This window comes from Mobiluncus curtisii ATCC 43063 (genome assembly GCF_000196535.1).
Classification (GTDB): domain Bacteria; phylum Actinomycetota; class Actinomycetes; order Actinomycetales; family Actinomycetaceae; genus Mobiluncus; species Mobiluncus curtisii.
Genome location: NC_014246.1, coordinates 518,075 through 575,745, shown reverse-complemented (window position 1 = coordinate 575,745; position 57,671 = coordinate 518,075). Strand labels below are relative to the sequence as shown.

At 54.3% G+C, this 57,671-nt stretch carries 43 protein-coding genes, 3 tRNA genes and 3 rRNA genes (2 of these 49 running past the window's edge); 37 read left to right on the top strand and 12 right to left on the bottom strand.

Annotation, left to right across the window (positions count from 1 at the left end):
* Positions 1-653: the 3' portion of a DUF3027 domain-containing protein gene (locus HMPREF0573_RS02450; protein ID WP_013188792.1), read on the top strand. It extends 166 nt beyond the left edge of the window; the window shows 653 of its 819 coding nt (coding positions 167-819); the start codon falls outside the window, past its left edge; its stop codon occupies positions 651-653.
* Between the two features lie 53 nt (positions 654-706).
* Entirely contained in the window at positions 707-2,203 is a 1,497-nt protein-coding gene (locus HMPREF0573_RS02445) for an NCS2 family permease (RefSeq protein WP_013188791.1), read from the top strand.
* Between the two features lie 63 nt (positions 2,204-2,266).
* On the opposite strand, the gene serC is transcribed toward HMPREF0573_RS02445, so the two are convergent.
* On the bottom strand, positions 2,267-3,391 hold the full coding sequence (gene serC / locus HMPREF0573_RS02440; protein WP_041797895.1) for a phosphoserine transaminase: 1,125 nt from the start codon (positions 3,389-3,391) through the stop codon (positions 2,267-2,269).
* 220 nt (positions 3,392-3,611) lie between these two features.
* Between serC and HMPREF0573_RS02435 the strand changes: the two genes are divergently transcribed.
* From HMPREF0573_RS02435 to HMPREF0573_RS02425, 3 genes are all read left to right on the top strand, one after another.
* Positions 3,612-4,325 (top strand): metal-dependent transcriptional regulator, encoded by a 714-nt coding sequence (locus tag HMPREF0573_RS02435; RefSeq protein WP_013188789.1) that lies wholly within the window; start codon positions 3,612-3,614, stop codon positions 4,323-4,325.
* A gap of 156 nt (positions 4,326-4,481) precedes the next feature.
* Positions 4,482-5,237: a C40 family peptidase gene (locus HMPREF0573_RS02430; RefSeq protein ID WP_236585942.1), complete on the top strand. Its 756-nt coding sequence runs from the start codon at positions 4,482-4,484 to the stop codon at positions 5,235-5,237.
* Between the two features lie 118 nt (positions 5,238-5,355).
* Positions 5,356-5,428 (top strand) — tRNA-Arg (locus HMPREF0573_RS02425).
* Between the two features lie 6 nt (positions 5,429-5,434).
* Here HMPREF0573_RS02425 and HMPREF0573_RS02420 read toward each other — a convergent pair.
* A complete protein-coding gene (locus HMPREF0573_RS02420) occupies positions 5,435-10,069 on the bottom strand; it encodes an acyl-CoA dehydratase activase-related protein (RefSeq protein ID WP_013188788.1) in 4,635 nt (1,544 codons plus the stop codon).
* A 204-nt stretch (positions 10,070-10,273) separates the two neighbouring features.
* Between HMPREF0573_RS02420 and HMPREF0573_RS09880 the strand changes: the two genes are divergently transcribed.
* The 4 genes from HMPREF0573_RS09880 to HMPREF0573_RS02405 all read left to right on the top strand — a co-directional run bounded on the left by HMPREF0573_RS09880 (position 10,274) and on the right by HMPREF0573_RS02405 (position 15,459).
* A complete protein-coding gene (locus HMPREF0573_RS09880) occupies positions 10,274-10,615 on the top strand; it encodes a TetR/AcrR family transcriptional regulator (RefSeq protein WP_236589768.1) in 342 nt (113 codons plus the stop codon).
* Entirely contained in the window at positions 10,500-10,874 is a 375-nt protein-coding gene (locus HMPREF0573_RS09875) for a TetR/AcrR family transcriptional regulator (RefSeq protein WP_236589776.1), read from the top strand. The genes HMPREF0573_RS09880 and HMPREF0573_RS09875 overlap by 116 nt, the downstream gene beginning before the upstream one ends.
* Positions 10,875-10,939: 65 nt before the next feature.
* On the top strand, positions 10,940-15,193 hold the full coding sequence (locus HMPREF0573_RS02410; protein WP_244855363.1) for a DNA helicase: 4,254 nt from the start codon (positions 10,940-10,942) through the stop codon (positions 15,191-15,193).
* 5 nt (positions 15,194-15,198) lie between these two features.
* A complete protein-coding gene (locus HMPREF0573_RS02405; RefSeq protein WP_013188785.1) occupies positions 15,199-15,459 on the top strand; it encodes a hypothetical protein in 261 nt (86 codons plus the stop codon).
* A gap of 12 nt (positions 15,460-15,471) precedes the next feature.
* On the opposite strand, the gene HMPREF0573_RS02400 is transcribed toward HMPREF0573_RS02405, so the two are convergent.
* The gene (locus HMPREF0573_RS02400) at positions 15,472-16,068 is read right to left on the bottom strand and encodes an SAF domain-containing protein (protein ID WP_004008024.1); all 597 of its coding nucleotides are present in this window, start codon (positions 16,066-16,068) and stop codon (positions 15,472-15,474) included.
* Positions 16,069-16,206: 138 nt separating this feature from the next.
* A complete protein-coding gene (locus HMPREF0573_RS02395) occupies positions 16,207-16,854 on the bottom strand; it encodes a 5-formyltetrahydrofolate cyclo-ligase (protein ID WP_013188784.1) in 648 nt (215 codons plus the stop codon).
* Between the two features lie 76 nt (positions 16,855-16,930).
* Between HMPREF0573_RS02395 and HMPREF0573_RS02390 the strand changes: the two genes are divergently transcribed.
* The 6 genes from HMPREF0573_RS02390 (at position 16,931) to HMPREF0573_RS02365 (ending at position 21,855) form a co-directional block, all read left to right on the top strand.
* Positions 16,931-17,863: a UTP--glucose-1-phosphate uridylyltransferase gene (locus HMPREF0573_RS02390; RefSeq protein ID WP_013188783.1), complete on the top strand. Its 933-nt coding sequence runs from the start codon at positions 16,931-16,933 to the stop codon at positions 17,861-17,863.
* A 3-nt stretch (positions 17,864-17,866) separates the two neighbouring features.
* The gene (locus tag HMPREF0573_RS02385; RefSeq protein ID WP_004008027.1) at positions 17,867-19,063 is read left to right on the top strand and encodes a molybdopterin molybdotransferase MoeA; all 1,197 of its coding nucleotides are present in this window, start codon (positions 17,867-17,869) and stop codon (positions 19,061-19,063) included.
* A 10-nt stretch (positions 19,064-19,073) separates the two neighbouring features.
* Entirely contained in the window at positions 19,074-19,769 is a 696-nt protein-coding gene (locus tag HMPREF0573_RS02380) for a GNAT family N-acetyltransferase (protein ID WP_013188782.1), read from the top strand.
* Between the two features lie 72 nt (positions 19,770-19,841).
* Complete coding sequence (locus HMPREF0573_RS02375; RefSeq protein WP_236589778.1) at positions 19,842-21,020, top strand: hypothetical protein; 1,179 nt, start codon at positions 19,842-19,844, stop codon at positions 21,018-21,020.
* Between the two features lie 102 nt (positions 21,021-21,122).
* A tRNA-Ala gene (locus HMPREF0573_RS02370) sits at positions 21,123-21,195 on the top strand.
* A gap of 216 nt (positions 21,196-21,411) precedes the next feature.
* Positions 21,412-21,855 carry a GtrA family protein gene (locus HMPREF0573_RS02365; RefSeq protein WP_004008030.1) on the top strand — a complete coding sequence of 148 codons (444 nt, stop codon included), beginning with the start codon at positions 21,412-21,414 and terminating at the stop codon, positions 21,853-21,855.
* Here HMPREF0573_RS02365 and HMPREF0573_RS02360 read toward each other — a convergent pair.
* The 3 genes from HMPREF0573_RS02360 to HMPREF0573_RS02350 all read right to left on the bottom strand — a co-directional run bounded on the left by HMPREF0573_RS02360 (position 21,844) and on the right by HMPREF0573_RS02350 (position 24,591).
* The gene (locus HMPREF0573_RS02360) at positions 21,844-22,890 is read right to left on the bottom strand and encodes an NAD(P)-dependent alcohol dehydrogenase (RefSeq protein ID WP_013188780.1); all 1,047 of its coding nucleotides are present in this window, start codon (positions 22,888-22,890) and stop codon (positions 21,844-21,846) included. The genes HMPREF0573_RS02365 and HMPREF0573_RS02360 overlap by 12 nt on opposite strands.
* 181 nt (positions 22,891-23,071) lie before the next feature.
* The gene (locus HMPREF0573_RS02355; RefSeq protein ID WP_004008032.1) at positions 23,072-23,722 is read right to left on the bottom strand and encodes a MarC family protein; all 651 of its coding nucleotides are present in this window, start codon (positions 23,720-23,722) and stop codon (positions 23,072-23,074) included.
* The gene (locus HMPREF0573_RS02350; RefSeq protein ID WP_004011543.1) at positions 23,719-24,591 is read right to left on the bottom strand and encodes an undecaprenyl-diphosphate phosphatase; all 873 of its coding nucleotides are present in this window, start codon (positions 24,589-24,591) and stop codon (positions 23,719-23,721) included. Before HMPREF0573_RS02350 ends, HMPREF0573_RS02355 begins: the two co-directional genes overlap by 4 nt.
* A 168-nt stretch (positions 24,592-24,759) precedes the next feature.
* Here HMPREF0573_RS02350 and HMPREF0573_RS02345 point away from each other — a divergent pair, with 168 nt between their 5' ends.
* From HMPREF0573_RS02345 to HMPREF0573_RS02310, 7 genes are all read left to right on the top strand, one after another.
* Positions 24,760-25,743: an ABC transporter ATP-binding protein gene (locus HMPREF0573_RS02345; RefSeq protein WP_041797893.1), complete on the top strand. Its 984-nt coding sequence runs from the start codon at positions 24,760-24,762 to the stop codon at positions 25,741-25,743.
* Positions 25,740-26,963 (top strand): ABC transporter permease, encoded by a 1,224-nt coding sequence (locus HMPREF0573_RS02340; RefSeq protein WP_013188778.1) that lies wholly within the window; start codon positions 25,740-25,742, stop codon positions 26,961-26,963. The genes HMPREF0573_RS02345 and HMPREF0573_RS02340 overlap by 4 nt, the downstream gene beginning before the upstream one ends.
* Positions 26,964-27,344: 381 nt before the next feature.
* Positions 27,345-28,884 (top strand): 16S ribosomal RNA (locus HMPREF0573_RS02330).
* Positions 28,885-29,158: 274 nt separating this feature from the next.
* Positions 29,159-32,255 (top strand): 23S ribosomal RNA (locus tag HMPREF0573_RS02325).
* Between the two features lie 186 nt (positions 32,256-32,441).
* A 5S ribosomal RNA gene (gene rrf, locus HMPREF0573_RS02320) occupies positions 32,442-32,558 on the top strand.
* The 16S, 23S and 5S rRNA genes sit together here, the layout of an rRNA operon.
* Positions 32,559-32,949: 391 nt before the next feature.
* Entirely contained in the window at positions 32,950-33,909 is a 960-nt protein-coding gene (locus tag HMPREF0573_RS02315) for a CAMP factor family pore-forming toxin (protein WP_004008475.1), read from the top strand.
* Between the two features lie 154 nt (positions 33,910-34,063).
* Positions 34,064-34,909, top strand: a complete 846-nt coding sequence (locus HMPREF0573_RS02310; protein WP_004008474.1) for a Sir2 family NAD-dependent protein deacetylase — start codon at positions 34,064-34,066, stop codon at positions 34,907-34,909.
* Between the two features lie 25 nt (positions 34,910-34,934).
* On the opposite strand, the gene HMPREF0573_RS02305 is transcribed toward HMPREF0573_RS02310, so the two are convergent.
* Positions 34,935-35,672, bottom strand: a complete 738-nt coding sequence (locus HMPREF0573_RS02305) for a glycerophosphoryl diester phosphodiesterase (RefSeq protein ID WP_004008473.1) — start codon at positions 35,670-35,672, stop codon at positions 34,935-34,937.
* A gap of 22 nt (positions 35,673-35,694) precedes the next feature.
* Between HMPREF0573_RS02305 and amrS the strand changes: the two genes are divergently transcribed.
* Positions 35,695-36,747 carry an AmmeMemoRadiSam system radical SAM enzyme gene (gene amrS / locus HMPREF0573_RS02300; protein WP_004008472.1) on the top strand — a complete coding sequence of 351 codons (1,053 nt, stop codon included), beginning with the start codon at positions 35,695-35,697 and terminating at the stop codon, positions 36,745-36,747.
* On the opposite strand, the gene rsmI is transcribed toward amrS, so the two are convergent.
* A complete protein-coding gene (gene rsmI / locus HMPREF0573_RS02295) occupies positions 36,744-37,610 on the bottom strand; it encodes a 16S rRNA (cytidine(1402)-2'-O)-methyltransferase (RefSeq protein WP_013188775.1) in 867 nt (288 codons plus the stop codon). The genes amrS and rsmI overlap by 4 nt on opposite strands.
* A gap of 133 nt (positions 37,611-37,743) precedes the next feature.
* Between rsmI and HMPREF0573_RS02290 the strand changes: the two genes are divergently transcribed.
* The 6 genes from HMPREF0573_RS02290 (at position 37,744) to HMPREF0573_RS02265 (ending at position 45,422) form a co-directional block, all read left to right on the top strand.
* Entirely contained in the window at positions 37,744-39,408 is a 1,665-nt protein-coding gene (locus tag HMPREF0573_RS02290; protein ID WP_013188774.1) for a dolichyl-phosphate-mannose--protein mannosyltransferase, read from the top strand.
* 30 nt (positions 39,409-39,438) lie between these two features.
* On the top strand, positions 39,439-41,256 hold the full coding sequence (gene metG, locus HMPREF0573_RS02285) for a methionine--tRNA ligase (protein ID WP_041797889.1): 1,818 nt from the start codon (positions 39,439-39,441) through the stop codon (positions 41,254-41,256).
* Between the two features lie 21 nt (positions 41,257-41,277).
* Positions 41,278-42,249 carry a TatD family hydrolase gene (locus tag HMPREF0573_RS02280; RefSeq protein ID WP_041797887.1) on the top strand — a complete coding sequence of 324 codons (972 nt, stop codon included), beginning with the start codon at positions 41,278-41,280 and terminating at the stop codon, positions 42,247-42,249.
* A gap of 129 nt (positions 42,250-42,378) precedes the next feature.
* Positions 42,379-43,551, top strand: coding sequence for a resuscitation-promoting factor (locus HMPREF0573_RS02275; RefSeq protein ID WP_004008467.1), 1,173 nt, complete (start codon positions 42,379-42,381; stop codon positions 43,549-43,551).
* A gap of 9 nt (positions 43,552-43,560) precedes the next feature.
* Positions 43,561-44,490 carry a 16S rRNA (adenine(1518)-N(6)/adenine(1519)-N(6))-dimethyltransferase RsmA gene (gene rsmA / locus HMPREF0573_RS02270; protein ID WP_013188771.1) on the top strand — a complete coding sequence of 310 codons (930 nt, stop codon included), beginning with the start codon at positions 43,561-43,563 and terminating at the stop codon, positions 44,488-44,490.
* The gene (locus tag HMPREF0573_RS02265) at positions 44,487-45,422 is read left to right on the top strand and encodes a 4-(cytidine 5'-diphospho)-2-C-methyl-D-erythritol kinase (RefSeq protein ID WP_013188770.1); all 936 of its coding nucleotides are present in this window, start codon (positions 44,487-44,489) and stop codon (positions 45,420-45,422) included. Before rsmA ends, HMPREF0573_RS02265 begins: the two co-directional genes overlap by 4 nt.
* A 156-nt stretch (positions 45,423-45,578) precedes the next feature.
* Here HMPREF0573_RS02265 and HMPREF0573_RS02260 read toward each other — a convergent pair whose 3' ends face one another.
* Positions 45,579-46,100, bottom strand: a complete 522-nt coding sequence (locus HMPREF0573_RS02260) for a MarR family winged helix-turn-helix transcriptional regulator (protein WP_013188769.1) — start codon at positions 46,098-46,100, stop codon at positions 45,579-45,581.
* Between the two features lie 276 nt (positions 46,101-46,376).
* Here HMPREF0573_RS02260 and HMPREF0573_RS02255 point away from each other — a divergent pair.
* The 3 genes from HMPREF0573_RS02255 to HMPREF0573_RS02245 all read left to right on the top strand — a co-directional run bounded on the left by HMPREF0573_RS02255 (position 46,377) and on the right by HMPREF0573_RS02245 (position 49,009).
* Positions 46,377-46,447 (top strand) — tRNA-Gln (locus HMPREF0573_RS02255).
* A 42-nt stretch (positions 46,448-46,489) separates the two neighbouring features.
* Positions 46,490-47,953, top strand: coding sequence for a bifunctional UDP-N-acetylglucosamine diphosphorylase/glucosamine-1-phosphate N-acetyltransferase GlmU (gene glmU, locus HMPREF0573_RS02250; RefSeq protein ID WP_013188768.1), 1,464 nt, complete (start codon positions 46,490-46,492; stop codon positions 47,951-47,953).
* A gap of 84 nt (positions 47,954-48,037) precedes the next feature.
* Positions 48,038-49,009 (top strand): ribose-phosphate diphosphokinase, encoded by a 972-nt coding sequence (locus HMPREF0573_RS02245; RefSeq protein ID WP_004008462.1) that lies wholly within the window; start codon positions 48,038-48,040, stop codon positions 49,007-49,009.
* A 29-nt stretch (positions 49,010-49,038) separates the two neighbouring features.
* On the opposite strand, the gene HMPREF0573_RS02240 is transcribed toward HMPREF0573_RS02245, so the two are convergent.
* A complete protein-coding gene (locus tag HMPREF0573_RS02240) occupies positions 49,039-49,788 on the bottom strand; it encodes an NADPH-dependent oxidoreductase (RefSeq protein ID WP_004008461.1) in 750 nt (249 codons plus the stop codon).
* Between the two features lie 399 nt (positions 49,789-50,187).
* Here HMPREF0573_RS02240 and HMPREF0573_RS02235 point away from each other — a divergent pair, with 399 nt between their 5' ends.
* The 5 genes from HMPREF0573_RS02235 to eno all read left to right on the top strand — a co-directional run bounded on the left by HMPREF0573_RS02235 (position 50,188) and on the right by eno (position 57,172).
* On the top strand, positions 50,188-50,814 hold the full coding sequence (locus HMPREF0573_RS02235; protein WP_013188766.1) for a 50S ribosomal protein L25/general stress protein Ctc: 627 nt from the start codon (positions 50,188-50,190) through the stop codon (positions 50,812-50,814).
* Positions 50,815-50,846: 32 nt separating this feature from the next.
* A complete protein-coding gene (gene pth, locus HMPREF0573_RS02230; RefSeq protein WP_004008458.1) occupies positions 50,847-51,515 on the top strand; it encodes an aminoacyl-tRNA hydrolase in 669 nt (222 codons plus the stop codon).
* Between the two features lie 52 nt (positions 51,516-51,567).
* Complete coding sequence (mfd, locus tag HMPREF0573_RS02225; protein ID WP_013188765.1) at positions 51,568-55,065, top strand: transcription-repair coupling factor; 3,498 nt, start codon at positions 51,568-51,570, stop codon at positions 55,063-55,065.
* A 67-nt stretch (positions 55,066-55,132) separates the two neighbouring features.
* Complete coding sequence (locus HMPREF0573_RS02220) at positions 55,133-55,723, top strand: hypothetical protein (RefSeq protein WP_013188764.1); 591 nt, start codon at positions 55,133-55,135, stop codon at positions 55,721-55,723.
* Between the two features lie 171 nt (positions 55,724-55,894).
* Positions 55,895-57,172: a phosphopyruvate hydratase gene (gene eno / locus HMPREF0573_RS02215; protein WP_036324445.1), complete on the top strand. Its 1,278-nt coding sequence runs from the start codon at positions 55,895-55,897 to the stop codon at positions 57,170-57,172.
* Positions 57,173-57,280: 108 nt separating this feature from the next.
* Here eno and HMPREF0573_RS02210 read toward each other — a convergent pair whose 3' ends face one another.
* On the bottom strand, positions 57,281-57,671 hold the end of the coding sequence (locus tag HMPREF0573_RS02210; protein ID WP_013188763.1) for an endonuclease/exonuclease/phosphatase family protein. It continues 656 nt past the right edge of the window; only the last 391 of its 1,047 coding nucleotides appear in the window; its start codon lies off the right edge, out of view; it ends in the stop codon at positions 57,281-57,283.

Below are 57,671 nucleotides of genomic sequence, written 5' to 3'. Positions count from 1 at the left end.
CGCATTTTTTCCAGTGTCTGAAACCGGGATATAAGGGTTGGGTCTGGGCTGTCAGCCTGACCCGAGTTCCACACGGACGGATTGGGACAGTGTGCGAAACGGACCTGTTGCCGGCTGAAGGTGCCTTGCTGGCACCCCCGTGGATACCCTGGTCAGAGCGGTTGGAGCCCGGTGACTTGGGGCGAAAAGACCGCACTCCCTACAATCCCGACGATCCGAACCTTGACCAAGGATACGAAGCCACCGGGCAAGACGCTGACCAGCTGGCTCTGTGGGAATTGGGACTGGGACGCAAGCGGGTCCTGAACCGTGAGGGGCGCAATGCGGCGGTAAAACGCTGGCTGCGTGATGTACATTCGCGTACCGAGCTGGATCGTCACGGTAACCCGCCGGAAGACCCGTGCTCTACCTGCGGTTACCTTTGGAAAATCAGCGGTTCGCTCCGGCTGGAATTTGGTTTGTGCACCAATGCGTGGAGCCCTGACGACGGACACGTAGTGGCGATGGACCACACTTGTGGGGCACACTCCGAAACTGATGCGGATTTGACCCCCAGTACGTTACCGGTAGGACGGACCTTCCTGGATGACAAATCTTTGCAGGAACTCAATCCGGATGAGATTACCCTTTCGGGACAAACCGCGGATGCCTAAGCCTGTGACGTTGCGTTTTGGTTTATCCTCATGGAAACAGCTAGCGTTAAGCAGTGAGCAACAATACAACAAAAACTGCAAACAAATCCGCAAAGAAAACCGCTAAGAGTTCCGCCCGCACCAGCGACGGAATCGCAGGTTTTTTTGAACTCTCCGAGCGTAAATCTTCCGTAAGGCAAGAAATCCGCGGCGGTCTGGTGACCTTCTTCGCGATGGCTTACATCCTGGTCGTCAACCCCTCCATCCTGATTGCCGCAGCTGGCGCAGGTGGAGCTGAAAATGTCACCCCTGCCTCTATCGCGGCTGGAACTGCCCTGGTCGGAGGCTTGATGACCATCCTGATGGGGTTGGTAGCAAACTTCCCCCTGGCTCTGGCGGCTGGCATGGGACTGAATGCGATGGTGTCATTTACCCTGGTGCTTGGTCCCTTCGGGCTGTCCTTTGGCGAAGCGATGGGGCTTATCTTTTGGGAGGGCGTTGTCATCACGCTGCTGGTGGTCACCGGTTTCCGTGAAGCTGTCTTTAATGCCGTTCCCAGCCAGCTGAAAGTCGCCATCTCGGTCGGTATTGGTCTGTTTATCGCGCTGGTTGGTCTCATCAACGCGGGAGTCGTGCGTCCCGGCGGGACACCTGTTCAGCTTGGCATCGGTGGATCCTTTGCCGGCTGGCCGATGGTGGTATTCCTAGTCGGTTTCGTGGTGATTTTGGTTCTCTACATTCGCAAGGTTCAGGCTGCCATCCTCATTGGGATTGTGGTGTCCTCCGTTTTGGCGGTCATTCTCCAAGCAATTTTGAAAATCCCGCTGATGACTGACCAGACCGGCAAGGTCGTCAACGAAACTGGCTGGACCAAGAACGTCCCTGCTTTGCAGGGCTCGCCCGTGCAGCTTCCTGATTTTGCCACTTTCGGTCAGATTGACTTTTTCGGGGCGTTCACGAAGCTTCCGGTTATCTCAGTGCTACTGCTGATTTTCTCCCTGATGCTGGCAGACTTCTTTGACACGATGGGCACTATGGTCGGTGTCGGCGCAGCCGGCGGTTTGCTTGATGAGAAAGGCAACCCGCCGCGTACCTTCCAAATCCTGCTGATTGATTCTCTGGCAGCTATGGCTGGCGGTTTGGGCGGCGTGTCTTCGAACACGTCCTATGTGGAGTCAACCTCCGGCGTCGGTGCTGGAGCCCGTACCGGTTTGTCCTCCGTCGTAGTGGGGCTGTGTTTCTTGCTGTCCATGTTCTTTGCCCCGCTGGTAGAGCTGGTGCCGGCAGAAGCCTCGTCGACCGCCTTGGTCTTTGTGGGATTCTTAATGATGACTCAGGTGGCGGACATTGATTGGAAGAATGCTGAAAATGCAATTCCGGCATTCTTGACTATTGCCATGATGCCTTTCTCGTACTCGATTACTGCCGGTATCGGGTTTGGCTGCGTTGCTTTCATCATCATGAAGTTGGCGCGCGGTAAGTTGAAAGAGATTCACCCCTTGATGTGGGTCGTGGGTCTCTTGTTCGTTGTCTACTTTGCTCTGGGACCCATTCAGGCGTTGATTTCCTAACGGAGTTTCCCAGCAAAAGACCCGGTCAAGACGTTGACCGGGTCTTTTGAGATTTCGGATTGTTTAGAGGCGCTCGATGACGTAGTCGAGACAAGCTAGCAGTGCTGCCGTGTCGGCAGGGTCAGTAGAGGGGAAAGTACCGATGCGAAGTTGGTTGCGTCCCACGGCACGGTAGGGGCTGAGGTCAACAATACCGTTGGCGCGCAAAACCTGGAGCAGGACCGCGGTATCCACAGAAGCATCGAATTCGATGGTGGAAACAACCGGGGAGCGTTTTACCGGGTCGGCAACGAAGGGAGCGGCGAAAGGCTTCGCTTGCGCCCAGGCATAAATCGCTTCTGAGCTGGCGCAAACCCGCTGGTGTGCGTCCCGGAGTCCGCCGAGACTAGCTAACCATTGCAGTTGAGAATGTAGCAGCTCTAAAGTGGCAATGGCGGGCGTATTCAAAGTCTGATTCTTGACAGAATTTGCCACCGCAGTTTTCAAATTCAAAATCGCGGGAATCCAGCGGTCCGCAGACGGCGCGTCGGCGATTTCACTGGCGCGTTCTACCGCTTGTGGTGAAAGGAAAGCGAACCACAGCCCGCCATCTGACCCCAGAGCCTTTTGCAGAGAAAAGTAGTAGGCGTCAGTCTGAGTTAAATCGACGGGCACAGCGCCGGAAATGGAAGTCGCGTCAATCAACACCAACTGATCCGCGTGACCCACGCGTTTCACGGGAGCTATCGCCCCGGTTGAAGTTTCTTGCTGCGGCCAGGCGTAAACGTCTGCCTGTTCGGAAAGCTGCGGGAGGGTGGAGTCCCCTAACTCGGCTTTGGTGATTAGTGATTCCTGCAAGAAAGGTGCGCCAGAAGTCTCTTTGGCGAACTTTTCCCCAAAAGAACCAAAGACGGCATGAGAGGCGCGGTGCCTCACTAAAGATGCGGTGGCAACGGCCCAGAAAGTGGTGGCTCCGCCATTGCCGAGGGTTACCGTGTAATCGGTGGGAACCTCAAAAAGTTCACGCATCCGCGAGATACAGTCGGCTACCAGATTCTTTACCGGGGGCTGCCGATGAGAAGTCCCCATGAGAGTCGAACGCCCCAAGCAATCTAACTGCTCACGACGAATCAGGGTGGGACCACAGCCAAAACGACCGTCCTTAGGTAAAAGTTCGGTAGGAATCTTTAGGTTCGCATATTCACTCACATTTCGATTATGCCATCACCCCCAACTGGTCGAACAATCTGCATCAGCCCGCCCCAGGACCCTTGTGCAGAAAATATGCGGAAACCCGGAAACTGACTGAGAAAGGAACCCGGCTGGAGAGATGCCCGAAAGTTGAGATTTTTGATAAGTTAGAGAGTGTTCTCGGCGGTGTAGAACCTGACTGTTGCTGAGAAGTCACGATGCAGAAAGAATCACGCGAATGAGCGAAATGGTCGATACCACGGAAATGTATCTGAAAGTCATCTACGAGATGATGGAAGACGGAGTGGCTCCGCTGCGAGCGCGAATCGTGGAGAGATTAGGGCATTCCGGACCGACGGTCAGTCAGACCATCTCCCGTATGGAGCGCGATGAGCTGTTGAGTCTGGAAGACGACCGAAAAATTTCGTTGACTGAACAGGGGATGCGCGCAGCCACTGAGGTCATTCGCAAACATCGGCTAGCGGAACGTCTCTTGACTGACATTATCGGTTTGCCTTGGTATGAGGTTCACGATGAAGCCTGCCGGTGGGAACACGTCATGAGTGAAAAGGTCGAGTCTCTACTGTTGACACTGCTGAAAATGCCGGAATGCGATCCCTACGGTAATCCGATACCCCGCCGAGTGAAGAACTACAAGAACTTTGACCCTACTGTTGAAGGATCTACTCTGGATTCTTTCTGGCGTCGCCACCCTGACGGAGGAACGGTACAGATTGGGAGAATCGGAGAGCCGGTCCAGGCTTGCGAGGGCGTTCTTAAGAAATTAAGTGAAGCCAAATTGTTACCTGGTTCTAAGGCTACACTCAGGTTTGATGACAACGCTGAAGTTGCCGCACTTTTCCCTGAAAATGCAGGCAAAAGTGGAGAAAAAGACGTGCCGGTCGTGGCGATTCCGCGTGACCTCTTCAAGCATTTTTTCATAAAGCTATAGGCAAAAAGTGCCCAATTCTTGTCAAAAGAGCCGGGAATTGTTATCCAAATGTGACATTTGAATTTCTTTGGTGTAGTGTTAGGAACACGTTCTGGGGACGGGTTGTGCCGTTCGGAATCTGAACTTGAAATCAGGCCTTCAAGGAAAGGGACAAGGTTGGCTAACACCACTTCTCGGGCTCGGCATCGTGCTGCCACTAAGCCCGTTACACCTTTGGATTCTCTGAAAACCATTGACGCAAAGAAGGGCTTCGTAGCCGCAGCCTCCGCCGGTTTGGCGTTGGGCACCGTTTGGGCAGGTTCAGCTATTGCTGCTCCCGAGGGCACAGATGCCCCTTCTCAGGCCAAAGTACCGGTCTCTGCCCAGGTGGGCGACGCTGTTGCGCAGGCACACCTCGCGGTTGCTGCCAACCCGGTAGTCACCGCCCCGGAGAACGTGGCGTGGACCGAGGGTCAAGTTGAGGTGCCGGCGCAGCAGCAACAGGAGCAAGCGCAGAGCACTAACAATCAGGGGACCGCTGCTCGCAGCACCCACCGCGCCGCAGTTTCTGCCGCTCCGATTTCCATTCCCGCTAATATTGCCGGCGGTTCTATCGCGGACATTGCCCTGCGTTACCAGGGCGTGCCCTACGTTTATGGCGGAACTACTCCTAACGGCTTTGATTGCTCCGGTTTCGTTGGTTACGTATACAACCAAGCAGGGATTGCCCTGCCGCGTACTTCGTGGGCACAAGGTGCTTCCGGTAAGCATGTTTCCGCCGGGGAAGCCCAAGCAGGCGATATCGTTTACTACGGCGGTCACGTTGGTGTCTACCTCGGTGAAGGCAAGATGGTGCACTCCCCACGACCTGGTGAGTCCGTGAGGGTTCAACAGGTTTACGGCAACCCTGAATACGTGCGCATCGGACAGTAACTTTCAGACTTGGGCGAGTGGAGTCGGGAATTCGGCTCCACTCGCTTTTTATTGCTGCCAGTCTGCTGTGGAGAGAGTTTTAAAAACGCACTGAAAAAACAGTAGACTTGATGACGTTGCCCTCGTAGCTCAGTGGATAGAGCAACCGCCTCCTAAGCGGTAGGTCGGCCGTTCGAATCGGCTCGGGGGCACTTCGTTTAATCTTGGTCGGGCAGAGTCGGCATTCCCAGCAGCAATGGCTGGTTTGGGTTAGAACAACAGCTAGTGGGGGAGTCGGCCACCGAGATTTCGGGTAGATCCGCGCCTAGCTTACTAAAGTCCAAATCACGCCCAGCGTTGATTTTTGCAGTCGAAATCATGAGTTTAATCCGATTCAGCTGGTTCACTGCCGAAGCTCCAGGGTCGTAATCAATTCCGACGATATTTGCCTGGGGATAACGGTTGCGCAACGGTCGAAACATGCCCTTGCCGACGATGTGGTTAGGCAGGCAGGCGAAGGGCTGCACACAAATGATATTCGGGCAGCCACTTTCAATCATGTCCGCCATCTCAGAAACTAAATACCAACCTTCTCCTGCCTGGTTGCCCATGGACGCGATGTCTTGGGAACGCTCATACATATCCATAATGTTGTGGGAAGGCAGGAATTTGCCGTTGGTGGCTGACATCGCCTTGTTCACCGTTGCGGTGTATCGGCGCAAAAGCCACAGTGCCAGTGGTTTCGTGAACCGGGCGAGGGGGTTTATCCCCAGGTGCTCCCAGTCCCATTTACCGTCTGCAAGCGTGTATTCAAAGAATTGCAGCAGACCGGGCAAGACCGCTTCGCAGCCTTCGTCTTCGATGGTTTGTACCGCATGGTTATTGGCGTAGGGATGGAATTTGACCAGTATTTCTCCGACGATTCCGACCCGCGGCTTGCGGGCAATGTTCCGCAGGGGAAGGGCATCAAATTCACGTACGCATATCTTCGTGAGCTTGGCATAGCTGACACGTCCGAAACCGTCGACTCGTTTTCCGCTCGAAGCAAACCAGTCGCGCCACAACGCGTTCCAGCGCTCATAAAGAGCCAGCGCCGAGCCTGGATCCGCCTCGTAGGGTCGGACTCGCAGCAGCATCTTTTGAATAGCGTCACCGATGACCAAGGCTTGAATAATTCGATGATAAATCGGAATCGTGAACTTAAATCCGGGGTTTTCTTCCAGTCCTTGCAGGGACATGGCAATGACCGGGACCTGCGGGTATCCGGCATCTCGCAATCCCTTACGCAGCAGCGAAGCATAGTTTGTCGCCCTACACATCCCGCCGGTCTGGCTCATGGCTACGGCAGTTTTATCCGGGTTGGCTCGTCCGGAAACAAATTCGTCGATGAGCTGCCCCAGCACCACCAGTGAGGGGTAGCAGGCATCGTTATTGATGTACTTGAGCCCAGTTTCCATGGTTTGCGCGTCGACAGTCTCCAGCAGCCGAATGTTGTACCCTTTGCGTTTCAGGATTGGCTCTGCCAGACGAAATTGGATGGTCGCCATCTGCGGCACCAGAATGGTATAGCCGGCATCTCGCATCTCTTTTGTGAAGGGGTGTGCCTCGTAGACATGACCCGCAGGGTTCTTGCCGGCACTATGGAGTACGGATAGGGGACTGGGCACTCCCCCTGGGCGGGTAGAGCTGGCAGGGAAGGTAGCCACGGTCGCTGAGGCGAGAGCTTCACCAGCGACCTGATGATGGTTCTCAGCAGTCTCGGGGGAGGGGTTGGGTAGAAAACTCACGTTGACACTGCCGGTACTGTCTACGTTCGCGCTGCCGGTCAGACCGGCGACACTGATGTTGCCGTCCGAGCGTTTAGAGCGTCCTGTGCGCTCGATAGCGGCCGCGGCCAGGGAACGTAGACGAATGGTTGCTGCTCCTAGGTTTGAGACCTCGTCAATCTTGAGTTGGGTATAGATGTCGTTTTGACTTTCCAGAATTTCTTGGACCTGTTCTGCGGTGACGGCATCGAGACCACAACCAAACGAGGTCAGCTGCACCAGCTCTAAATCTGGTTCCGAGGCAACTCGGGCGGCAGCCTCGTACAAGCGAGAGTGATAAGTCCACTGGTCGCGCACCCGCAGCGGGCGTTCCAGACGTCCGTCAGCGATAGAGTCCTCCGTCAGCACCGCCATGCCCAAGCTGACAATTGCCTCGGGAATTCCGTGATTGATTTCCGGATCCAAGTGGTAGGGACGACCCGCTAGGACCACACCGCGTTTGCCATGCGCGCGCATCCATTCCAGGGCCAGACGACCCTGCTGACGAATCTCGTCTTTGACTCTCGCGTCCTCGGCGTAGCCGGCGTGAACCGCGGCGGTGACCTCCTCAATAGTGACATTCCAGTCAGCAAATACTTCAGTCAGACGTTTTGCCACAAATTCTGGATTCGCCAGGTTTAAGAACGGTGAGATGAAACGAACTCCGGGGGCATCAAGACCTTCCACGTTGTGACGTAGCGCTTCGGGATAGGTGGCGACGACCGGACAATTGAAATGATTGTCTGCCTGGAGATTACGGGGTATGTTGTAGCTCACGCAGGGGTAGAAAATTGTTTGTATCTCTTTTTCTAGTAGCTGCTCAATATGCCCGTGGGCCAGTTTTGCCGGATAGCAGGTATTTTCCGAGGGAATTGATTCCATTCCCTGTTCAAACAGATCGTGGGAGGACCGTCCCGAAATCATGACGCGAAAACCCAGCTGGCTCAAAATTGTGAACCACAGCGGATAATCCTCATACATTCCCAAAACGCGAGGAATGCCGATATCCCCGCGAGTGGCTTTGTCTTCGGTCAGCCGACGATAGGCGAACAGCCGGCGATATTTCCAGTCATAGAGGTTTGGAACCTCGGACTTTTGAGGTCGTTTTTCCAAGCTAGCGCCGCGTTCACAACGGTTGCCGGTGACATGGCGGGATCCGTTAGCGAAGGTAGAAATCGTCACCTGGCAGTGGTTTTGGCAAAAGTTGCAGGTTTTATGGGTGGTTTCAACATCGAAGGCATCCAAATCCGCCAAGCTTGCCAGAGTGGATTGTGCGGTGGGGTCATCGTGCATTTTGGCGCTCAAGGCCGCCCCGTAGGCTCCCATCAGACCGGCGATATTGGGTCTAATCACCTCACGTTTCGTCAGTAACTCGAACGCCCGCAATACGGCATCGTTCAGGAAAGTACCTCCCTGCACCACAACCTTGTCACCCAAATCTGAAGGGTCTTTTAGCTTGATGACTTTATACAGAGCGTTACGTACTACCGAATACGACAGTCCCGCGGCGATAGCCCCGGTATCGGCGCCTTCTTTTTGGGCTTGTTTGACCGAAGAATTCATAAACACGGTACACCGGGTCCCTAAATCTATCGGATTGGGGCTCTGCACCGCGGCGGCAGCAAACTCCTGTACCGTGGTACTCATTGTGGCGGCAAACGTTTGCAAGAACGAACCGCAGCCGGAAGAACACGCTTCGTTGACTGAAATCGAGTCGACACTGCCGTCCTTAATCTTGATGAATTTCATGTCCTGGCCGCCGATGTCCACCACCGAAGTTACCCCCGGAGCGATACGGTTTGCCGCCCGATAGTGAGCCATAGTTTCCACGACTCCTTCGTCCAGACTCATCCCGGTCTTTATCAGGCCTTCACCGTAACCGGTAGCGCAAGCGCGTCCGATAGTGGTGTCTGCTGGAAGTTCCTGGTGAATTTGGCGGATAATCTCGATGGCCGCTCGGAGGGGATTCCCTTCATTTGAGGCGTAATGAGAGAAAACTATGCGGTCTGTCTCGTCGATAACTACCGCTTTGATGGTGGTGGAACCGGCGTCAATCCCCAGCCAACAACGACCTTGCGCTTCATTCGGGTCCAGGGACTGGATGCAATCGCGCCGGTGGCGCTGACGAAACTCCGCCAGCTCGGCATCGTTTTTGAATAGGGGGCGCATCCGGGTCGATTCATGGATGACCTTAGCCTGTTTCAGGCGGTCAATCAGGACTTTCAGGTTCTCCGGGGCGGCAGCTGGACCACCCGCGCCTCCGCCATCTGCCAACAAGGCACTGCCTAAGGCTACAAAGAGTTGCGCGTCGGGGGGCGTGTAAAAGTTGTCGACTTTGGGCAGCAGCTTTTGGTAAGCCTGGCGCAGTTCCGGCAGGAAATGGAGCGGTCCACCGAGGAACATGACCTGACCACGAAGAGGGCGACCGTTAGCGAGACCCGCAATGGTTTGCGTGGCTACCGCCATGAACACAGAAGCCGCAATGTCTGCGTGGGCAGCGCCTTGGTTCAACAACGGTTGAATGTCGGATTTGGCAAAAACACCGCAGCGTGAAGCGATGGGGTAAATGTTCTGGGATTGTGTCGCAAGTCTGTTCATTCCCTCGGCATCAGTGTCCAGCAGGGTCGCCATTTGGTCGATGAATGCCCCGGTTCCTCCCGCACAAGACCCGTTCATTCGCTGTTCGGGAGTCGGATGCAGATAGGTCAATTTCGCGTCCTCCCCGCCCAGTTCGATGATGACGTCAGTTTGCGGGCTGTGTTGACGCACAGCTTCGGTTTCAGCAATGACTTCCTGGACGAAAGGAACCCGCATAGAGTTCGCGATTTGCAGACCTCCTGAGCCGGTGACTGTGGTTTGGACGATGACGTCACCCAAATCGATGAGGACGTCTTCCAAAAGCTGGGTTAGCTCACGGCGAACATCTGCTTTGTGTCGGCGGTAGTCGGCAAAGACTTTTTGTCCTTGAGTGTTGAGGGCTACCGCCTTTACCGTGGTGGAACCCACATCGACTCCGAGGCGGATGATGTTCGCGGCACTAACACTCATACGATGGGCCTCAATTCATTTCCTTGCCGTGCTTGCTAGGAACCTATCGAGAAAACCGAGAAATTTTAACGTGTTGAAATTAGAATAATATAAAATACGAAATCCTTGAGTTCACCTCGAAAACAGGTGGAGAGTTGGCGGAATCGTTATTGAAACTTGAACAAATAATTAAGTAACGCAAGGTTTGTTAAATTGGTCAAGAGTGTGAATTCAGTCCGGAGGGGTCCTTCGGGGCCGCGAGGGGAAAAGCGAGAAAGAATCCTGACAGCAGCCCATGCGGCATTTACTGAACTGGACTATAAACACGCTACCTATCGCGAAATTGCTCGTCGTGCCGGAGTGGATCCGGCCCTCATCGCGTATTACTTTCGTTCTAAGGCTCATCTGTTGCGAGAATCGCTGGCTTTGCCGGGGAGATCCCAAGCAATTGATGACAGCGGCGTTGGTGGAGGGTCCTCCAGAAGAAACCGGACACCGTTTGGCTGCCACCATTTTGAATACTTGGGAACAAGCCGCTACGGCGGGAACTCCGGAGACACTGTTTAACCTGTTGCTGCAAGATTCGGCAACCCAGCAGACCTTTGCGAACTATGTGGAAAATCAGATTATGGCCAGCATTAAGGAACAAGTCGGGACAGATTTGGATTTGGCCATCGAGCTGATGTTGAGTGCGATTTTGGGGGTTTTGCTATCTCGCTATGTGGTAAAGCTGGAGCCTCTCGCCTCTATGAGTCGCGAAGACCTGATTGCAGTGCTGGGGACGGTGATTCAGCGCCTGCTGGGGCAGCTGGAAACTGTGGGGTAATCTGGCTTGTGAGTCCTCATTTCCTCCGCTAGATTCACCCACTTTTGGCGCGCCATCACTGAATTGTGCCATATTTCACCTATCGTGGATATGTGGAAGAAGATTTGGAACAGCCGGTACAAAACCCCGGAGAAAGTGCGGCAAATTCCGAGCCCGCTTCCTCTGTGTGCAATGATGCTGCCACCGAAGTCCTGCAGTCTGTAGCAGTCGATTCGGTTCAGGAGCGTCTGACGCGGTGGGCTGAAGAAGCCTCGGCTTCACCGGGAGCTCAGGGTCTACGTGACCTCGATACTCTGCAGAACCTTCTTGATTTGACGGGGGCGCATCCGGCGGGAATAGCCCAGTTGTATGGTGGTCGACTGACAAAATTATCTTCATTACTGCGTGACAATGCTGTCTTGGGAGCCGCTCGGGCAGTGATGAGGAAACTAGACGCGGAAAAGAAATCCTCAGTAGCGCGCAGCGGGCTGTACCCCACCAATCTGGTGATTGGGGTAGCTAATTGGACACAATTGCCCCCTTTTAAAGAATCTGAACGAGGCACTCGCCCCGAACTCAGTCATTTCAAACTGGAAAAATTTAATCTGCCGGTTCTGATGCGTCCGCTGGAGCTGGAGGCGATTGACGGAGACTACACCTTAAAAATGGGCGGGTCCGTCGTGATAAATCCGGTTCTGGTGAAAGCATTTCGTGACCGTCATATCGATTGCAATCCCGAAGCCATAATCGCCGCGAGCTTAGAAGACGGTCGCCTGAACGTGACCCCAGCTCTGGAAGCGATTCGCCGAGCGGGACAAGACTTTATACCAGGATTTGATCTCAAAGAAAATTTGCTGGTTGCCAATCTGGGAGTCTCCAGTGCGGTACTCAGCTCAGATTGGGATGCTATCCTCCCGATGGCTGGCAAGAATCCACTGGTCAGAGCCTTCGCCGGAGATAAATCGGCAGCTGCTGAACTCTTGGAACCATTGCCGGAGACCAGCCCGGCAGACCGGGATCCGGATTTGGAACGCGGCATCGGAGACTTGGACGTGAGCCAAGCCCGAGTTGTGGAATTGATTGCCAGCGGACGTTCTATTTTCGTCGATGTTCCTCCGGGAGCGCCCGGTGCCTCTACCGTACAAGCAATCCTGGCAGATTGCGGGGCCAGCGGGAAACACGTTTGCTACGTACCGGGAGGGCGCCGAATTGGTAGAGTCACAGTGGACGGTATGCAAAAGGTCGGATTGGGCAGTTTCGTATTGGACCTAACTGGGGCTAGTGAGTGGCTCAGCGGGCTCCGCGACCAACTGTTGAACGAAGACACCGCTTATCCACAGCCGCCAGTACCGGTGACCGAATTGGGTGACGCTCACGAAAGGCTGCGGCAAACCCGAGACAAACTGAGCGCTTACACCCAGCGTTTACATGTGGTACGTGAACCGTGGGGAGTTTCCGCCTATGCGGCGTTGCAAGCCCTTGCGGATTTAACCAGTGCGCAGCCGGGACCGCGCACGAAAGTGAAACTGGAACTTGCCGATGACGAGCATTCCAGCAAAGAGGGACGCGAACGGGCTCGGGATCTGCTGACCCGAGCTCAGGATGCCGGTCTCCTTGAGCCGGAATTGCAGGAATCCCCCTGGAAAGGCGTGGTTCTTTCGACCGAATCAGATGCCCAGGATGCCATCGAAAAGATTCATGCGCTGGCAGACGGTCGTCTGGAAACTCTGCATCAGGAACTGGAACGAGTCAGTGAAGAAACTGGATTGGTTCTCCCCTCAACCCTGAACGCCTGGAAAGAACAACTGGGAATGCTGGAGGGAGTGGCGCGCTCCTTAGATATTTTCCAACCCGAGATATTTGCGCATTCAGCAGCGGATATGGTCATCGCTACTGCCAGCCGCAAATGGCGGCAAGAGCGCTCCTTACCGATGAAAGGCAAGGACAAGCGAACCCTGATAAAGCAAGCTAAAGATGCGTTGCGTCCGGGGGTTGCACCTCAAGATTTGCACACTGAACTGGTACGAGTCCAAAGTTTTCGTGACCTGTGGCGTCGTCACGCGCTGCCGGGCGCTTGGCCACGAATTCCACAAGAATTTGAGGCGGTACGGGAACTGTCGGCGCAGGTGTTCGCCGAAGTCGCGGCGCTAGCCCCCATTCTCAGCCAAGTCACCACCCCCGAAGGGACGAAACCTGAGGAGGTACCGCTGTCCGACCTTTTGAATTTAGTAAAATCCTTGGACAAAACGACTGACCAGGCATTGCGCCTGCCCCGGCAAGTGCAGCTGCTAAAGGAACTGAAAGAGTCCGGTTTAGGACCGCTTCTCGATGATTTACGGGCGCGGCGAGTTCCTGCTGATTTAGCTTTAGCAGAACTTGATTTGGCATGGTGGTCAGCCATCTTGCTAAAGATTCTGCAGAGCGATTCGATCCTGGCAGGTATCGACGGGGCAGCCATGCACGAATTGGCAGATACCCTGCGTTCCTTGGATTTGGCGCAAATTGAATCGCTACCTTACCCCGTGTCCCGAGCCATGCACGAACTTGCCAATCAAGCGCGTCAAGCCCAAGCTTCGACCGCTGAGGTCTTGCAATCCGTGCTCGAGTGCGGGGATACGGCGGCGCTGTCTGATTTTCAAAGTTTTGCTCCCCTAATTCGCCAACTGCGTCCCGTCTGGGCACTTTCGCCGTACCTGCTGGCTCAGATTTATGGAAGTTCCACAATCGAAGTTTTAGTGTTGGATCATCTGGATTTTATGAGCTTATCTCAGGTGATTCCGCTCATCGCGCGGGCAAAGCAGCTGGTAGTGCTCGGCGATTCACGGCGTGGCTGGACTGGATTCACTCAGCTTGCCGCAAAAGTCCTGCCGGTAGTTTCGCTGCGCTGCGATTTGGGCGAGCTTTCTGAGCAGGTTGCCTTGTTCTTGGCGAGTCACGGTTACGGTGCGTCTGTGTCGCCCGTACCGTCTCCGCGCCCGGCTTCGCTGGTGAAACTTCACGTGATAAGCGATTCAGAATCTCATCTGGCGCGGGATGGCTCACCGGTAATTTCACGAGGCGAAATTTCACGCGTGGTGGAGTTGATTTTGGATCATGCTCTGAACCGTGCCTCGCAATCCCTGGCGGTAGTCTGTTTGAACCCCAGGGGAGTGACGCGAATTCGTTCTGCCTTGAACGATGCTTTGGTAAAAGTACCGCAGGCGCAGGATTTTTTTCACAAGGGGAGTGGACGGGAGCCTTTCGTCATCGTCGATTCCGCCGCGGCGACCGGGCTGCGCCGAGACGTAGTGATTATGAGTTTGGGTATGTCCAAGACTCCGCACGGGCGCGTGCAGTTGAATTTTGGTCCAGTTTCTGGTCCTTCCGGAGTTGCCCACGTGGTCGGTTGCCTGGAAGTGGTGCGTCAACGACTCGAAATCGTCAGTGCGTTTAGAGCCAATGAGGTTGACGTGTCCAAGATTAGTGAGCCGGGGGCTCGGATGCTGGTGGATTTGTTGGATTCCGCCGATAACCCAGAAGGCATGGAACGGGCTCTCACGACCCCGGAATCTTTTGAATCCGAACCGGACCGCCTGCTGGTGGATTTAGCGGAGCGTCTGTGGCGGGCAGGTCTGACAGTAGTGCCTCGCTTCGGATTCAAAGACGGAATTCAGATTCCCCTGGCGATTGGTTCTGCTGAACTGCCCAGTGAGCTGCTGGTAGCAGTTTTGACCGACGATGACACTTACGTGAGAGAACCTTCCTTGCGCAGACGGGAGAGGCTCTGGCCCGCCCGATTAGAAGCGGCTGGTTGGAAAGTCATCACCTGTTACACCATGGAAGTTTTTGCGAACCCTGCCGCGCAGGCGGCAAAGGTCCGACACGCGGTGGAAACGGCTTTGGCTAGCCGAAAAGATGCGCTTTCGGTTCCCCTCATCGCGGCTCCGCAAATCGAAGTTCCTGAAGAATCAAGTCGTCCTAAAACTGTACTGAATAGTACAGAATCGCCCGCAGCGGAATCTGTTGCGCCCCGAAACTCCGAGGAGACCCCTGCTGAGGATAACGCCAACACTAACCCCGAGGACCGGGAGTCAGAAGAAAAAAATCCCGCTGCCCCGAATTTGCGCGTGGTTGGAGCTGCCCGTGGTCCGCGACCTCCGGTCGCAAAAGGACTGCCTTTGGCGGCTTATGGGGATGACCAGCTAGATGAACTGTTGGAATGGATTCAATCCGACGGGGTGGAACGTAGCGAGGATCAGCAGGTGAACGAATTGCGGGAAACCTTAGAACTTTCGCGTCGTGGCGCTCAAGTCGACGCCGTGCTGCGTCATGTAGTACGTAGGCGTAACGCGGCCTTGTGAGGAAAATGATGGAACAGAACAAACCTACGCCACGAGACATTTTTGCTGCCCAAAAGGTCGAGCCTGAACCGAAAAAGGAACGTCAGCGGATTCGCCGTCACCGTCGTGCCACCTATATCTCCCGGCAAGACGAAGGCAAGGACAACCCCTTTGCGATTCCTGGCGGTGGAAGTGTGGAGATGCCCCCGGAAACGCAGGACGAAATCGACGAATCCAACGACAAGCGACTGCAAAATGACATTCCCCCGCATTTTGGAAAGTTGTAGCCGCGGAATTCGCTACCTGCGCACTACGAAGCTAAGGTCATGGTCGGTCTTGGCAGCGATGACTCGACGGGCTTCGTCCTCTGGTGCTGCCAAGTAAGCGATAGAGGCAGAGTTTCCGGTCCCCAAAAAATTCTCCGAGACAGCCTTTACGCCGACCACTCTGGCGTTGGAAGCTAACAGTTGCCCATCCACGTTTCCCCCGGAACACCAAATTTCTACCGACTGCCCGGTCTTGGAAAATCCTGCCACCGCGGGATCGCTAACTTCGATAGCGAAGGCAACTTCTCCGGTTCGCAGATCCTCCACCGCGTTTTCTACCAGCAATGCTGGTTGCAGTACCGTTCCCGAAGTCAGACTCACCGCAGCAGTCTTCCCGATGACACGGTCAGCTTTTTGAAAGTGATCTTGGGGAACAGCGGAGGGGGCGAGGGCGGAAAGCCTCACGTCCTGGGCAGTGATTTCGCAGCCTGCACACACTTCGTGTTTGACTACCACCACGGTGGCGGCTGCTTTTTCAGGTAAAAAGAGCGTCACCGCAACGAACACTGCCAAGATAGCCAGTCCTGCGGCGAGGGGATAACGCCAATTCCAAAAACGATTTATGGTCATGAGCCCACGCTAGGAAGAACGCAGACATTACGCCACTACCGTGGCTACCTACCTGTGGAAAACCCAATCTTCACCACCCTTGTGGAAAACTCTCAGAATTTCAGTAAAAGAGCAGTTCAAGGGAGTAATATGGGGGAATTAAGCGGGCAAAATTCCGGACTTTTGAAACTCAGAATCTTTCAATTTGAAACAGCAGGAGGGCGTTAACACGCCGGTTACCGGAATGTCGTATTGGTCCGTGGGGAGGATTAGTTCCTGCTGCAATTCATGGGTGTAGCACATCGCGTAGATAGGGGTTTGTTTCTTAACATAAGGTAGAGCTCGGTCATACCAGCCACCGCCTTGACCCAAGCGATTTCCTTGTCTATCTACTGCCAGAGCAGGGGTGATGACCAAATCCACTGCGGCTAGGGCGGAGGAGTCTAAAGCATCCCCGCTAGGTTCCATCGGTCGGTTTGGCGATCGGTTGGCTAAATCGTCGCGACCGGCATAAAAAGCCCAGTCACGGTTTAGCTTGGAACCAAGCTTTGGCACCAACAGCCGCTTTCCTTGTTGATAAAGCGCCTCAATCAAATCCAAGGTGGGAGGCTCTTTCTTAACTGAGACGTAGCAGGCGATGGTGTGAAAATCGGCGGCGAACTCCAGCACTCGATCCCTTATATCCTGACCAGCTTTTGAAACCTGGCTGTCACTGAGTCGGTCTCTGGCTCCGCGAATGAGTTGCCTTAACTGTTGCTTAGCGTCTTCGGGTTCCTGCCCACGCAAATCAGGTAGGTTTAGCTCCATCTCATGCACCTTAACATTGTGCCTTATTTACGTTGATTTATCTTGTTATTGCACCAAGATAGATTAGGCTTGATTTATGAGTTTAGAAGTTAGGTGCTCCGTCATCCCTGCTGCCGGGAAGGGAACCCGGATGTATCCTCTGACCAAATCGGTCCCCAAAGAGCTGTTTCCCCTAGTGGATCGACCGGTAATTATGACCGTGATTGATGAGGCTCTCCAGTGTGGGATTGAGCAGTTTCACGTGGTGACCAGTCCACGAAAGGCAACTCTGGGAGATTTTTTTACCGATACCGGCGACGAGTCTGATTCGCAGGATTTGCCCTTGCCCCAGGTTGATTTGGTGATGCAGGAACAGGCTAAGGGGCTTGGTCATGCCGTTCTGCAGGCTCGTGATTCTGTCGGGGAACAGCCTTTTGTGGTGCAGCTTCCGGATGATTTGTACCACCCGGAAGATCCCTTGCTGCAAACGATGCTGGATGTGCACGCGATAACCGGAGGGTGTGTGGTAGCCCTGATGAAGGTTAGCGTGGCGGAAGCGAAACTTTACAGCTCCGCACGGGTCGAGTCGGTTGACTTGGGAGCGGCAGCAGCGGGACACGAAGTGTTCAAATTGGCTGACATTATTGAGAAACCGGATGCGAATCAGGTTCGTTCGCCTTACGCCTTGATGGGACGTTACGTGTTGAGTCCTCGCATTTTTGAAATTTTGGAACGTACTGCTCCGGGGCGCAATAACGAGATTCAGCTTACTGATGCGCTCGCGACTTTTGCTGAAATTCCTGCTCATGAGGGAGGCGGAGTGTGGGGAGTTGTCTCCCAGGGACGCCACTTCGACACCGGCAATTTGACGGGATACTTGCAGGCGCAAATGGAGCTTTCCCTGGAGAACCCCGATTTCGGTGCTGAGCTTCGGAAATTTATGCGGGGCTTAGTCGGCACTGATGAATCAACAGTGGTCAAAACTCCTCCGGGGAAATGTCGCGAATCAGGTCAGAAAGGCAGGCGCTGACTGATGCGTTCTGTGGGAGAACATCTGAATCTGTGCCTGCTGGCAGCTGAGCCGTTGCCGGAACTGGCGGTACCCCTGGAAGATGCTGTGGGTTGTGTGTTAGCGGCGGACATTATTGCCGATTCCAGCCTGCCTGCAACTGACTTGGCTGGGGGGGACGGCTACGCGGTCCGTGCTCAGGATGTGGTCCACAGTCCCGCAATCTTGCCTGTTACCGCGGATATTCAAGCGGGAGATACCGTGTGGACCCGATTGGTGCCAGGCAGCGCAATTCGGATTGCTTCGGGGGCTCCGTTGCCCCCTGGAGCTGATGCGGTTGTCCCGGTGGAATCAACAGACATGGGGATTTCCCAGGTGACAGTCAACCAGCCGGCGTCCCCAGGGTCCGATGCAATGGTTATTCCCAGCGGTATTGATGTCCCTAGCGGTGCGACGGTACTGCGTGCCGGTCAGCGTTTAGACGCGCAAAAAATCGCTTTATTAGCGGCTTTGGGCAAGGGACGAGTGCGGGTGCATCCGCGAGTTCGCGTCGTGATTTTGAGTATTGGTGATGAACTTGTTGAGCCGGGAGCCCATCGTGAACCGGGTCAGGTTAATGACGCGAATGGTCATAGCTTGGCGGCGGCTGCCGAGGAAGTTGACGCGAAAACTTTTCGGGTGATGGTCACCGATGAGCGGGCGCGATTGCGCGAAACTATTGAAGACCAACTGGTGCGTGCTGACGTGATTGTCACTACCGGAGGTCTGTCCTATGGTCCGGCAGATACTGTGAAGGACGTACTCACTCCTTTAGGCGCCGTGCGCTTTGACAATGTGGCGATTGCACCGGGGCGTCAGTTGGGTGTCGGCAAGCTGGGGGAGGTTCCGATTTATTGCTTGCCAGGTAATCCGGTGGCTGCCCAAGTTGCCTTTGAAACTTTTGTGCGTCCAGCGTTACGAAAGATGGCAGGTTGGTCGAACTTGTACCGTACTTCGGTGTCGGCAAAAATGTCACGAGGTTGGGTTTCTCCCGCAGAACGCCGCGAGTTCGTCCCGGTGATTCTGACCGGAAAGCCGGGAGAATATCGCGGGGAAGTGTTGGGTTCGCATCCGCAGGCTCGCCTCGCAGCTTTGGCTTTAGCCAATGCATTTGCGGTGGTGCCGGAGGATGTTACTGAGGTCAAACCGCAGCAAACTTTACACTGCATGGTTTTGGAATGAGCGTTACAAAATGCGTAATTTGCGAGGTGAAACGGTTTACCCCGGCTCGTTTCGGCGAGTCATCATCCGGGAGGAAGACCTGAAACAACGGGGTCTACAGACAGATTTCGATTGGCTGGAAGTACGCCAGTTGAAAGGGCGAGATTTCTTAGCCATCGAAAAGCTGCGAATGGCGGACCGGTCTTGGTTGGCACCCTGGGAAGCTGGAGCGCCACCAGGGCTGGGACATCCGGTCAGCATCGACGAATTCGTGAAAGATGCCGCGCGCACCGCACGTCTGGGACAGGGATTGTATTTCGGCATCGTTGCAGAAGGGCGTCTGGCTGGTCAGATTTCGCTTAGTTCCGTACATCGTGGGGCAGAGATGAGCGCTGCCCTGGGCTATTGGATTAATTCCCGCTTTGCCGGTCGGGGGCTGACTCCACTGGCTCTAGCTATGGTCATCGATTGGATTTTCGCGTCCTACGGTCTGCACCGGTTAGAAGTGAACATTCGACCGGAAAACCGCCCTTCGTTGCGTGTTGTGGAAAAACTCGGGTTGCGCTATGAGGGATTGCGCCAGCGTTTTCTCTACATTGATGGGGCGTGGCGAGATCATAGTTCCTTCGCGATTACCACGGAAGAATGGCATCCTGGCGACATGGTGGCGAGGCTGGAGACGACGCTCGAGACAACGCTTCAGCACGATAATTCGCCGTCAAAATAATTAGCGAGGTACTGTTAAAACAGTTATTGGTGTGACAACTGTTAACTGCTGAGAATTCTGCTGTTGGTCAAAATGTCCCATTCCGAGAGGCATCCGGAGTGGCGCAACCCTTTTGTACCAGCCGGTCGTTATTTTGGTTTTGTGGGTATCTCTGCATGGATTCTGTTAGGTCTGACATTGGTGGTCACCGTGGTACTTTTACCGCAGGTGGCAAAATCGCGACGGCTGATGGGACAAGCCCGAAACGATGATCGTTTTTCGGATGGAGTGCGGCTCTTGGACCTGGACCAACAGACGCAGCGACCGCATTCTGTAGAGGTTGCGCTGCATAAAAACCAAGGTAAGCTCGGACTCGCAGCGACCCGTCCCATTAAAATGGCTCAGGATTTGAGAACCTACACAGAGATAAAAGCCAACCGCGCAGCGGCAGCTTCCAATCGGGTTACTTCTGCTCGTCGTCGTGCCGGACTGCTGGGAGCTATGGTGCTTGCCTTGGTTATAGTTGGTGCGTTTGCAGCCACCGGTTTCCTCGCTTGGTGGGTGATGGTAGCTCCTGTGATGGGTATAGGGGCAACCATTTCGTGGGGAGTTATTGCGGCGAAGCGCGGTCGCGAACAAGATCGTCAATTCCAGCAGTCCATTTGGGCTTTGGAAAAGCGTTTGGCGCAAAGCCCTGCGGGAAGAGCTGCATTGCAGTCCGTCGGAATGCGCGGAGCTAAGCAGTGGGCTAAAGTTGCGGCGACTTCGCTAGCGGGAGGAAAACAAATGCCTGGCACTCTGGCGCAAGCCGTGCGGATAGCTAATGAAGCAGCGCCTACCGCGGCAGTGAGCATAACTGCGGAAACAGACCGGCCGGCAGATATGAAACGTTCGGTACAGAAATCTGCTGACGTCGAAGTGCCGGAAAAGGTAGCAAAGGTAAACTCCCGCGGCGACAAACAGATTACCTCTGAGAAAGCTCCAAACTCTGAACTCGTAGAAAAACCCACTAAAACCGCGTCTGAACCCGCTGTGAAAAAGTGGAATCCTGCAGACTTGCCGACTCCGTCTTACACGCTTAAGACCGGAGCGATACGCCAGGTGGTTGTGGAACAAGACTTCCGAGCTGATTGGCAATATGCACCAGTACCGATGCGTCCGCAAACTGCTCAGATTCCGCCCGCCGGTGAGGCTCTGAGCGCTGAAGATATTAGCGTTGCGCCGGTGGATTTGGAAAGCATTCTCGAGCGACGCCGCGCCAGCGGAGATTGAGGCGAATTCTCGGTTTAGTTCCCGGCATTCCGACACGACGTCGTCAGGGCAACGAGGAAAATTGGAAGTTAGCTACTTCAACCGCTACAATCTATACGAACCGGGGCATTGGCGCAGTTGGTAGCGCGCAACGTTCGCAATGTTGAGGTCAGGGGTTCGAATCCCCTATGCTCCACCGGAAGGGTAAGATTGCAGGTCCCAGCGATTTTAGGGCTGGGAAATAGACTAAAACCACCCCGAAAACCACCCATTTTGCGGTTTGGTGACCTGCGAAAGCCGTTCTATCCGTGGATATATCTGAAAGGACTCGACACCCCTAGCTTTACGACTGGAAGTTCAGAATTGAGCGAAGCCGGTTCCGATTCTAGTGTCGTAGACAATAGTCGAATGTATGGAAATGACCCCGTCACCCCAATCGCATTGTCTTCGGAAGAAACTCTGGCATCTGTGCAGACAAATCATCGGTTTCGGAATTGTGGGATTGCTGGCATTTTTTATCGACTACGCGCTTTTTGCCTTGCTGTATAAAATAGTCGGGATTCATTACCTCATTGCGGCAGTGATTTCTTTTTGTGTTTCCCTAGCCTTTAACTATGCGGCATCTATGCGCTATGTGTTTCGGCACAAGAGTGACATGACGCGCCGACGTGAGGTGGTACTGTTCTTCGTGGGTGCTGTCATTGGATTGGGCATCAACGAAATCATGCTCTACGTCGGCGACGTCGTGTTCTGTATTGAGCCGCTCATCACAAAAATCCTTGCCACCGTGGTGGTGGCAGCGTGGAACTTTGTGACGCGGAAAATCTTTTTGGACTCTCGTGAATCAGAAAGTTGACGTGTCGATCACGTAGCGATAGCGCACCTTGGAATTCACCACGTTATTCCAGGCTTCGTTAATTTTATTGCCACTGATGATTTCAATCTGGGGTGCAATGTCATGTTCTGCGCAGAAATTCAGGACTTCTTGAGTCTTGGCGATGCCTCCGATACTGGAACCAGCGATAATCTTTTGATCGTTGACGACACTGCGCATCAAGAATTGTTGCCTGTGCTCGGGCAGCCCGACTACAGCCACGACGCCTTCAGGCTTCACGCAACCAACTAGGTCATCAAGTTCTACCCCATCGCTCAGTGTGGAGACGACCAGGTCGAATTGTCCAGCCATAGACTCCCAAGTGCCAACTTCACTGGTGGGGTGTAACTGTACTGCCCCGAAACGCATGGCGTCAGCCTCTTTGGCGCGAGTACGTGAAATGACGTGTGTCTCGGCTCCTAGAGCGGCAGAAATTTGGACCCCCATGTGCCCCAGACCGCCCATTCCCACAATGGCGACTTTCTTGCCGGGACCGGCGCCCCAGCGTGTTAAGGGTGAGTACAAGGTAATCCCTGCACACAAAATTGGTGCTGCCTTGTCCAACGGAATGGAATCCGGAATGTGGCAAATGTAGTCTTGTTCAACAGTGATTCCCTGTGAGTAGCCCCCGGCGGTAGGCAGTCCATCACGTCCCACACAGTTGTAAGTCCAGATAGTGCCTCCGTCGCTGCGGCAGAACTGTTCGCTGCCTGCTCGGCAAGTCTCACAATGCCCGCAGGAATCGACGAAGCAGCCCACTCCCACGCGGTCCCCGACCTTAAATTTTGTAACGTCTGTTCCAACCTTTGTCACAATCCCTGCAATTTCATGACCGGGTGTCAGCGGGTAGGTGACGGAACCCCATTCGCCACGACCGGTGTGAATGTCAGAGTGACAGACTCCGGCATATTTCACTTCAAAATAAACCTCGGTGGGGCCGGGCTCCCGGCGTTCCAAGACTGTGGGGTGAAAAGGCTGATCGGGTCCATCCATTGCGTAGGCTTTTACTTGTGTCATTATGCTCCTCCTCAAATTCGGGCAAAGCCGCGAGAGTAGGGGACGCGCAGCCTTACCCAGATGTGTCGCTGCTTTCAGCTTAATCCAATTTCATTTTGCTGGGAAGGGGGCGGCTGAAACCAGGAAAAATTGTGAGAAAGGATATATACAAGACCTAGGTATAAATTGTTTGGGTAACGCCTTAGAGAGTCTTGGCGACATCTTGGACCACCGAGATTACACCGCTAATCATCAGCTCCACCGCGATGGCTGCGAGCAGCATTCCAGCTAGTCGGGTCATTACCGCGACGCCCGAATTCCCCAAGAAATGAATAATCGGAGTTGCAAAATGCATAGCCAGCCAGGAGGCGAACATGACTGCGAAAGCTCCACTTGCCACCGCTATTACAGACAGAGGATGATGACCCGCATTTCCCATCGCAACCATCAGCGCCACTATTGACCCCGGTCCTGCTAACAGGGGAGTGCCCAGTGGGACAGCTGCAATGTTTAGGGAGCCTCCTTCTTCGCCGACAGTTCCTTCCGCTCCGGTCAGAAGCTGAAGAGCCACAATCAACAGCAGCAACCCGCCGGAAATCTGTAGAGCTGCGGGACTGATTCCCAACAGCCCGAACAGCTGAAAGCCAAAGAACCCGAATACGAACAGAATGACGATCGCCAACAAGTTAGCTTGCAAAGCCACAGTTTGACGCTGCTTCTTAGGGAGGTCTTTTGTCAGAGACATGAATACGGGGAGGTTCCCAAAAGGGTCGATGATTACAAACAAGGTCGTGAAGGTAGAGATGAACAACCCAAGTTCTGCGTTTAGCGATTCCACGGTACCTGCTTTCAATTCGCTGGAATAACGCCAGCAATCAGCAGCACCGCAATTAGCCCGCCGATGCACAGACGATAGATGATGAAAGAATTAAAGCTATGTTTCGAGACAAACTTCAACAGCCAAGCAATAGAAACATAGCCGATTACAAATGACATGACCAGCCCTAAAAGGGTGGGTGCCCAGCCTACGGTTTCCCCGATGGTGTCGAAATTGCTGATGCCCTCGAGAGTCCCAGCGGCGACCAAAGCCGGAATTCCCAGGAAAAAGGACAACCGGGTCGCTAGCACCCGGTCAAAGCCGAGGAACAGCCCTGCAGAAATTGTCGCCCCGGATCTCGAAACCCCAGGAATCAGCGATACACACTGCATTAAACCAATGAGTAACGCCTGAATTATGGTGGTTTGATTATCAGAATTGGTGTTTTGCCAGCTATGAGCGGGCTTCCTCGCCATTCGGCGAGCTGCATAGTGGTCGGCAGCGAACAGTACTGCTGACCAGACTACCAATCCTGCCGCTACGAACCACATGGAGCGCAAGCCTGTCTCTATAAAATCTTTAAACAGCAAGCCCACTACAGCAATCGGCACCGACCCAATGATGATGGCCCAGCCGAAACGGTAATCGGGATGGCGGCGGGCGGACTTGTGAAATACCCCCGTCACCCAAGCCTTAATGATGCGCCAAATATCGCTCCAAAAATAAAGTACTGCCGCCGCGATGGCGCCGATTTGAATGACCGCTGTGAAAGCGACCATTCCTACGTCATCGATTTGTTTACCCATCAGGTATTCAGCGATTGTGAGGTGTCCCGTTGAAGAGACCGGTAAGTATTCTGTAATGCCCTCGACGATACCGAGGATTAGCGCTTCCCACCATGACATGGGTTTTATCCTATACGCCACACCGGGAGACCTTGGCAAACGGAACCGGATGCGTGGGGGCGGGTTCTTTCGACAGGGCAGCAGAAAATTTAACGGAATTGGATGCGAGGGAGTGAGAGAATGTGTATTCTGACAATAACGTAACAAAAATTGAGGGGGAAACTCTTGGTGCAAAACAGTAAGACTCTGTGTATTGAGGGCTTGCACAAATCTTTTGGAACGCGTGAAGTTTTACGAGGGGTTTCTATGAATGTGCAGCCTGGTCAGATTTTGGGTTTTGTGGGAGCCAACGGAGCCGGGAAAACCACAACCATGCGTATCGTGATGGGCATTACTGATCCGAATCAAGGACGGGTGACTTTCGGGGGCGAACCTATAGATGCCACGGTGCGGGCCTCAATCGGCTATATGCCGGAGGAACGCGGTCTGTATCCAAAGATGAAAGTTGGCGAGCAGCTGGAATATTTTGCCAGATTGCACGGTCAGAATCGAAGCATTGCACGCGAATCAACCCAGCGCTGGGTACAGCGTTTAGGAGTGTCCGAGCGGCTGAAAGATAATGTGGAAAAACTTTCCCTCGGCAACCAACAGCGCGTGCAGCTAGCGGCGGCGTTGGTTCACAATCCGGTGCTGCTGATTCTCGACGAACCGTTTTCGGGCTTGGATCCGCTGGCAGTAGATGTCATGAGTGGAGTTTTACAGGAGTATGCGGCACAAGGGGTGCCGGTCATTTTCTCGTCTCATCAGCTGTCCCTGGTGGAGTCGCTGTGTACGCACGTGTCGATTCTTTCAGGCGGCTCCATAGTTGCCTCGGGGGAGGTTGAAAAGTTGCGGAGAGAAGTGGGGACTCCGATGGTTCGGTTGTGCGGCGATGCAGCTGCCGTTGCGGCAGGGGCGGATGCTGCCCGAAAATTAAATCAATCGGTACAGTTTATTTCCGGCGGTTTGCTGGTGCCGGTTCTCTCAGACAGCCCTACGGCTCACGCCATACTGCAGGCCGCCGTTGAGACGGGGAGTGTCACCGAATTTGTCCCGGTAATCCCCTCTCTGGCGGAAATCTTCCGCAGCGCCGTGGAAGAAAGCGAACCAAAATCCGGGGTAACCGAGACGGTCAGCACCGAGATTGAGGATGTGAAAGGTGGTCAGCAATGAAACAAATCATGATTATTGCCGGGCGCGAGTTCTCGGTGCGAATGAAATCCAAATCCACCATTATCTCTACCATTGTGGTGGTGCTGGTGGTGTTAATAGCAGGGGGATTGGCAAATTTCTTTCACCTCTCCGAAGCGGACACCGAGAAAATCGGCGTAACCACCCAAACCCAAAGTTACGCACCGGCCTTTGAACCCGAGGCGAATCCCTTTCTGAATACAGCTTCCCCGATGGGACCAGCGTATGAGGTAAAGGGATACGCCGACGACCAGGAATTGGAACAGGCGGTACAAAAAAAGGAGATTAGCCTGGGGATTGGCGGTACTGCGGATAAGCCAGTGGTGTTTAGCGATGGACCGGCTTCTCCTACGGCGATGTTGATGATTAATGCCACCGCGCAAAGCGTCATGTTGAGCTCGTATATTGGGAATCTGGGTGGAAGTTTCCAGGAAATCGCTCAGAAAATGCAACAGGTGCAGGTCGAGGTGAAAGACGTCTCAGAGTCCGAGGCTAGCGGGGATGACTTTAACTTCGCGGCTTACCTGGTGGTAATGGTGCTCATTACTCTGCTATTTGGCCTCGTCATGGCGTCGGGACAACTGGTGGCTAACGGTGTCGTGGAAGAAAAATCCTCACGAATAGTGGAAATTCTGGTTTCGACAGTGACGCCTATGCAGCTCCTCATCGGCAAGATTCTGGGCATCACACTATTAGGAGCCCTGCAAATCGTAATCATGGGCTCAGCTGGACTGGTGGCCTTGTTAATTTCCGGCCTGGCCAGCGGAATCCGGATTGACCTGGCCAGTTTCTCTGGCTGGTACATAGTGTGGTTTATCTTGGGCTTAGCGACCTATATGGTGCTATTCGCCGGGGCGGGGGCACTGGCATCGCGTCAAGAAGATGTTGGCCAGTCCACCCTTCCGCTCATTTTGCTGCAGATGGGCGGGTTCTACGCCGCCATTTTCTCGCTCCTTACGCCCGGAAGCGTCTTCATCAAAGTGGTCTCGTTAATCCCGTTCCTCAACTGCTACGCGATGCCGGCACGTCAGCTTGCCTCCTCCACCGTGGAGTGGTGGGAGCCTTGGCTTTCTGTGCTGATAAACCTGGCGATTCTCCCCTTCTTGCTATGGCTGGGGGCGCGACTGTATCGAGGAGGAATCCTGGCTACAGGCGCACGAATGAAACTGACGGATGCTTTGCGCCAAAAAGCCGCTTTGTAAAACCGTTGGAAACACAGGGAAAATAGCGCATGTGCAACTTCGATTTGACACTGTGTAGAAAACCTACTAAGTTATATATCCGTTGCGCTTGAGACTGACAAAGTCGAAAGGGCAGCAACTCGGGTCTGATGGCAAAGTTACGGAATGAACCGCGAGAGGATTTCTGTGCTCTAAAATCGGGTTCCCCGGTGCGAGGGTGACTTCGCGCGAGTGGGTTTGTTGGTTTTGATCTCGATAGCGTTTTGTTTTTTGTTTACGCGTTTTTTTGGTGTCCTTTTTTGGGGTGCTTTTGTTAGTGTTTTTGCGGTTTTCTGATTTGATGAGGACCGTGTTTGTCAGGTTTTTCTGGCTCTTTTTGGATGGACTGTTTTTGGTTTGTTTTTTTTGGAGAGTTTGATCCTGGCTCAGGACGAACGCTGGCGGCGTGCTTAACACATGCAAGTCGAACGATGAAGCCGCAGCTTGCTGTGGTGGATTAGTGGCGAACGGGCGAGTAACACGTGAGTAACCTGTCCTTTTCTTTGGGATAACGGCTGGAAACGGCTGCTAATACTGGATATTCAGGCGTCACCGCATGGTGGTGTTTGGAAAGGTTTTTTCTGGGATTGGGTGGGCTCGCGGCCTATCAGCTTGTTGGTGGGGTGATGGCTTACCAAGGCTTTGACGGGTAGCCGGCCTGAGAGGGTGGTCGGTCGCACTGGGACTGAGATACGGCCCAGACTCCTACGGGAGGCAGCAGTGGGGAATATTGCACAATGGACGAAAGTTTGATGCAGCGACGCCGCGTGGAGGGTGTAGGCCTTCGGGTTGTGAACTCCTTTTTCTCGCGAAAAAGGCACAGTTTTGGCTGTGTTGATGGTAGTGGGGGAAGAAGCGCCGGCTAACTACGTGCCAGCAGCCGCGGTAATACGTAGGGCGCGAGCGTTGTCCGGATTTATTGGGCGTAAAGAGCTCGTAGGTGGTTCGTCGCGTCTGTCGTGAAAGCCAGCAGCTTAACTGTTGGTCTGCGGTGGGTACGGGCGGGCTTGAGTGCGGTAGGGGTGACTGGAATTCCTGGTGTAGCGGTGGAATGCGCAGATATCAGGAGGAACACCGATGGCGAAGGCAGGTCACTGGGCCGTTACTGACACTGAGGAGCGAAAGCGTGGGGAGCGAACAGGATTAGATACCCTGGTAGTCCACGCTGTAAACGTTGGGAACTAGGTGTGGGGATGCTATCCTGTGTTTCTGCGCCGTAGCTAACGCATTAAGTTCCCCGCCTGGGGAGTACGGTCGCAAGGCTAAAACTCAAAGGAATTGACGGGGGCCCGCACAAGCGGCGGAGCATGCGGATTAATTCGATGCAACGCGAAGAACCTTACCAAGGCTTGACATACACTGCGATGGTTCCAGAGATGGGCCAGCCTTCGGGGTGGTGTACAGGTGGTGCATGGTTGTCGTCAGCTCGTGTCGTGAGATGTTGGGTTAAGTCCCGCAACGAGCGCAACCCTTGCCTCATGTTGCCAGCGGTTCGGCCGGGGACTCGTGAGGGACTGCCGGGGTTAACTCGGAGGAGGGTGGGGATGACGTCAAATCATCATGCCCCTTATGTCTTGGGCTTCACGCATGCTACAATGGCCAGTACAGAGGGTTGCGATACCGTGAGGTGGGGCTAATCTCTTAAAGCTGGTCTCGGTTCGGATTGGGGTCTGCAACTCGACCCCATGAAGTTGGAGTCGCTAGTAATCGCAGATCAGCATTGCTGCGGTGAATACGTTCTCGGGCCTTGTACACACCGCCCGTCACGTCACGAAAGTTGGTAACACCCGAAGCCCGTGGCTTAACTCTTTTTGAGGGAGAGCGGTCGAAGGTGGGATTGGCGATTGGGACGAAGTCGTAACAAGGTAGCCGTACCGGAAGGTGCGGCTGGATCACCTCCTTTCTAGGGAGCATTGCCAGTGTTGCGGATGTTTTGTCTGTGATGGTTTTTGTTTTCTGGTTTTGGGATGCGCGTGGGCATGGACATTTCCTGCTGTTTTGGTGGGGGCGCTGTCGGGTTTTGGGCTTATGGGCCTGGCTGGCTGCATTGGCATGGCTGTTTTGGTTATGTGGTGTGGTTTGGTTGGTTGGTTGTTATTTGTATAGTGGTGCGAGTATCTGTGATGCAAGTTTTTTTGTCTTGTTTTAGTTTGTTCTTCTGGTGAGACCGTGTTTGGTTTGTTGTTTTTTTGGGCGTTCGGTGGATGCCTTGGTACCAGGGGCCGATGAAAGGCGTGGTGGACTGCGATATGCCTCGGGGAGTCGTCGAGCGGGCTTTGATCCGAGGGTGCCTGAATGGGGAGACCCGGCAAGTTTTGTGGCTTGTCACCGTATTCTGAATTGATAGGGGTGCGGGGGGAACGTGGGGAAGTGAAACATCTTAGTACCTACAGGAGAAGATATTCCGTGAGTAGTGGCGAGCGAAAGCGGAGGATGGCTAAACCTAATGAGTGTGATAGCGTACGGGCGTTGCTTGTTGGGTGTTGTGGGGGCGTATGCTGCTTTCCGTATTGGAGCGGGGCCTTTGTGTTGTGTTTAGTTGAACTGTCTGGGATGGCAGGCCGGAGAGGGTGATAGCCCCGTAGATGTTTGGCATGGTGCTGGGTTGGTGCGTGTCCCCGAGTAGGGGCGGACTCGTGTAATCTGTCTTGAATCTGCAAAGACCTCTTTGTAAGCCTGAATACTTCCTGGTGACCGATAGTGGATAGTACCGTGAGGGAATGGTGAAAAGTACCCCGGGAGGGGAGTGAAATAGTACCTGAAATCGGGCGCTTACAATCCGTCAGAGCCTTGTGGGGTGATGGCGTGCCTATTGAAGAATGAGCCTGCGAGTTATGTTGTGTGGCGAGGTTAACCTGTGTGGGGTAGCCGTAGGGAAATTCCGAGTCTGAATAGGGCGTGGAGTCGCATGATGTAGACCCGAAGCGGGGTGATCTACGCTTGGCCAGGTTGAAGCACGTGTAGAAGCGTGTGGAGGACCGAACCCACCTGGGTTGAAAACCGGGGGGATGAGCTGAGTGTAGGGGTGAAAGGCTAATCAAACTCCGTGATAGCTGGTTCTCCCCGAAATGCATTTAGGTGCAGCGTTGCGTGTTTCTTGGTGGTGGTAGAGCTACTGGTTGACTAATGGGCCGTTTTGGTTACTGAGGTCTGCCAAACTCCGAATGCCGTTCAAGTTAAGCGTGGCAGTGAGACTGTGGGGGATAAGCTCCATTGTCAAAAGGGAAACAGCCCAGATCGTCGACTAAGGCCCCTAAGCGTGCGCTGAGTGGGAAAGGATGTGGAGTCGCGTAGACAACCAGGAGGTTGGCTTAGAAGCAGCCATCCTTGAAAGAGTGCGTAATAGCTCACTGGTCAAGTGGTTCCGCGCCGATAATGTAGCGGGGCTTAAGCGTACCGCCGAAGTCGCGGCATCAGCATTTTGCACGGCACATGGTATGTGTGTTAGTGGTGTTGTTGGGTAGGGGAGCGTCCTGCCAGAGTTGAAGTCCGGGAGTGATCTCGGGTGGATTTGGTGGGAGTGAGAATGCAGGCATGAGTAGCGAGTGGAAAGTGAGAATCTTTCCCGCTGGATGACTAAGGGTTCCAGGGCTAGGTTTGTCCGCCCTGGGTGAGTCGGGTCCTAAGGCGAGGCCGTCAGGCGTAGTCGATGGATAACCGGTTGATATTCCGGTACCGGCGAAGGACCGTCCATGACGAGGGGACATGTGCTAACCGATGCTGTTGGTCCTGTATGCTTTCGGGTGTGTGGGGTTTGATGGTCTTGGGGTCCCGTGTTTTAGTAGTCAAGCGTGTTAACAGGGGTGACGCAGAGAGGTAGCTGGCGCGTGTCTTATGGCTTGGCGCGTCTAAGAGTGTGGCCTGGTTCCTAGGTAAATCCGGGGGCTGTTTGGGTGAGACTTGATGGTGAGACCGTTTGGTTGAAGTTCAGTGATCCTGTACTGTCGAGAAAAGCCTCGACGCTAGGTTTTAGCCGCCCGTACCCTAAACCGACACTGGTAGTCAGGTAGAGAATACTAAAGCGGACGGGTTAATCATGGTTAAGGAACTCGGCAAAATGCCCCCGTAACTTTGGGAGAAGGGGGACCATCCTGGTGAAGCGTCTTTACGGTGTGGAGCTGGTGGTGGTTGCAATAGCAAGAGGGACGCGACTGTTTATCAAAAACACAGGTGCATGCTAAGCCGTGAGGCGCTGTATATGCACTGACGCCTGCCCGGTGCTGGAAGGTTAAGAGGAACTGTTAGCTTTGGCGAAGCGGTGAATTTAAGCCCCAGTAAACGGCGGTGGTAACTATAACCATCCTAAGGTAGCGAAATTCCTTGTCGGGTAAGTTCCGACCTGCACGAATGGCGTAACGACTTCCCTACTGTCTCGACCGTGAGCCCGGTGAAATTGCATTACGAGTAAAGATGCTCGTTTCGCGCAGCAGGACGGAAAGACCCCGGGACCTTTACTATAGCTTGGTATTGGTGCTCGCTTGCGATTGTGTAGGATAGGTGGGAGACTGTGAAGCTGGCACGCTAGTGTTGGTGGAGTCGTTGTTGAAATACCACTCTGTTGTAAGTGGGTTCCTAACTTTGACCCCTGATCGGGGTTAGGGACAGTGCCTGGTGGGTAGTTTAACTGGGGCGGTTGCCTCCTAAACGGTAACGGAGGCGCTCAAAGGTTCTCTCAGCCTGGTTGGCAATCAGGTGTTGAGTGTAAGTGCACAAGAGAGCTTGACTGTGAGACTGACAGGTCGAGCAGGTACGAAAGTAGGAACTAGTGATCCGGCCATGGCTTGAGGAAGCGTGGTCGCTCAACGGATAAAAGGTACCCCGGGGATAACAGGCTGATCTTGCCCAAGAGTCCATATCGACGGCATGGTTTGGCACCTCGATGTCGGCTCGTCGCATCCTGGGGCTGGAGTTGGTCCCAAGGGTTGGGCTGTTCGCCCATTAAAGCGGTACGCGAGCTGGGTTCAGAACGTCGTGAGACAGTTCGGTCCCTATCCGCTGCGTGCGTTGGAGTTTTGAGGAGGCCTGTCCCTAGTACGAGAGGACCGGGACGGACGAACCTCTGGTGTGCCAGTTGTTCTGCCAAGAGCATGGCTGGTTTGCTACGTTCGGGAGGGATAACCGCTGAAAGCATCTAAGCGGGAAGCCTGCTCCAAGACTAGGACTCCGTGACTTTTGTCGTGAGGCCCCCTGTAGACTACGGGGTTGATAGGCCGGGCGTGGAAGCACCGTGAGGTGTGGAGCTTACCGGTACTAATCGGCCGATAACAACAACATACACAGTCCCACCGATAACGTGGAACAAACAATGAAACGAGTAGAGCAGAAAGACTTTTGCGTTCAGGTATTCGCGACCACTATACAAATAAGAACCAACCAGCCCGGTACTAACAGTTATGTATCGCGGCTTGTGTTCATGGGTTTGCTAACTGAATATGGTTAGTGACTAGAGTCCACGATTGTGGCGGCGGTCATAGCAGCAGGGAAACGCCCGGTCCCATCCCGAACCCGGAAGCTAAGCCTGCCCGCGCCGATGGTACTGCACACGCCGGTGTGTGGGAGAGTAGGAAACCGCCGCACTAAAACTTGAAAAAACCGTTTCGCCCCCAAACATTTTGGGGGCGAAACCATTTAAACACCACACCAACCCACAAACCCGACCAACCTCACAATACACCTCTCGTAATACCAGCACATGTGAGTCGATTTAGTCGGCGGTTCATTTCTTACAGGAAAAATTCAGAGATTAAGCTGAAGACGAGAATGTCACACCGAGCAAACATGGGTGCAAATAGCAAGGTAGAGCCTTTTTGATAGTCTCATTCTTCGAACATAGACTCAGGTAATTTTCAGTTTACATCCAGAGTGTTTATAGTTAATGTGTCAAAGGTTGAAACAACTGATGCATGCAAGGTCGCTAAGCAGGTTGCAGAAACCACTATGTAACTTGATTTTGAAGGGAATCATTTTCATGAACAAGAAGTTTGTTACTCTGGCTGTAGCCGCTGCGATTGCTATCCCAGGTATGACGATTTTGCCGGCGTTGGCTGATGACGAAGTTCCTGCCAATGAAGTTTCAACCGTTGATGTGACCGAACCCGCTGCTGATGCTGTTGCCGCAGCTGCCCCGCAGAGCGACGAGGTTGAAGCAGCTGACCAAGCTGAGGATGCAGAGACCACTGAGCCAGCAGAGGAAGAGGCTGCCGAAAGCGCTGCCACAGAGGAGACCCCGGCTCCTGTTACCGCAGAACGTTCCACTGAGCTTACTCCTTCCGAGGCTCAGAGCGCTATTGACGATATTAACGCTGCCGTAGAGACCCTCAAGGAAATTCAGTCTGAGGAACCGAAGGCTGATTGGTCTAAAGAATTCGATAAGCTCTTCGCAACTGCTACGGAGCTGACCCAGTCCCTCGCCGTGGTCGCAGGAGGCTACCAGACCCTGGCAAACCCGGATTTGATTATGGCTCGTACCCACCTCATTGTTGAGATTGGTCTGACTGTTGATAAGTCCGCTAATAATCTGCGTTACAAGATTCAGAAAGCTCACGTAGAGCTCGGCTTCTCCGTGACTCGCGCTATTATGCGGGTGGCAAATATCGGTGCGACCGTGTACCAGCTGAACGACTCTATCAGCGACCTGCGCGCTACTTACGAGCGTGTCTCTACCTACCGTGACTTGAAGTCCACCGATACCGCAACCATCTACGTGAAGGACCTGTTGAACAAGGCTATCTGGAACACCCGCGTGGCTCGCGACAAAGAAATCTTGACCCACAAGAACTTCCGCACCTACCAAACTTTGAATAAAGAAATCACTAAGGCTGTGCGTGTTTGGTTCAAGGCTAAAGCCACCGTTGCAGAATGCGACGCGGCAATCGCTAAGCTGAATACTGCTTATGCAACTGCCTACTCCGCTCCGAGCGTTCGCTAATCTCTGATTACAATCCTTTCGCGGGAACCCTGCCGTACGGCAGGGTTCCCGCATTTAACCGTTGCAAATACTAATTTTCGTGTGCTTGTCGAGAAATGGAACGCCACTGATTACTTTCCAGTGCGGGCAGGAAAAACAGTCGTAGACTTAAACCATGGAAACTCTCGACGACGCCACGATGCAACAGCTAGAGACTCTGGCGGGATGGATGAGAGGGAAAAAGACCGTGCTGGTCACTGGGGCTGGCATGTCCACCGACACGGGAATTCCCGATTATCGCGGTAAAGGTAACACTGAGATACCCTCGGTTGAATATGACCAATTCGTCAGTGACCCGGTGTGGCAGCGTTGGGTCTGGGCACGTAATCACCAAACCTGGCAAACCATGTTGTCCCTTGATCCCGCTCCAGCGCATCTTGCGCAAGCAAGACTGGAACGTGCCGGGCTGCTGACCGGCATCGCGACTCAAAATGTTGATGGCTTGGATTTGAAAGCTGGGTGCCAAGAAGTCTATGAGATGCACGGTTCTTTTGTGCGAGTGGAATGCGTGGATTGTGGGGAAGTTACCGCTAGACAACCGCTGCACGAGCGACTCACCGAGGCCAATCCGGACTATCCTCTTGATTTGGACCCTGCCCACGTTGCTATTCTGGCAGTGGCAGACCGGAAAGCTGCCGAGTCCTGTACGTTCCAGACTGTGCCTTGTGAGCGATGCGGAGGGCTACTCAAACCAGCTGTCGTGTTTTTCGGACAGTTACTTCCTGCGGAGGTGATGTCCAGGGCTTATGCGGCAGCGGCAGCGGCAGACGTAGTGCTGGTGGTAGGTTCTTCGCTGGTGGTGGGGACAGCCTCGTACGTGATGCAGGCAGGACTAGCCAAAGGAGCCCCACTGGCAATCATCAATCGGGGTCGCACCATGTACGATCGCGCAGCGGATTTGCGTATCGAGGGTGGAGCTTCCCCGTGCTTGACTGCTTTGGCAGATTTGCTGGGAGCTTGACCTCGCAAAAAGTAACTCAGTGTGTTCAGTCTCCTAGAGACGCGCGCATTTCGTCAGCAATGTCCGTAAAAATTCCATCGACTCCCCAACTGGCGAGTTCTCGCGCACGGGTGGGGTCGTTGACGGTCCACACGTTTATCTGCAGTCCCGCATCTTGGAGACGTTTCGTAATTTCAATGGTTAGACCGGAGTCCTCGGGATGAATCGCGGTGGCGCCGACCTGTTCACAGCGGCTAACTGCGTCTTCCCACAGACATTCTTTGGTGAACAGGCACGCTAGTTGCAAGTCAGGACGTTGCTGATGAATCTGGTACAGAAATACGTGATTAAACGAGCTAATGAGCAGCTCCGTGGGGCTGACATCCTGGATTTCACGTAAAACTGTGTCAACCAAGCGGCGAGACATAGCGCCCCCAGCCTCGTTAGATTTCACTTCCAGATTGCATTTCATATGGCTTTCTTTCAGGAAGGTCAAAAGGTCAGTGAGGAGGGGAATCCTCTCATGGCGGTAACTGGTGCTGTCACCAAATTTTGCTCCCGCGGAAATCTGGTCGAGATCTGCAACTGTCAGGTCATATATTGAACCGCAGCGGTCGGTAGTGCGATCTAAGGTGGAATCGTGGAGGATGACAGCGGTGCCGTCCCCCAGAATGTCAACGTCAGTTTCTATCCATTCCACCCCGGCTTCGTGAGCCAGGCGGAATGCTGACAGGGTGTTTTCTGGTGCTTTTCGGTTTAGTCCGCGGTGCGCAAAAATTTTCATGGTTTCAGTCTAAGGTTGATTTATGGGAGATGTATCGAAAACTATCGGTGCACAATGTCGAGGGCGGGTCGCAAAGTGGTGGACCTGGCGCGAGGACGGCAGGATTCGCTGTGGCTTATGTCCACGCGCTTGCACGTTGCGAGAAGGGCAACGCGGCTTTTGCTATACCCGTTTGGCTCGAAATCGAGAAATGGTACTCGATACCTATGGGCGCTGTTCCGGTTTTGGGCTTGATCCCGTCGAGAAAAAACCGCTGTATCATTTCCTGCCCGGCACTCAAGTACTGTCTTTTGGAACCGCCGGATGCAATCTGAACTGTCGGTTTTGCCAAAATTGGGATATTTCCAAGGCTCGAGAAAATGACCGTTTAACCACCAGCGTTAGTCCGGGTGAAATCGCGGATTTAGCGCTGCGGTACAGGGCGAAATCAGTTGCTTTCACCTATAACGATCCCACGATTTTTGCGGAATATGCCATAGATACTGCGAGAGCCTGCCACGCTGAGAAGTTGCGGACGATAGCGGTGAGTGCTGGATACATTTGCGCCGAACCGCGACGGGAGATGTATGCCGTAATGGACGGAGCGAACCTCGATTTAAAGGGGTTTACAGAAGATTTCTATTGGCGCCTCACCGGTGCGCATTTGCGAGACGTGTTGGAAACTATTGCTTATGTTTGCAACGAAACCAAGTGCTGGGTGGAACTGACCACGTTGCTCATCCCCGGTCACAACGATTCTGACGGGGAAATTCGGAACCTCTCGAAGTGGATAGTCGAAAATGTTGGACCGGACGTTCCCCTGCATTTCTCGGCTTTTCATCCCGACTGGAAGATGCGGAATGTGCCCCGGACTCCAGCAACAACGTTGCAGCGGGCACGGGAAATCGCGTGCGGGGAGGGGGTTCGGTTTGTCTATACCGGCAACGTGCGCGACCGTGAGGGGGGAAGTACGTTTTGTCCCGGGTGCGGAGATCTGCTCATTGCGCGGGATTGGTTCGATGTGTCTCAAAACACAGTTGGAGAATCCGGGCAGTGCCCCCGTTGTGCGACCGTCATACCTGGAGTCTGGGCTTAGCCATTTTTCCCCTCAAGGTACGAGGAAAAAAGTTCATTCGCAGAGCCTCCGAACCAGGTCGCAATGAGCTTGGCGGCTGTTTTTGCCTTCACCCCATTCTGTACCAGCTGTTCCAGCTTATCGAGATGCAGGGTTGAATCCGCAGATTCGTTCCCGGCGGTTGCGCCTTGGACGACGATAACGATTTCACCTAAAACCTCAAGTCGGGAACATAACTCGGAATGCACAGATTCTAGGGTGCCTCGGATAAATTCTTCGTGTGTTTTCGTCAGTTCTCGCGCTACCACAGCCGGTCGATTGGCGCCGAAAACCTGGACCATAGCGTCCAGTGTCTCAACGGTTCGGCGTGGCGACTCTAAGAAAATCAGGGACTCGTTACGAGCGGAGAGAGATTGTAACGTATGGTATAAAGCGGCGAACTTACGTGGTAAAAAACCCACAAAAGTAAAGGAATCTGTAGGCAAACCCGACCCTACTAAAGCGAGTAGCGGTGCAGATGGTCCGGGGAGAACCGTAAACGGTATTCCGGCGTTCCCGGCAGCGTGACCCAGCCGAAATCCGGGATCTGAAATTCCCGGCATTCCCGCATCTGAGACTTGCAGGACTTGCTTGCCGTCGCGGGCTAAGTTCAATAATTCCGAAGTCATTGTGGCTTCGTTATGTTCGTGATAAGCCAGCAGTCGGGCAGACATTTCAACCCGCAAGCGGTGAGCCAAATCTCGGGTTCGGCGGGTATCTTCGCAAGCCACGACCTCAGCGTCGCGAAGTGCCTCGCGTAAACGTGGTGAGCTGTCCCCGACATTTCCAATCGGAGTCCCTGCCAAAACCAGGTTCACTTCCTCAAACACCGGGGGATAATCCATGCTCACGGTTCTATTCTTCCATTAAACTGGGGTTGTGAATATCCCACCTCGACCTGCCACCCCGGATTACAGAAACACTTCCGCGTCCAGCCGGGTTTTGCCGCCACGTCCGAGGAGGAACCGACTGACCTATGTGGGAAACGCTTTCCAAACCCGACCCGAGCGTGGGGATCGAGAATATCTCTGGGGTTGGTTGGGACCTCTGGTGGTATCCATTCTGGTGTTTTTGACTCGGGTGGTGCGCCTAGATGCCATCAAAACTTTGGTTTTTGACGAGACGTACTATGTCAAAGATGCTTATGGATTGATTAAACGCGGCTACGAAGTGCAATGGCCCAAAGACTATGATTCCACTTTCCTCACCGGAAGCTTCAAAACTCCGCTAGAAGGTGCTTTCGTGGTGCATCCCACCGTGGGAAAATGGTTGATTGGGTTGGGAATTAAGCTGTTTGGCAATCAACCGTTCGGGTGGCGTATCGCGGTCTGTATAGCGGGAGCGGTAGCGGTCTACCTGGTGGGCCGCATCGTGTGGGAGCTGTTTGGCAACGCGAGGATGGCCACTCTTGCCTCGGTTCTGATGGGGTTGGACGGGGTGCAAATCACTCTGTCACGCACCGCCATCCTGGACATTATCCTGGAAATGTTTATCCTTCTGGGGGTGCTGTGCGTCGTTCGCGATCAACTCAGTTATCGTCCTCGGCTCATAGCCGCCCTTGCCAGTGTCGATGCGACCCGGCGTACTGAACAGCTGCGGCAACGATTTCGTCGTGCAAAAAATGCGACCGCGGCGAATTCACGAGGTAGCTCACGCCCGTCTACCGGTTCCGGCAGCACCTCGGTTTTTTCCAATTTTTCTCTCGCGTGGGGACCGAGCTGTTGGTGGCGTCCTTGGCTGTTTGCGGCAGGCATCGCGTTTGGTTTGGCGATGAGCGTGAAATGGTCGGGTCTCTATGTCCTAGCAGTCTTTGGGATTTTTGTATTTTTGCGGGAATTATCCGCCCGGTGGAGTACCGAGCCAAGGTGGATTGGATCGTCTGTCTTAACTGGAGGAATTCCCGCCTTTGTAAACCTGGTACCGATTGCTTTCCTCACTTACGTGGCTTCTTGGATTGGCTGGTTCACTCATTCGCAAGCGTGGGGGCACACCAATCGCGGTTTGGTTGCGGATTGGCTCGATTATCATCGCCAAATTTTCGTTTTCCATACCAATCTGGATGCTACCCACCCCTACATGGCTAATCCGTGGGGTTGGCTTTTGCAGTTGCGTCCGACTTCGTTTTATTACCAAGAAGTACCGGGAGATTGTGGATCGAGCAGATGCATTGCGGCGGTCAATTCTTTGGGCAACCCGATTCTGTGGTGGGTCGGTTTTGTGGCGTTCTTCCTGATTATCATCGCGGCTTTTGGATTCCTCGACTGGCGCGCGGGACTGATTTTTACTGGATATATGGCCACTTGGTTGCCTTGGTTGGTGTATTCAAATCGCACCATATTTACTTTTTACACGGTGGTTATCTCTCCCTTCATGATTATGGCAGTGATATACCTGTTGGGCTTGCTGATGGGGGCTTGGAGAATCACCAAAGACAAAAACTGGACCGGACGATACAATCTGGTGCCGGCTCTGAGCCAGGTTTCACGAGGTGAATTCATCACTGCCCTGATGATTTTGGTGTTCATTTTCTCAGCAGCGGTGTTCTTCTTCCCCATCTGGACGGGGATGCCCATGCCCGAAGATCACTACGGATGGCGGATGTGGCTGAATAATCCCAACACGAAGTGGGCGTATTGGATTTAGGGAACTTACCGGCGGCGTTAGGATAGTGTCATGACACATATACTTTCTGCCGTCGCTTGGCCCTACGCTAATGGCCCGCGTCACATTGGACATGTTGCTGGTTTTGGAATTCCCTCGGATGTTTTTTCCCGCTATATGCGGATGCGGGGGCATGACGTGCTGATGGTGTCCGGCACGGATGAGCACGGCACGCCAATTCTGGTTGCTGCCGAGGCTGCCGGACTGACTCCGCGAGAATTGGCGAACCGAAACAATCGGGCGATCGTGGAGGATTTGTGCCAGCTGGGTTTGTCTTATGATTTGTTTACTCGTACCACTACGGGCAATCACTATGACACTGTTCGTGCCATGTTCAAAGTGGTGCGGGATAACGGTTATATGAAGGTGCAGACCACTCGTGGTGCGATTTCGCCTTCCACCGGACGAACCCTTCCCGACCGCTACATAGAAGGGACTTGTCCCATCTGTGGGGCAGAAGGAGCCCGAGGGGATCAATGTGATGCCTGTGGCAACCAGCTCGACCCCACCGACCTGATTCGTCCGCGCTCCAAGATTAATGGTGAGACTCCAGAATTCGTGGAAACTGACCACTACTTTTTAGATTTACCGGCTCTCGCCCGCGCCTTGAACGAGTGGCTCGACGACCGTGAAAAGAACGGCAATTGGCGACCTAATGTCATCAAGTTCTCCAAGAACTTCCTAAAGGACATTAAGCCGCGAGCCATGACCCGTGACATTGACTGGGGCATCCCTATTCCCGGATGGGAGGATCAGCCCAAGCGACTCTATGTCTGGTTTGATGCGGTAATTGGCTATCTCTCAGCTTCTATCGAGTGGGCGCGCCGGTTTGGCCAGTCCCCAGAGGGTTGGCGTCAGTGGTGGAATAACCCCGAATCCCTGTCTTATTACTTTATGGGCAAAGACAACATTGTGTTTCACTCCCAGATTTGGCCTGCCGAAATGCTGGGCTACAACGGACGTGGAGACTTCGGCGGGAAACCTGGCGATTTGGGTGTCCTAAACTTGCCTACCGAGGTCGTTTCCTCAGAGTTTTTGACCATGGAAGGCAAGAAGTTTGCCTCCTCGCGTGGAATTGTGATTTATGTGCGTGACATGCTGTCTCGCTACCAAGTCGATGCGTTGCGGTATTTTATCTCCGCGGCGGGACCAGAGAATCAGGATTCTGATTTTACCTGGAGCGAGTTTGTGCGCCGTACGAACTCTGAGTTGGTGGCTGCCTGGGGCAACTTGGTCAACCGCACCGCTTCCATGATCGCCAAGAAATTTGGAGAAATTCCCCCAGCTGGAGATTTCACGGCTGAGGATCAGGCGCTTTTGGATGCTGTCAATGCTGGATTTGAAACTGTGGGTGACCTCATCGAAAGCCATCATCAAAAGGCTGCACTAGCTGAGATTATGCGCCTGGTGGGGGAGGCTAATCGCTACGTCACCACCACGGAGCCCTTCAAGCTGAAAGACGAGTCACAGCGCGACCGGCTGGGAACGATTTTGCATGTCCTGGCTCAGGTGGTGACAGATTTGAACCTGATGATGTCGCCATTCTTGCCGACCTCAGCAAACGCTATCGACAAGGTCCTGGGTGGGGCTGGGGACGTGGCTCCTCTTCCCCGTATTGAAGAAGTCGTCGATTTAGACGTGAAGAATGAGGACGGGAGCGACCGCACTTACCCGATTATTACCGGAGACTACCGCAACGCCCCAACGTGGGAAAGGCATCCGGTACGGGTGGGGCAAGCCGTGGCAAAACCAGCTCCAGTATTCCAGAAGCTAGATGAGTCTGTTGTCGCGGAGGAACACGAACGTTACGCTAATTTGCTGCAAAAGTAACCCACGTTCTGAGGACTCAAGGTGAGTAAGCGCAAGTCAAAGCCGAAAGTGTGGCCACCCGTGCCGGTGAGCGGAGAGCCTTTTGAAGGCGGAGCGCAGGTCTTTGGTACCGGCAGATTGTTTGACAATCACACGCATCTGCCTCTGTTGCCGGGGGACTACGTTAGCGATTCCACGGGAGTGCGACTGAGTGCTGAAGAACAAATGGAACGGGCGGGACAAGCCGGGGTTCAGCGTGTGGTTGTCTCTCTGTGCAGCCTTCCAGAAGTCCAGGTGCTGTCAACCGACCGGGAACGGTTAGCCGGTTCCGCTTTTGAAATGGTGCGTTTTGCGGTGGCGATTCACCCCAACGATGCTCCGCGCCATCTGGGGATTCTGGATACCGCACCGGATAACATGGTGCAGACGCGGGAAGTCTGGCAGGAAACCCCTCTCGATGACGCCTTGGCGACAGTAGAGCAAACCGCCCGGGAATTTCCAGAGACGGTGGTCGCTATTGGGGAAACCGGATTGGATTATTTCCGCACTGCCGAAGCCGGTAAGGACGCGCAAAAGCAAGCATTTGCGGCGCATATCGAGTTGGCCAAGGCATTGGATTTACCCCTGCAGATTCACGACCGTAACGCCCATCAGGATTGTGTAGAAATGTTACAGCGCTGCGGAGCTCCGCAAAAGACAGTTTTTCACTGCTTTTCCGGGGACGAGGAATTGGCAGAAATTCTGGCAGAAAATGGGTGGTATGCGTCTTTTGCGGGAAACGTGACCTACCCCGCTAATCGGGATATTCAAGCTGGTGCCCTGGCAATGCCAGCGCATCTGCGCCTCATTGAAACTGATGCTCCGTATCTGACGCCCCAGCCTTATCGGGGTCGACCCAACGCCTCCTATCTGATTGGGCATACCGCGGACTTTTTGGCGGAGTTGACCCAGGTAACGAGCGAAGAGCTGCGCGAACAAACTTTTCGCAACGCCACCGAGGTTTACGGGTTCTAGGATTCATTCAAGTCAGTACCAGGATGTTAGAAAAGTTAAAATTGTTAAAGCAGTGGCTTTTGTTAACTGAAGGTGTACAATAGGTAACGAACTAGACAAAAATATAACGATTCGATAACATTTTTGTTGATGGAAGAGAACACTGCAAATATGAGCGTATCCCCCAAACGAGCCCCACGTCATCTGGAGATTAAACCGGCTCGAGGTCCACGAAAAATCTTTATACCCCTGGTGGGCGCGTTGGCAGCTACCCTAGTGCTGGGAACCGGTATCGGTACCGCATTTGCTATGGCGCATAAGACCGCAACCGTGGTCGCAGACGGCAAGGTCCAGGAATTCGGTGGCTGGGGTACGACGGTATCAGATTTGTTGGCTGAAAACGGTGTGAGCTTTAGTGCTAAAGATTCCGTAATTCCTGCCCCCGAGACCCCCGTCAAGAACGGGATGAAAATTACTATCGAAAGTTCGCGTGGCTTAACTGTCATGGTCAACGGCACCAGGAAAGATGTCGACACCACGGAAGACTCCGCTAGTGCGGCGATTAAGTCTCTCTGGGACGGTCAAGCGGTGCAATTCGTGGGCACCAGCGGCAAAGATTTGCATGGTCTACCCCTGGCACTCTTTGCTCCGGGTGAGAATTATCAGTTGGTTCACGATGGGGTCACCGCACAGATGAAAGCTGCGAAATCTGACTTCGCGCCCGAGGACATCCTGGATCGCAACAAAGTGAAGCTGACCGGCTTGGACACCGTCCAAGTGCTGTTTAACCCCGGTGTGGCGCCTATCGTGCAGGTGCAGCGCATCACGGAAGAAAACGTCACGGTGAGCGAGCCGATTCAGTTCGAAACCGAAACTATCAAGGATGATTCGAAGTTTGCTGATGAAAAGGTCGTGACGCAAAAGGGCACGACCGGGGAAAAAGAAATCACCAAGAAAGTGCGCAGCATTGACGGTGTGGTTTCGTCCGAAGAAGTCTTGAGCGAAAATGTCGTGACTCAACCGGTCAACGAAAAGGTTACGGTCGGGACAAAGAAACGTCCTGCCTCGCAACCTATTGCCGCGACCGGTGACGTGTGGAGCAAACTGGCATTTTGTGAGGCCGGGGGGCGCCCCGATACGAACACAGGCAATGGGTTCTACGGAATGTACCAGTTCACACTGCCGACTTGGCGGGCGGTAGGAGGTTCCGGTCTGCCGTCGGAGGCTTCGGCAGAAGAACAGACCCACCGGGCTCAAATTCTGCAAGCTCGTTCAGGTTGGGGACAGTGGCCGGCGTGCTCCCGGAAGCTCGGTCTGCGCTAAAATTCGGACGTGTTTTTGTTAGGTGCTCGCGATGTCTCAGAGCTCTGTGCGCTCTTAGAGGTATCTCCGAGTAAGAAAAAAGGTCAAAATTTCGTCACCGATCCGGGGACTGTGCGACGTATTGCGGCTGCAGCAGGGATTTCCCCCGGCGACACGGTTGTGGAAATTGGTCCGGGACTGGGGTCTTTGACTCTGGCGTTGTTGGAACTAGGCTGCAAAGTCATCGCTATTGAGATTGACCAGCGGTTGGCTGCTGCCCTCCCGGTGACGGTCGCTCAACATGGTGCGAACAGCGCGGACTTGTGCGTCATGACCCAAGATGCTCTGGAGATTGCTGGTGAATCAGACCTAGAACTCCCCGCGGGATGGGCAGCGCCACACCGGTTGGTAGCGAACCTGCCCTACAATGTCGCCACCCCCTTGTTGCTGCATTTCTTGGAAGTACTGCCAGGTCTGGAGAGCGCTCTGGTTATGGTGCAAGCCGAAGTGGCGGATCGCTGGGTGGCTGGAGTCGCTGACGGCGATTACGGGGCTCCCAGCGTCAAACTGGCGTGGTGGGGCAGAGCGAAGCGTGCTTTTAAAGTGGGGCGGAATGTGTTTTATCCTGTCCCGAATGTGGATTCAACCGTGGTGGAGTTTCGGCGTTTAGAGGTGCGTCAACGACTCAAGGACGACCTGAAACCGAGCGCAGAAGGCTTGACGGATGAGGCAATCGAAACGTTGCGGCAGGAAGTGTTCGCGGCTGTGAATGCGGCATTTTCGCAGCGCCGCAAGACGTTACGGCAGTCCTTGGCTGGGTATGCCGGTTCCCCCAACGCGGCTGCCAATTTGCTGGAAGCGGCTGGAATCACACCGGGATTGCGGGCTGAACGTCTCAGTGTCATCGACTTCACGAAAATCGCAGCTGCAAAACTTTATGGAACGAATGATACAAAATGAGTGGCGTGAGGATTCTCGAGAATGAACCGGGACGGCGCCTCAAAGTGTTTGCACCCGGAAAAGTGAACCTGTTGCTTCAGGTGGGGCAGCGTCCTGCTGGGCAGCCACGACACGAGCTACTGACGGTATTCCAGTGCCTGGATCTGGGAGAATATCTGACGGTAGAACCCCGTGATGCAGGCGAAACAGATATGGTTCATACTGTGCTGGCTCCCGGATTGACTGGACCAAAGAACCTGGACGGACCGGAAAACCTCGCTCTCAAAGCGGTTCGGACCTTGCGTGAAACTGGTGCCACAGTGCCCTTCACCAGCATAAAGATTGAGAAAAATATTCCGGTGGCAGGTGGTATGGCAGGAGGGTCAGCCGATGCCGCCGGGGTGTTATATGCTGTGAACCAGCTTTACGAACTGGGATTCACCAGCAGCGATCTGCAGTCTCTGGGGGCGAAACTGGGCGCGGACGTGCCTTACGGTCTAACCGGGGGAAACGCTTTGGGGCTTGGGTTCGGAGACAGAATGCAGAGTTTACCGGTCGGTACAAAATGCTACTGGGTCCTGGCGGTTTCTCCTCGTGGTCTGTCCACGCCGGAAGTTTTTAAAGCTTTCGACAGGATGGTTTCGCATCCGCAGCCCCTACCTTCCGCACTTTCGCCCGACTTCCTAGCAGCTCTGGATGGGAATCCCGCTGAACTGGCTGGATACCTTCACAACGATTTGCAGACCGCAGCCCTAAGCATTTTCCCCGAGCTATCCCAAATTATCGTCGCGGCAGAGCAGGCGGGGGCTTTGAAAGCTCTCGTTTCCGGCTCCGGTCCGACCGTTGCCGCTTTGTGCCCAGATGCGTCCTCCCAAAAAATAGTGGCGGCGAGGCTGGAGGCGCATCCTTTGGTAGCGTGTGTGTTCAGCGCCACCGGACCGGTATGCAGCTGATTGGGAAAGTGCCCTGACCAGACCAGCTTCGGCAGCAGCCCGCATTGAGAGTTGGGGTAGATGAATAAAGTGCGAGATGGCTGTTCAGATACTCAAGCCGTGGACTGTCTGGGGACTGAACGCGAAAGTTGCGGAAAACGCATCTCTCCGGTTTTCTCACCGCGACTGGGCATCGAAGGGGAGGAGCACGGCTCGCAACAGGCGCGCTAATTCGTTAACGTCCGCTTCGGAAAGATCCCCCAGCCAGTCACGTTCCGTAGCCATAAGTTTGGTAATCGCGGCATCGGCGTGTTTCTTGCCCTCTTCGGTGAGTTCCACCAGGATGGCGCGACGGTCCTCCGGATGGGCGCAGCGACGTACCAGTCCGCGTTCTTCCAAACGGTCGATGCGGTTCGTCATCGTCCCGGAGGATACCAGCGATTGCTGCATGAGCACTCCCGGTGTCAGAGAAAAAGGCTCTCCTGCCCGGCGCAGAGCGGAAAGCACATCGAAAGCCCAAGGCTCCAGGTCTACTGAAGAAAACGCCTCGCGGCGCGCCTGGTCGAGGTGGCGAGCGAGACGTGACACGCGGGAAAACACTGAAAGTGGAGTTAAATCAGCATGGGGAAGCAGGGCACGCCAAGCCTTAAGGATGCCGTCGACTTCGTCACCATCAGGTAAAGCGGAAGGGGGAACCATACTACCGTCCTATTGCCGGAAAAAATTTCTTTAATAATACTCGAGGTCGAGAATCTTTGTCGCGGAGAAATCTTTGTATCCTGGGTCTATGTTCCCCGGCACCCATGGGAAACCTCTCAAAATCCGGGCGCTCAGAACAAAATAATTCTGCCAATTCGGTCAGTACCCGCGATACCGGCAAGATATGGGAGAGCTAATTAGCAGTCTCAACTTTCTAAAAAAGTTGAAAAATGGCAAAATGGACAGGCGCTGTCTTGATTGTAGTCAGCGGCGCATTCCGCCCTGGTGTAATGGCAGCACAGAGGTTTTTGGTACCTTTAGTCTGGGTTCGAATCCTGGGGGCGGAACTTTTTGCTTTTTAGGGTCGGGCAAGGCGCTAGGATAGGAACATGACCAACGTCACCACCATCGTAATCTTGGCGGCAGGCCAAGGCACTCGTATGAAGTCTAAGAAAGCCAAGGTCTTGCACTCTTTCGCAGGGCGCACCCTGCTTTCTCACGCTATCCACACCGCTATGGAAATTGAACCGGAACGCATCGTGGTAGTGGTTCGTCACCAGGCTGATGCCGTCGCTGCCGAAGCTCTGGCGGTCAATCCTGACATCGTGATTGCGCACCAAGATGATGTGCCCGGCACCGGTCGAGCCGTGTGGTGTGCTTTGCAGAAGCTCGAGGAACTGGGAGTCGCGACAGGCACTTTGGTGGTGACTTCCGCTGATGTGCCGTTGCTTGATTCCTCCACGATTCTGTCTCTCGCAGAGACTCGTGAAGAGGAGGGCGCGGCGTTGTGCTTGCTGACCACCGAGATAGCCAACCCCTTTGGCTACGGGCGAATTCAGCGGGTGGCAGGGCACGTCGCCGGTATCGTCGAGGAACGCGATGCAACCTATGCGCAGAAGCAAATCAAAGAGGTGAACGCGGGGATTTACGCTTTTGGGGCGGAATTCTTAAACCGCTGCCTCCCGACCCTGTCGACAAACAACGACCAAGGGGAAATCTATTTGACCGACACGATTAAGGCTGCCCGGCAGGAAGGACTGAAAGTGTCTTCGGTGCTGTTGGCGGACACGGCACAAGCGGAAGGCTGTAACGATAGAGCGCAGCTGGCTGAGCTGCGAGCCGAATACAATCGCCGCCGGACTCGGTACTGGATGCTCCAGGGTGTCACCATCATCGACCCGACTACGACATGGATTGATGCTGACGTGACCATTGGTCAGGACACCACGATTTATCCCAATACGCAGCTGCGCCGTCACACCACCATTGGTGAGGATTGCCGTATTGGACCGGACTCGACCCTTATTGATATGAAAGTGGGGGACGACGCGGAAGTCTTTCGAGTTCACGGTCTGTCCTCTGAAATCGGAGCGCATTCATATATCGGACCTTTTACCTACTTGCGTCCGGGAACCATTCTGTCGGAGAGCACGAAGGTCGGAGGCTTTTGCGAAACCAAAAACATCCAGGTCGGGCGGGGTACCAAGATCCCGCACCTGTCTTATGTGGGGGATGCCACCATCGGGGAAGGCACTAACATCGGCGCCGCTACAATCTTTGCTAACTACGATGGGGTGCACAAACATCACTCGAATGTTGGTTCGCACTGCCGGACCGGCGCTAATAACGTGTTCATTGCCCCGGTCAATATCGGTGACGGCGTTTATACCGGTGGGGGAACTATCGTCCGTCAAGACATCCCGGAGGGGAATTTGGCAGTCAATGATTTCCACATGCGCCAAATTCCTGGTTGGGTCGCCGAACATCGACCCGAAACTATCGCCGCCATCGAAGCCATGCGGGCTGAACAAGCCAAAGAAAACTCCCCGGATAAAACCGCGGGTGATAATTAGTCCCCGTACACTGCAGGGACGGTAATACCTGCGAAAAAACCCTTGCAACAACAGAAAAAACTCCAATAAAAGAAGGAAACACGAATGGCAGAGTTGTTTGATACCCCACGTAAGCGTTTGGTGATTGTGACCGGACGATCGCATCCCGAACTGGCTGAACAGGTCGCTAAAGAACTTGACGTGGAGGTGCTGCCGACTACGATTTACGACTTTGCCTCGGGAGAAATCTATGTGCGGTACAACGAGTCAGTGCGCGGCTGCGACGTGTTCTGCATCCAGTCAATTTCTGGCAATGTCTCCAAGTGGTTGATGGAACATTTCATCATGATTGACGCCCTGAAGCGTGCCAGCGCTAAACGCATTACCGTGGTTGCCCCGCTGTATCCCTACGCACGTCAAGATAAGAAGCACCAAGGTCGAGAGCCGATTTCGGCGCGTCTGATTTCGGATTTGTACAAGACAGCTGGGGCCTCTCGCTTAATGAGTATTGATATGCACGCCTCGCAGGAACAGGGCTTCTTTACCGGTCCGGTGGATCACCTCCAGGCGATGCCAGTGTTGATTGATTACGTCCGCACCCGCGTGGATTTGAATAACGTGACCGTGGTGTCTCCGGATGCCGGTCGAATTCGCGTGGCTGAAAAGTGGGCTAATCGCTTGGGTGGATACCCTCTGGCTTTTGTGCACAAGACTCGCGATACCTCTCGTCCCAATGTGGCGGTAGCTAATCGTGTGGTGGGCGACGTTGCCGGGCGGACCTGCGTGCTGGTAGACGACTTAATTGATACCGGTGGCACAATTGCCGAAGCCGTGGGGGTCTTGAAGCACGCCGGAGCAAAGGACGTGCTGGTAGCGGCGACGCACGCGGTGTTTTCTGACCCCGCAGCAAAGCGTCTGAGCGAATGCGGCGCCCGTGAAGTTATCGTTACGGATACGGTACCGATTCCTCCGGACAAGTGCTTCCCGCAACTCAAGGTCTTGCCGATTGCACCATTGTTAGCCAGGGCAATTCGTCAGGTCTTTGAAGAAGGCTCTGTAACTGCCCTGTTTGAGTAAATCCGGTGTGAGTCCCCTAGAGCTTTACTCTAGGGGTGCATCAGGAATCCCTGAGATTCAATGTCATCCAGGATGGAGGCACGACGATTGCGAACCTTGCCTAAGTTCTGGAAGATTTGATTCGTAAACTTGTCCTCGCGCTTGCCCTTATTGCGCAGGTCATAGTATTCGCGCATCTGTGCGTCGTAATCTTTGAGGGCTTCCAGGTAGGAATCTGGACGCACGTAGGTGTCGGTCATGACTCGGAATTCTTTGGGCATCCGCGGTTTCCGCTGTGGGTTTTCGCCAGGGTATCCCAACGTCAGTCCCAGTACCGGGAAAGTGTAGAGGGGCAGACCGATAGCCTCGATGACCCCTTTAGGCTCGTTCAAAATATTGCCTAAAATGTTGGCTCCCAGCCCCAAAGACTCGGCGGCTACCACCACGTTTTGAACCATCAGGACCGCATCGGTGAATCCTTCTTGGAACGTATCTATTGTGGCAGCTGATTGGGGGTACAAGCCCATCTCTTGCAGGATAGCTGCAGCCCTGGCTAAGTCCACGATGAACAGCAAATACTCCGGGGCGCGAGCGACATATTCTTGACCACCGATTTCAGCCAGTTTTTCACGCTTTGCTTGATCCTTGACGCGGATAATCGACGCACTTTGTATCCCGCGTGACGTGGGGGTGTGCATGGCAACGTCCATGAGGGTTTGGAAAATATCCTCAGGAATAGGATCCGATTTAAACTCGCGGATGGTGCGATGCTCTAGCTGGACATCGATGGTTTCGTTCATGGAATCATTGTTTCACATTTTATCTTTAGGTATACCCAAATATTGATTCTGATCAGATTTACACCCGGACAGCGAGAGACACAGGAGGTTAAAGTTTCTGCAAATTAGTAAAATTACGGGGTTTTCGCTATTATTATCAGGTTGCCTCGGCGAGGGGGAGCGCGGCGGTCATTCCGTGGCGCGAACCGTTATCGACGCGGCCCGGTAACTTTTGCTGGATGCCCTTCGCCCGCTTTTGCTTTCGAGCAAGGCGGGTTTTTCTGTCTGGTGACAGGAAACGGATTCGTCTGTCGACCTGTAAGGGGAGGGACGAAACTTCGGAAAAGAGAGCCCGCAACAGGAATCCGTGGTCCTCCGGGGAAAACACAAACTGAGTACAATTTTGGAGGATACAAAACCATGGCTGATAACCCCACTTTGCAAGTTGAACCGCGCACTGATTTTGGCAAGGGCTTTGCTCGTCGCGCACGAGTTGCCGACAAGATTCCGGCAGTGCTTTACGGTCACGGCACGGATCCGGTGCACTTGTTGCTGCCCTACCACGATACTTTCCTGTTGGTGAAGGATAACCCGAACGCTGTTATTTCCCTGAAGGGACTCAAAGATCCGGCGATGGTCCTGGTTAAGGACATTCAGCGTCACCCTGTAAAGCGCCAGATTATGCACATGGACCTGCTGCTGGTGAAGGCTGACGAAAAGGTGGACGTGGAAGTACCTATCGAAATCATTGGTGAGCCCATGTCTGGTTTGGTAGCCAACCAGGACCTGCTGAATATGGAAATTTTTGCCCCGGTTATTGATATTCCGGAAAAGATTGAAGTTAACGTGGATGGTCTGGAAGACGGCGTGGTGCTGAGCGTAGCCGACATTAAGCTGCCTGCGGGCGTAGAAGCCAAGACCGATCCGGAAGCGATTGTTTTGAGCGTCGCCGCTCCGCAGGAAGCTGATATTCCTGAAGCCCCGGCGGCAGAAGATGAAACTGCGGAGGCTCCGGTTGCGGATGCTTCCGCAGAAGCTGCTGAATAATAGCGGTTTCCGGACACTGATTTGGATTGCTGATGAGCCCCACTCACGAACCACGTTTAGATCCTTCTCGTCTGCTGGACAAGGAGGGAACCTGGCTCGTGGTGGGGCTTGGCAATCCCGGTGACAAATATGCCGGAACGCGGCACAACTGTGGATATATGGTGACTGATTGCTTTGTGAAGCAGTCGGGTCAGGCATATCGGAATCAGTCTCTAGCGCGTGCGGGAGTGGTGGCGCGCGTGGCGACGGTGAGCTTGGGCTACGGGGTTGACGCGCCCAAGATTATCGTGGCGCATACTGGCTCATACATGAATGAATCGGGTCCGGGGGTGAAAGAACTGCTGGACTATTATCGGCTTGGGTCAGACCGTTTGCTGGTGGTTCATGATGAGTTAGACCTTGAAATGGGTTACGCCAAGCTGAAAGTTGGCGGCAGCGACGGGGGTCACAACGGGCTTAAATCCATCCAAAAAGCTTTGGGTACGAAAGACTTTGCACGTTTACGCATTGGCATCGGACGCCCCGTGAAGATGCCTGGCGGGGGTTTTGATGTCATCAATTGGGTTTTAGGGCGTATCCCAAAGTCGCAGCAAAGTATCCTCGATGAGGTTCTGGACCGAGCGGTACAATGTGTGACGGATATTGCAGAGAACGGTCTGGCGAAAGCTCAAGCCAGACTACATTTGGGCAACCCCAAGTAGGGGGCGGCGCCTGCAAAAGGTAGGGGCTGAGCTCGGGGGGTCAGGTACATTCATGAGTTTGCACGGTTTACTGGAGGTGACTGGGGATGCTTTGGCAGGTCTGGAGCCTGACAGGGCGGATACGGCGAGCGAATACGTAGCCCCACCCGGCTTTTATGCCCCGCTCATCGCGGGCTTGCCCGGCAGCGACGAAAGGCTGACCGTGGTCCTCGCGCCGAGCACCCGTGCCGCCACCCAATTGGCTCGTGAATTGGGAGCCTATACCGCTGGAGTGGAGTTGTTTCCTGACTGGGAAACCTTGCCTCACGAGAGACTTTCTCCCCGCACCGACACGATGGCGCGCCGGATTTGGGCTTTACACCGGGTGACGCATCCTCATCCGCAAGACGCGGTTCAGTTCCTGGTCATGCCCGTGCGAGCCGCGCTAGCCCCGGTAAATGCGCATATAGCTGACTATCCCCTGTTTACCGTGCAGGTGGGAGACACCTATGACCGCGACACCATGGCCGCAAATTTGTTGCGTTTGGGCTACGAACGCGTTGATATGGTCGGAGCGCGCGGTCAGTTTGCGGTGCGTGGAGGGCTGCTTGATGTTTTTTCTCCCACCTCTGCCCACCCGGTGCGTATCGAACTGTTTGGTGATGAGGTAGACACCATCCGCGCGTTTACGGCATCGGATCAGCGGACTTTCGGCGGCGACATCCGAACGCTGGTCGCCCCCGCTTGTCGCGAACTGCTCCTCGACGATACGGCACGAAAACTGGCTGCCAGCCTTGCTGGTCAGATGCCGCAGGCTGCCGAAATACTCAACCTGGCAGCCGAGGGCAAATACGGCGAAGGCTTGGAATCCTTGAGTCCCCTGCTGGGTGCAGAAATGGTGCCGCTGTTTTCTCTGCTGCCACCCGGTGCCCGACTGGTGGCGACCGATCGTCCCCGGTTGGAAGCTCGTGCTACAGAACTGGTAGAAACTACCCAAGAGTTCCTGGCAGCTTCCTGGTCGGCGGCCGCGGGTGGCGGGGAAGTGCCCCTGGAGATTGAACAAGCTTCATTTTTGACCTTGGAGCAGCTTCATGCTGCGGCACAAGAGGCGCACATGGACACGGTGTTCGTCTCTCCTTTTGCGGTGGGCGAGAACGCTCAAAACGTGGGGGCGCAAATCGTGATGGAGCCTCTCGCCGGAGAAACTGGACTGATTGGTACAATCGGCGATTTAGCTTCGAAAAACTGGAATGTAGTGATTACTACGACCGGCAAGGGAATGGCGAGCCGGCTGCGGGATGTGCTCAGCGAGGCTGATGTCCCGGCGAAAGTGGTGAAGGACGCAACATCGCAGAACGACGGAACCGTACAGATTACGGTGGCGCCCCTGGACGAAGGATACCAAGTCCCCACCGCGCAGCTGTTGGTGGTGAGCGAGGCACAGGTCTTGGGAAAAAAGAAATCCCGCCACACTGCCGACAAGGCAAACCTTCCCGCCAGACGACGCAAAGCTATTGACCCCCTGACGTTGACCCAGGGCGACTACGTGGTTCACCTGCACCACGGCATCGGACGCTTCGTGAAACTGGCGAAGCGCACCATGGGGCGAGGCCGGGAAACCACCTCGAAAGAATACGTGGTGTTGGAATATGCCCCCAGCAAACGCAACGGACCCGCTGACCAGCTGTGGGTGCCTACTGACTCCCTGGATTTGCTCTCAAAATATGTGGGTGGAGAATCTCCAACCCTGTCAAAGATGGGCGGAGCAGATTGGGCAAAGACCAAGTCCAAAGCCCGCAAAGCGGTCAAAGAAATCGCTCGTGAGCTGGTGCGACTGTACGCCATCCGGCAAGCCTCCAAAGGACATGCTTTCAGCCCGGATACCCCCTGGCAGCGGGAACTGGAAGATAGTTTCGAGTTCGTCGAAACTCCCGACCAGCTCACGGTCATTGATGAAGTCAAGCACGATATGGAACAAACCGTCCCGATGGATCGGCTGGTCTGTGGTGATGTAGGTTACGGAAAAACTGAGATTGCGGTCCGTGCGGCGTTTAAAGCGGTCCAAGATGGCAAGCAAGTGGCGATTTTAGCGCCGACCACCCTGCTGGTCAGCCAGCACACCGAAACATTTACGAGCCGTTTTGCGGGATTCCCGGTGACGGTGGCGGCGCTGTCTCGCTTTACTACGGCGAAAGAAGCTGCCCAGATTAAAGCCGGGTTAAAAGACGGCTCCATCGAAGTGGTCATCGGCACCCACGCCCTGCTGTCCGGAAACGTTCGTTTCAAAGACTTGGGTCTGGTGGTAATCGACGAAGAGCAACGTTTCGGGGTGGAGCACAAGGAAGCCCTAAAGGCTTTGCGTGCCGACGTTGACGTCTTGACGATGAGCGCCACCCCGATTCCGCGCACCCTGGAGATGGCAATCACCGGGATTCGCGGCATGAGCACCCTCACCACCCCGCCGGAGGACCGCCACCCGGTCTTGACCTACGTGGGAGCCTACTCAGATAAACAGGTTGCGGCAGCAATCCGGCGCGAGCTTTTGCGTGATGGTCAAGTATTTTTCGTGCATAACCGGGTGCAATCAATCAATAGGATTGCCGCTCACCTGGCCGAGCTGGTGCCCGAAGCGCGGGTGCGAGTGGGGCACGGGCAAATGTCAGAAAAACAGCTGGAATCGGTCATGGTGGATTTCTGGAACCAAGAATTCGATGTGTTGGTGTCCACGACGATTGTCGAAAACGGCTTGGATGTGACCAACGCCAACACAATCATCGTGGATCGTGCCGATCGGTTTGGCCTCTCGCAGCTGCATCAGCTCCGCGGACGAGTCGGCCGCGGGCGGGAACGTGGCTACGCTTACTTCCTCTATCCGCCGGGCACCACCATGAATGAAACAGCTTTTGAGAGGCTGAAAACGATTGGAACCAACACCGGGTTAGGCTCCGGGATGGCTATCGCTACGAAAGACCTGGAGATCCGAGGTGCTGGCAACTTATTGGGCGGTGAGCAGTCTGGACACATCGCCGGGGTGGGCTTTGACCTCTATGTGCGCATGGTGGGTGAGGCAGTTGCGACCTATAAAGGCGAGGAAGCCCCCGAAGACACCAGTGTGTCCATTGAGCTGCCCATAGATGCCTTTATTCCCGAGGACTATCTGGATGTGCAGTCGCTGCGTCTCGATGCCTATACACGTCTGTCCGCAGCGACTACCGATGAGGAAATCGATCAACTGTTGGAGGAAATGACCGACCGCTACGGGCGACCTCCGGAACCGTTGGAACGCTTGGGGGCAGTAGCAAAACTGCGTAACTTGGCGCGGGCTCAAAAAGTGCAAGAGATTAAAGTCATGGGCAAATTTATTCGCTTTGCGCCCGTCGAACTGGCGGATTCGCAGATGGCTCGGCTGCAGCGCATGTATCCGGGAGCGCGGGTAAAATTGGCGACGCGTGAATTGTTCATACCTGCACCGACTCGGAAAAATGGGTTGAGCGAGACTCCCATCGTGGATTTAGAGCTGCTGGAATGGGTCCAAAAAATCATTCGGGGCATTATTAAACCGCTAGCTTAAAATTCCCTCCCCGGTCAAAGAAAAGCTAAGATGGGAACGTTGGGTCGGACTATTGAAGGGAAAGACGATGGCGGAAAAGTCCCTCGTGACCAAGACCACTAAAACAGCGACCAAGCTGATGACGGGTGTTGTCGCGCTGGCGCTCGCGGGGGGACTTCTGAGCGGATGTGAAGCAAAACCAGGAGTAGCTGCCTATGGTGACGGCTGGGTCGTCACCGAATCCCAACTCGGAACGGTCACCAAAGAACTGGCCGAGGCGGGAATTAATCTCAACGACACCGCGGAAATGCAGACCGCGCGCATTTATGCCCTGCGCTATTTGCGGACTCTCCACGAAGGCGGTCAGGATTTGCTCTCGCAGTGTCCGCAGCTCGATGAGATTAAAACCGATTTGTTTAAGGTGAACCCCGCAAAGATGTCTCCCGAGACGCACGACGTCATGCAACTGTTGCTGTGTGCCACAGCGACAGACCCTGCAGTCGCTCACGAGTTGGGTGTGCAAACGGTCAATCCGCAGTTGGCAGCCCAAATTGAAAAGGCTTACAAATCCGGTTTCGACCTCAAGAACGCGAAACTGTCGAATCGGATGAACCAAACCATCCAAATTATCCAGCAGCGCGCCACACAGATGCAGATGATGGGGCAGGGGCAGCAGTAAGCAAAGTTTTGCGGCGGCAGCCGGAACGATAATTCGCAAAGAAAATTTGTTTGTCCGGGGAGAAATCCTCGGACAAATGCGCATTTTTAGGAAATAATAGTAGTGGCTGCCTGTACCCTCTTTAGGGCGGAGCGGCGGAAGAATAACAACCTGTCACATAAGGAGACTCAGTTGGCAATCATCGAAAGTATTTACGGTCGCGAAATTCTTGATTCCCGTGGTAATCCCACGGTGGAAGTAGAGCTTGAGTACGAAGGGGGTATGGTCCGCGCTGCGGTTCCGTCCGGTGCCTCGACCGGTCAGTTCGAAGCGGTGGAACTCCGCGATGGTGATAAGGGACGCTACCAGGGTAAAGGCGTATTAAAGGCGGTCAAGGCGGTAAACGACATCATCGCCCCCGAACTGGTGGGATTTGATACCGTCGAACAGCGCAGCATTGACGCGGCGATGATGGACCTGGACGGCACTCCCAATAAGGGCAAACTGGGAGCAAACGCGATTCTGGGGGTGTCCCTGGCAGTAGCGAAGGCTTCGGCAGAAGATGCCGGTCTGGAATTGTTCGAGTATCTCGGTGGTCCGAACGCTCACGTCTTGCCGGTGCCGATGATGAATATCTTGAATGGTGGTTCTCACGCGGATTCCAACGTCGATATTCAAGAGTTCATGATTGCGCCAATCGGTGCCGAGACGTTCGCCGAAGCGTTACGTATGGGCGCCGAGGTGTACCACTGCCTGAAGTCCGTTTTGAAGGACAAGGGTCTGGCTACCGGTTTGGGCGACGAAGGCGGTTTCGCCCCGAACCTGGAGTCTAACGCGGAAGCTCTGGATTTGATTCTGGTTGCTATCGAAAAGGCTGGTTACAAGCCCGGCAAGGATGTGGCGCTGGCTTTGGACGTGGCTTCTTCCGAGTTCTATGACAACGGTAAGTACAATTTCGAGGGCGAAGCCCGCGACGCGGCTTACATGGAGAAATACTACGAGGAACTGATCGAAAAGTATCCGATTGTCTCCATCGAGGATCCGCTGAACGAAGAAGCCTGGGAGGACTGGCAGAAACTCACCGCCGCCATTGGTGACAAGGTGCAGTTGGTGGGTGACGACCTGTTCGTTACGAACCCCGAGCGTCTGGAGCGCGGTATCAAGGAAGGCGTGGCAAACGCTCTGCTGGTAAAGGTCAACCAGATTGGTTCACTGACCGAAACGCTCGAAGCTATTGAGATGGCTCATCGGGCGGGATTCCACACCATGACTTCGCACCGTTCGGGTGAAACTGAGGACACCACTATCGCGCATCTGGCAGTGGCATCCAATGCTGGTCAGATTAAGACCGGCGCTCCGGCTCGTACCGAACGCGTTGCCAAGTACAACGAGCTGCTGCGTATCGAGGATATGCTCGGTGATGCTGCCGTTTACGCTGGCAAGTCCGCATTCCCGCGTTTCCGCGGCTAAGTTCATTTAGTTTCAAGAGTATCCCAGGTTGGTGTCATCATCAGCCTGGGATACTTTTTACCTGTTAGGGTTAGTCAGTTTGGCGGGCTGAAACGGTGAGGTAGGGAACTATTGAGCGGTCTTTACAGGGCGTATATCGTAGATGACCGCGCGGTGGTCCGAGATGGGCAGGCGTAAAGCTTGCGGTTCGCCCACCAGCTCCCAACCGTTGCCTAGCAGCTGATCCAGGGCAATCCACGGCTTGTCTGCCGGATATGACGGGATAGCCGCGTGTAGCTCGGGGTGCTGTTCCGTGGGCAAAGGTTGCAGCACCTTGTTGATTTGGTAATCACGCAGGTTGAAATCTCCCACCAGCAGGCAAGATTCAGAACGCAAATGATAGAGGGAACGCCAGGCGCGCCTCAGCTGAGAAGCTGCCGTGGGACGGTGAATCTCCAGGTGGGTCGTGCCGAGCGCGACGGTGCCCAGCGGTGTAGCCAATCGAGCTGCCAACAGCACC

Coding starts and splice junctions, on each gene's coding strand:
- HMPREF0573_RS02395 (WP_013188784.1), bottom strand. CDS start 16,854: ATGGAGCTAAACCTACCTGATTTGCGTGGGCAGGAACCCGAAGACGCT.
- HMPREF0573_RS02350 (WP_004011543.1), bottom strand. CDS start 24,591: ATGTCATGGTGGGAAGCGCTAATCCTCGGTATCGTCGAGGGCATTACA.
- HMPREF0573_RS02360 (WP_013188780.1), bottom strand. CDS start 22,890: ATGACACAAGTAAAAGCCTACGCAATGGATGGACCCGATCAGCCTTTT.
- HMPREF0573_RS02315 (WP_004008475.1), top strand. CDS start 32,950: ATGAACAAGAAGTTTGTTACTCTGGCTGTAGCCGCTGCGATTGCTATC.
- HMPREF0573_RS02385 (WP_004008027.1), top strand. CDS start 17,867: ATGCGTTCTGTGGGAGAACATCTGAATCTGTGCCTGCTGGCAGCTGAG.
- rsmI (WP_013188775.1), bottom strand. CDS start 37,610: ATGGATTATCCCCCGGTGTTTGAGGAAGTGAACCTGGTTTTGGCAGGG.
- HMPREF0573_RS02235 (WP_013188766.1), top strand. CDS start 50,188: ATGGCTGATAACCCCACTTTGCAAGTTGAACCGCGCACTGATTTTGGC.
- HMPREF0573_RS02375 (WP_236589778.1), top strand. CDS start 19,842: ATGTCCCATTCCGAGAGGCATCCGGAGTGGCGCAACCCTTTTGTACCA.
- HMPREF0573_RS02275 (WP_004008467.1), top strand. CDS start 42,379: ATGGAAGAGAACACTGCAAATATGAGCGTATCCCCCAAACGAGCCCCA.
- amrS (WP_004008472.1), top strand. CDS start 35,695: ATGGGAGATGTATCGAAAACTATCGGTGCACAATGTCGAGGGCGGGTC.
- HMPREF0573_RS02310 (WP_004008474.1), top strand. CDS start 34,064: ATGGAAACTCTCGACGACGCCACGATGCAACAGCTAGAGACTCTGGCG.
- metG (WP_041797889.1), top strand. CDS start 39,439: ATGACACATATACTTTCTGCCGTCGCTTGGCCCTACGCTAATGGCCCG.
- HMPREF0573_RS02420 (WP_013188788.1), bottom strand. CDS start 10,069: ATGAGTGTTAGTGCCGCGAACATCATCCGCCTCGGAGTCGATGTGGGT.
- HMPREF0573_RS02245 (WP_004008462.1), top strand. CDS start 48,038: ATGGCAGAGTTGTTTGATACCCCACGTAAGCGTTTGGTGATTGTGACC.
- HMPREF0573_RS02380 (WP_013188782.1), top strand. CDS start 19,074: ATGCGTAATTTGCGAGGTGAAACGGTTTACCCCGGCTCGTTTCGGCGA.
- HMPREF0573_RS09875 (WP_236589776.1), top strand. CDS start 10,500: ATGACAGCGGCGTTGGTGGAGGGTCCTCCAGAAGAAACCGGACACCGT.
- HMPREF0573_RS02435 (WP_013188789.1), top strand. CDS start 3,612: ATGAGCGAAATGGTCGATACCACGGAAATGTATCTGAAAGTCATCTAC.
- HMPREF0573_RS02260 (WP_013188769.1), bottom strand. CDS start 46,100: ATGGTTCCCCCTTCCGCTTTACCTGATGGTGACGAAGTCGACGGCATC.
- HMPREF0573_RS02240 (WP_004008461.1), bottom strand. CDS start 49,788: ATGAACGAAACCATCGATGTCCAGCTAGAGCATCGCACCATCCGCGAG.
- HMPREF0573_RS02305 (WP_004008473.1), bottom strand. CDS start 35,672: ATGAAAATTTTTGCGCACCGCGGACTAAACCGAAAAGCACCAGAAAAC.
- glmU (WP_013188768.1), top strand. CDS start 46,490: ATGACCAACGTCACCACCATCGTAATCTTGGCGGCAGGCCAAGGCACT.
- HMPREF0573_RS02340 (WP_013188778.1), top strand. CDS start 25,740: ATGAAACAAATCATGATTATTGCCGGGCGCGAGTTCTCGGTGCGAATG.
- HMPREF0573_RS02405 (WP_013188785.1), top strand. CDS start 15,199: ATGATGGAACAGAACAAACCTACGCCACGAGACATTTTTGCTGCCCAA.
- HMPREF0573_RS02220 (WP_013188764.1), top strand. CDS start 55,133: ATGGCGGAAAAGTCCCTCGTGACCAAGACCACTAAAACAGCGACCAAG.
- pth (WP_004008458.1), top strand. CDS start 50,847: ATGAGCCCCACTCACGAACCACGTTTAGATCCTTCTCGTCTGCTGGAC.
- HMPREF0573_RS02400 (WP_004008024.1), bottom strand. CDS start 16,068: ATGACCATAAATCGTTTTTGGAATTGGCGTTATCCCCTCGCCGCAGGA.
- HMPREF0573_RS02265 (WP_013188770.1), top strand. CDS start 44,487: ATGAGTGGCGTGAGGATTCTCGAGAATGAACCGGGACGGCGCCTCAAA.
- HMPREF0573_RS02390 (WP_013188783.1), top strand. CDS start 16,931: ATGAGTTTAGAAGTTAGGTGCTCCGTCATCCCTGCTGCCGGGAAGGGA.
- mfd (WP_013188765.1), top strand. CDS start 51,568: ATGAGTTTGCACGGTTTACTGGAGGTGACTGGGGATGCTTTGGCAGGT.
- HMPREF0573_RS02365 (WP_004008030.1), top strand. CDS start 21,412: ATGGAAATGACCCCGTCACCCCAATCGCATTGTCTTCGGAAGAAACTC.